The 57671-nt window shown below is 35.7% G+C and carries 46 protein-coding genes, 2 tRNA genes and 4 pseudogenes; 39 read left to right on the top strand and 13 right to left on the bottom strand.

The features are described from left to right. Positions 1 to 31 precede the first annotated feature (31 nt). The 8 genes and pseudogenes from JCM12304_RS07775 (at position 32) to JCM12304_RS07810 (ending at position 5562) form a co-directional block, all read left to right on the top strand. A tRNA-Met gene (locus JCM12304_RS07775) sits at positions 32 to 108 on the top strand. 131 nt (positions 109 to 239) lie between these two features. Beyond that, positions 240 to 316 (top strand) — tRNA-Asp (locus JCM12304_RS07780). 217 nt (positions 317 to 533) lie between these two features. Next, the gene (gene thiL / locus JCM12304_RS07785; RefSeq protein WP_019375560.1) at positions 534 to 1499 is read left to right on the top strand and encodes a thiamine-phosphate kinase; all 966 of its coding nucleotides are present in this window, start codon (positions 534 to 536) and stop codon (positions 1497 to 1499) included. Between the two features lie 9 nt (positions 1500 to 1508). Beyond that, positions 1509 to 1963 (top strand): annotated as a pseudogene (gene tsaE / locus JCM12304_RS07790) (tRNA (adenosine(37)-N6)-threonylcarbamoyltransferase complex ATPase subunit type 1 TsaE). Positions 1964 to 2018: 55 nt separating this feature from the next. After that, complete coding sequence (tsaB, locus tag JCM12304_RS07795; protein WP_060679578.1) at positions 2019 to 2726, top strand: tRNA (adenosine(37)-N6)-threonylcarbamoyltransferase complex dimerization subunit type 1 TsaB; 708 nt, start codon at positions 2019 to 2021, stop codon at positions 2724 to 2726. Continuing rightward, positions 2719 to 3168: a ribosomal protein S18-alanine N-acetyltransferase gene (gene rimI / locus JCM12304_RS07800; RefSeq protein WP_060679579.1), complete on the top strand. Its 450-nt coding sequence runs from the start codon at positions 2719 to 2721 to the stop codon at positions 3166 to 3168. The genes tsaB and rimI overlap by 8 nt, the downstream gene beginning before the upstream one ends. Next, on the top strand, positions 3165 to 4175 hold the full coding sequence (gene tsaD / locus JCM12304_RS07805; RefSeq protein ID WP_060679581.1) for a tRNA (adenosine(37)-N6)-threonylcarbamoyltransferase complex transferase subunit TsaD: 1011 nt from the start codon (positions 3165 to 3167) through the stop codon (positions 4173 to 4175). The genes rimI and tsaD overlap by 4 nt, the downstream gene beginning before the upstream one ends. Positions 4176 to 4362: 187 nt before the next feature. Then, on the top strand, positions 4363 to 5562 hold the full coding sequence (locus JCM12304_RS07810; RefSeq protein ID WP_223280658.1) for an FtsW/RodA/SpoVE family cell cycle protein: 1200 nt from the start codon (positions 4363 to 4365) through the stop codon (positions 5560 to 5562). Between the two features lie 463 nt (positions 5563 to 6025). Here the strand turns inward: JCM12304_RS07810 and JCM12304_RS07815 are convergent. Beyond that, positions 6026 to 7950, bottom strand: a pseudogene (locus JCM12304_RS07815) (ABC transporter ATP-binding protein). A 132-nt stretch (positions 7951 to 8082) separates the two neighbouring features. Here JCM12304_RS07815 and moaC point away from each other — a divergent pair. Next, entirely contained in the window at positions 8083 to 8592 is a 510-nt protein-coding gene (moaC, locus tag JCM12304_RS07820) for a cyclic pyranopterin monophosphate synthase MoaC (protein WP_019375568.1), read from the top strand. Further along, positions 8579 to 9226: a redox-sensing transcriptional repressor Rex gene (locus JCM12304_RS07825; RefSeq protein ID WP_060679584.1), complete on the top strand. Its 648-nt coding sequence runs from the start codon at positions 8579 to 8581 to the stop codon at positions 9224 to 9226. Before moaC ends, JCM12304_RS07825 begins: the two co-directional genes overlap by 14 nt. A gap of 43 nt (positions 9227 to 9269) precedes the next feature. On the opposite strand, the gene JCM12304_RS07830 is transcribed toward JCM12304_RS07825, so the two are convergent. Beyond that, positions 9270 to 9470 carry a YdiK family protein gene (locus tag JCM12304_RS07830; RefSeq protein ID WP_019375570.1) on the bottom strand — a complete coding sequence of 67 codons (201 nt, stop codon included), beginning with the start codon at positions 9468 to 9470 and terminating at the stop codon, positions 9270 to 9272. 4 nt (positions 9471 to 9474) lie between these two features. Beyond that, positions 9475 to 10179: a CPBP family intramembrane glutamic endopeptidase gene (locus JCM12304_RS07835; protein ID WP_060679589.1), complete on the bottom strand. Its 705-nt coding sequence runs from the start codon at positions 10177 to 10179 to the stop codon at positions 9475 to 9477. A 301-nt stretch (positions 10180 to 10480) separates the two neighbouring features. Between JCM12304_RS07835 and groES the strand changes: the two genes are divergently transcribed. Beyond that, entirely contained in the window at positions 10481 to 10765 is a 285-nt protein-coding gene (gene groES / locus JCM12304_RS07840) for a co-chaperone GroES (protein ID WP_060679591.1), read from the top strand. Between the two features lie 56 nt (positions 10766 to 10821). Next, positions 10822 to 12459: a chaperonin GroEL gene (gene groL / locus JCM12304_RS07845; protein ID WP_019375573.1), complete on the top strand. Its 1638-nt coding sequence runs from the start codon at positions 10822 to 10824 to the stop codon at positions 12457 to 12459. Between the two features lie 298 nt (positions 12460 to 12757). Here the strand turns inward: groL and JCM12304_RS07850 are convergent, their stop codons facing one another. From JCM12304_RS07850 to JCM12304_RS07860, 3 genes are all read right to left on the bottom strand, one after another. Then, complete coding sequence (locus JCM12304_RS07850) at positions 12758 to 12988, bottom strand: hypothetical protein (protein ID WP_060679593.1); 231 nt, start codon at positions 12986 to 12988, stop codon at positions 12758 to 12760. Positions 12989 to 13136: 148 nt separating this feature from the next. Next, positions 13137 to 14330 (bottom strand): site-specific integrase, encoded by a 1194-nt coding sequence (locus tag JCM12304_RS07855; RefSeq protein ID WP_060679595.1) that lies wholly within the window; start codon positions 14328 to 14330, stop codon positions 13137 to 13139. A gap of 23 nt (positions 14331 to 14353) precedes the next feature. Then, positions 14354 to 15196, bottom strand: coding sequence for a helix-turn-helix domain-containing protein (locus JCM12304_RS07860; protein WP_060679596.1), 843 nt, complete (start codon positions 15194 to 15196; stop codon positions 14354 to 14356). Between the two features lie 154 nt (positions 15197 to 15350). Here JCM12304_RS07860 and JCM12304_RS07865 point away from each other — a divergent pair, with 154 nt between their 5' ends. The 4 genes from JCM12304_RS07865 to mobQ all read left to right on the top strand — a co-directional run bounded on the left by JCM12304_RS07865 (position 15351) and on the right by mobQ (position 19497). Next, a complete protein-coding gene (locus JCM12304_RS07865; protein ID WP_218185777.1) occupies positions 15351 to 15563 on the top strand; it encodes a hypothetical protein in 213 nt (70 codons plus the stop codon). Next, entirely contained in the window at positions 15556 to 15873 is a 318-nt protein-coding gene (locus JCM12304_RS07870; RefSeq protein ID WP_060679600.1) for a helix-turn-helix domain-containing protein, read from the top strand. Before JCM12304_RS07865 ends, JCM12304_RS07870 begins: the two co-directional genes overlap by 8 nt. 85 nt (positions 15874 to 15958) lie before the next feature. After that, complete coding sequence (locus tag JCM12304_RS07875; protein WP_060679602.1) at positions 15959 to 16756, top strand: hypothetical protein; 798 nt, start codon at positions 15959 to 15961, stop codon at positions 16754 to 16756. A 692-nt stretch (positions 16757 to 17448) separates the two neighbouring features. Continuing rightward, complete coding sequence (gene mobQ, locus JCM12304_RS07880; protein ID WP_060679604.1) at positions 17449 to 19497, top strand: MobQ family relaxase; 2049 nt, start codon at positions 17449 to 17451, stop codon at positions 19495 to 19497. Positions 19498 to 19701: 204 nt separating this feature from the next. Here the strand turns inward: mobQ and JCM12304_RS07885 are convergent, their stop codons facing one another. Continuing rightward, complete coding sequence (locus tag JCM12304_RS07885; RefSeq protein ID WP_060679606.1) at positions 19702 to 20652, bottom strand: BsuBI/PstI family type II restriction endonuclease; 951 nt, start codon at positions 20650 to 20652, stop codon at positions 19702 to 19704. Beyond that, the gene (locus JCM12304_RS07890) at positions 20645 to 22141 is read right to left on the bottom strand and encodes an Eco57I restriction-modification methylase domain-containing protein (protein ID WP_060679608.1); all 1497 of its coding nucleotides are present in this window, start codon (positions 22139 to 22141) and stop codon (positions 20645 to 20647) included. Before JCM12304_RS07890 ends, JCM12304_RS07885 begins: the two co-directional genes overlap by 8 nt. Before the next feature lie 196 nt (positions 22142 to 22337). Here JCM12304_RS07890 and JCM12304_RS07895 point away from each other — a divergent pair, with 196 nt between their 5' ends. The 6 genes from JCM12304_RS07895 (at position 22338) to JCM12304_RS07915 (ending at position 31863) form a co-directional block, all read left to right on the top strand. Next, complete coding sequence (locus JCM12304_RS07895) at positions 22338 to 24407, top strand: AAA family ATPase (RefSeq protein WP_082388008.1); 2070 nt, start codon at positions 22338 to 22340, stop codon at positions 24405 to 24407. Positions 24408 to 25064: 657 nt separating this feature from the next. Further along, positions 25065 to 28709: an SIR2 family NAD-dependent protein deacylase gene (locus tag JCM12304_RS07900; protein WP_060679610.1), complete on the top strand. Its 3645-nt coding sequence runs from the start codon at positions 25065 to 25067 to the stop codon at positions 28707 to 28709. A gap of 477 nt (positions 28710 to 29186) precedes the next feature. Beyond that, positions 29187 to 29648 carry a hypothetical protein gene (locus JCM12304_RS07905; RefSeq protein ID WP_060679612.1) on the top strand — a complete coding sequence of 154 codons (462 nt, stop codon included), beginning with the start codon at positions 29187 to 29189 and terminating at the stop codon, positions 29646 to 29648. Between the two features lie 233 nt (positions 29649 to 29881). Further along, a complete protein-coding gene (locus JCM12304_RS19560; RefSeq protein WP_172675267.1) occupies positions 29882 to 30025 on the top strand; it encodes a hypothetical protein in 144 nt (47 codons plus the stop codon). A gap of 645 nt (positions 30026 to 30670) precedes the next feature. Further along, positions 30671 to 31285, top strand: coding sequence for a hypothetical protein (locus JCM12304_RS07910; protein WP_060679613.1), 615 nt, complete (start codon positions 30671 to 30673; stop codon positions 31283 to 31285). Between the two features lie 398 nt (positions 31286 to 31683). Next, on the top strand, positions 31684 to 31863 hold the full coding sequence (locus JCM12304_RS07915; protein ID WP_019375575.1) for a YkvS family protein: 180 nt from the start codon (positions 31684 to 31686) through the stop codon (positions 31861 to 31863). Positions 31864 to 31915: 52 nt separating this feature from the next. On the opposite strand, the gene JCM12304_RS07920 is transcribed toward JCM12304_RS07915, so the two are convergent. Further along, entirely contained in the window at positions 31916 to 32467 is a 552-nt protein-coding gene (locus JCM12304_RS07920) for an NADPH-dependent FMN reductase (protein ID WP_019375576.1), read from the bottom strand. Between the two features lie 370 nt (positions 32468 to 32837). On the opposite strand from JCM12304_RS07920, the pseudogene JCM12304_RS20325 reads away from it, so the two are divergent. Next, a pseudogene (locus JCM12304_RS20325) lies at positions 32838 to 34178 on the top strand (Mur ligase family protein); the annotation flags it as partial. 19 nt (positions 34179 to 34197) lie between these two features. Here JCM12304_RS20325 and JCM12304_RS07930 read toward each other — a convergent pair. After that, positions 34198 to 35025, bottom strand: a complete 828-nt coding sequence (locus JCM12304_RS07930; RefSeq protein WP_060679615.1) for a MerR family transcriptional regulator — start codon at positions 35023 to 35025, stop codon at positions 34198 to 34200. A 111-nt stretch (positions 35026 to 35136) separates the two neighbouring features. On the opposite strand from JCM12304_RS07930, the gene JCM12304_RS07935 reads away from it, so the two are divergent. The 3 genes from JCM12304_RS07935 (at position 35137) to JCM12304_RS07945 (ending at position 37919) form a co-directional block, all read left to right on the top strand. Next, a complete protein-coding gene (locus JCM12304_RS07935; RefSeq protein WP_060679617.1) occupies positions 35137 to 35586 on the top strand; it encodes a GNAT family N-acetyltransferase in 450 nt (149 codons plus the stop codon). Positions 35587 to 35822: 236 nt separating this feature from the next. Beyond that, positions 35823 to 36377, top strand: a complete 555-nt coding sequence (locus tag JCM12304_RS07940) for a TetR/AcrR family transcriptional regulator (protein ID WP_060679619.1) — start codon at positions 35823 to 35825, stop codon at positions 36375 to 36377. A gap of 18 nt (positions 36378 to 36395) precedes the next feature. Then, positions 36396 to 37919: a glycine betaine uptake BCCT transporter gene (locus JCM12304_RS07945; RefSeq protein WP_060679621.1), complete on the top strand. Its 1524-nt coding sequence runs from the start codon at positions 36396 to 36398 to the stop codon at positions 37917 to 37919. Between the two features lie 69 nt (positions 37920 to 37988). Here JCM12304_RS07945 and JCM12304_RS07950 read toward each other — a convergent pair whose 3' ends face one another. The 3 genes and pseudogenes from JCM12304_RS07950 to JCM12304_RS19360 form a co-directional block, all read right to left on the bottom strand. Further along, on the bottom strand, positions 37989 to 38753 hold the full coding sequence (locus tag JCM12304_RS07950) for an ABC transporter permease (protein ID WP_019375582.1): 765 nt from the start codon (positions 38751 to 38753) through the stop codon (positions 37989 to 37991). Continuing rightward, positions 38750 to 39471, bottom strand: a pseudogene (locus tag JCM12304_RS07955) (ABC transporter ATP-binding protein). Before JCM12304_RS07955 ends, JCM12304_RS07950 begins: the two are co-directional and overlap by 4 nt. Before the next feature lie 172 nt (positions 39472 to 39643). Next, positions 39644 to 39814 (bottom strand): hypothetical protein, encoded by a 171-nt coding sequence (locus JCM12304_RS19360; protein WP_157360447.1) that lies wholly within the window; start codon positions 39812 to 39814, stop codon positions 39644 to 39646. Positions 39815 to 40009: 195 nt separating this feature from the next. Between JCM12304_RS19360 and JCM12304_RS07960 the strand changes: the two genes are divergently transcribed. From JCM12304_RS07960 to JCM12304_RS08020, 13 genes are all read left to right on the top strand, one after another. Continuing rightward, on the top strand, positions 40010 to 40714 hold the full coding sequence (locus tag JCM12304_RS07960) for a response regulator transcription factor (RefSeq protein WP_060679623.1): 705 nt from the start codon (positions 40010 to 40012) through the stop codon (positions 40712 to 40714). Further along, on the top strand, positions 40711 to 41706 hold the full coding sequence (locus JCM12304_RS07965; RefSeq protein WP_060679625.1) for a sensor histidine kinase: 996 nt from the start codon (positions 40711 to 40713) through the stop codon (positions 41704 to 41706). Before JCM12304_RS07960 ends, JCM12304_RS07965 begins: the two co-directional genes overlap by 4 nt. Positions 41707 to 41872: 166 nt before the next feature. After that, positions 41873 to 42637 (top strand): ABC transporter ATP-binding protein, encoded by a 765-nt coding sequence (locus tag JCM12304_RS07970; protein WP_060679627.1) that lies wholly within the window; start codon positions 41873 to 41875, stop codon positions 42635 to 42637. Further along, complete coding sequence (locus tag JCM12304_RS07975; RefSeq protein ID WP_060679629.1) at positions 42612 to 44501, top strand: ABC transporter permease; 1890 nt, start codon at positions 42612 to 42614, stop codon at positions 44499 to 44501. The genes JCM12304_RS07970 and JCM12304_RS07975 overlap by 26 nt, the downstream gene beginning before the upstream one ends. Before the next feature lie 628 nt (positions 44502 to 45129). Beyond that, positions 45130 to 46659, top strand: a complete 1530-nt coding sequence (locus tag JCM12304_RS07980) for a BCCT family transporter (protein ID WP_060679690.1) — start codon at positions 45130 to 45132, stop codon at positions 46657 to 46659. 21 nt (positions 46660 to 46680) lie between these two features. Next, the gene (locus JCM12304_RS07985; RefSeq protein WP_033353410.1) at positions 46681 to 47373 is read left to right on the top strand and encodes a TetR/AcrR family transcriptional regulator; all 693 of its coding nucleotides are present in this window, start codon (positions 46681 to 46683) and stop codon (positions 47371 to 47373) included. A gap of 39 nt (positions 47374 to 47412) precedes the next feature. Then, positions 47413 to 49461: a CocE/NonD family hydrolase gene (locus tag JCM12304_RS07990; RefSeq protein ID WP_060679631.1), complete on the top strand. Its 2049-nt coding sequence runs from the start codon at positions 47413 to 47415 to the stop codon at positions 49459 to 49461. A 188-nt stretch (positions 49462 to 49649) separates the two neighbouring features. Continuing rightward, positions 49650 to 50471, top strand: a complete 822-nt coding sequence (locus JCM12304_RS07995; protein ID WP_060679633.1) for a mechanosensitive ion channel family protein — start codon at positions 49650 to 49652, stop codon at positions 50469 to 50471. Positions 50472 to 50660: 189 nt separating this feature from the next. Further along, positions 50661 to 51752 carry a nitric oxide synthase oxygenase gene (locus JCM12304_RS08000; RefSeq protein ID WP_060679635.1) on the top strand — a complete coding sequence of 364 codons (1092 nt, stop codon included), beginning with the start codon at positions 50661 to 50663 and terminating at the stop codon, positions 51750 to 51752. A gap of 311 nt (positions 51753 to 52063) precedes the next feature. Beyond that, entirely contained in the window at positions 52064 to 53599 is a 1536-nt protein-coding gene (locus JCM12304_RS08005; RefSeq protein ID WP_060679692.1) for a spore germination protein, read from the top strand. A 1-nt stretch (position 53600) separates the two neighbouring features. Continuing rightward, positions 53601 to 54713 carry a GerAB/ArcD/ProY family transporter gene (locus JCM12304_RS08010; RefSeq protein ID WP_060679636.1) on the top strand — a complete coding sequence of 371 codons (1113 nt, stop codon included), beginning with the start codon at positions 53601 to 53603 and terminating at the stop codon, positions 54711 to 54713. After that, positions 54700 to 55890, top strand: coding sequence for a Ger(x)C family spore germination protein (locus JCM12304_RS08015; protein WP_233880220.1), 1191 nt, complete (start codon positions 54700 to 54702; stop codon positions 55888 to 55890). Before JCM12304_RS08010 ends, JCM12304_RS08015 begins: the two co-directional genes overlap by 14 nt. 238 nt (positions 55891 to 56128) lie before the next feature. Next, positions 56129 to 57625 carry an amidase gene (locus tag JCM12304_RS08020; protein ID WP_060679640.1) on the top strand — a complete coding sequence of 499 codons (1497 nt, stop codon included), beginning with the start codon at positions 56129 to 56131 and terminating at the stop codon, positions 57623 to 57625. Positions 57626 to 57671: the final 46 nt, after the last annotated feature.

Here is a 57671-nt window from a genome sequence, read left to right on the forward strand (position 1 = left end):
CCGTAAGACAAATTTATTATATCCCTTACATCGCGGGGTGGAGCAGTTCGGTAGCTCGTTGGGCTCATAACCCAAAGGTCGCAGGTTCAAATCCTGCCCCCGCAACCAAATTAATTCAACTAACTACATTGATTTACATCTGTGCTAGTTGAATATCAGTAGTACTTTGGAGTGCAACCAAATTAATTCAACTAACTACGTTAACTGATTACTAGGCTAGTTGGTAAATTATTAATAATGGTCCGGTAGTTCAGTTGGTTAGAATGCCTGCCTGTCACGCAGGAGGTCGCGGGTTCGAGTCCCGTCCGGACCGCCACTTTTAAAAAAATACATAGAATATAACTAACCACACATGAATTCTTTTAAAGAATATCATGTGTTTTTTAATGTATAGGAATCCCTATCAAGTTATATCTTGTACATTTTAGGGTGTAAACTATCTACTTAGTTATAAAGAAATAATGATACCTTTTTCATTTTAGTGTTTTTTTTGCTATCATAAGTATAGTTACTGAGAAAATGGTGATAGTTATATGGATGAATTTGCGTTTATCGATTCAATTAAACAACGCTCTTATAAACAATCCTCTCTTTTGAAGGGGATTGGGGATGATGCTGCAGTGTTTCGTCAAACTTCTGAAGATATTGTCACTGCAGTGGATACATTTGTAGAAGGAGTCCACTTTTCCAGAGATACAATGCAACCATTTCACATTGGATATCGTGCGCTTGCTGCCAATATTAGTGATTTAGCAGCAATGGGTGCTACTCCAGCTTTCTTTTTAACATCTATCGTTAAACCGGAGAGTTGGCATGTACAAGAAGTGGAAGAGGTATTTATTGGTATGAAGGAGCTAGCGAATTCATACGGAATGGATTTAATAGGTGGTGACACCGTATCAGGTAAAGAATTGACTATATCTATTACTGTAATAGGATATGTACCAGGTGGAAGGGCTCGTTATCGTAGTGTTGCTCAAAAAGATGATATTGTTTTTGTAACTGGTACATTAGGCGATTCGCGTGCTGGTCTTCATCTGTTAACAGAAAATGATTTATATGAACATACTGAGTTTTTTATTCAGCGCCATCGCACTCCTACTCCAAGAGTAGAATTTGCTAAAAGCTTAATCAATATATCTCGCATCGCATTAAATGATATCAGCGACGGAATTGCTAATGAAGCAGCGGAAATTGCAGAAGCCTCTAATGTTGGAATGCTGCTGTATGATGAAAGTATTCCAACAAGCTCATTTTTCACCCAATTTTCTATGAAGCAACAACATGAGTGGAAGTACTTCGGTGGAGAAGATTTTGAATTAATGGGTACTGTATCGAGACAGGATTGGCCTTCTGTTAAGCTGGCTGCAGAAAAGACAAATACAAATTTATCTGAAATAGGAATTGTTACTGAAAAGAATAAAAATAGTAACGTCTTTATAATGAAAGATAATATAAAGCAGGGTTTAAATAAATGTGGATACACCCACTTTAGGTAGGTGAAGCTATTGAGTACACATATCATTAAGGCAAGTACAGAGGAAGAAACAAAGCATCTTGCTGAAAAGTTGGCAGTTTTACTTAAGCAGGAGACGTTATTACTTTGGAAGGTGATCTTGGTGCAGGGAAAACAACCTTTACGAAAGGGCTGGCTGAAGGTCTTGGAGTAAAAAGAAGTGTCAGCAGTCCTACTTTTACTATAATTAAAGAATATGAAGGAGAGCTTCCACTTTATCACATGGATGTCTACCGATTGGAGTATTCTGATGAAGATATAGGGTTTGATGAGTATTTTAATGGTAATGGTATTTCCGTTGTTGAATGGGCGACTTTTATTGAGGACTATCTTCCTGATGAACGTTTGAATATTAATATTTCTTATATTGACGAGCAAAGTAGAGAATTAAAATTCCAAGCAGTCGGTACGCATTTTGAATGGGTGTTGAATGAGTTAAAAAGGTAAAAAGAAATTGTTTGAAGTTAGAGGATGAACTGAACTTCAATGAGGAGTTACATGTATGAGTATATTGGCTATAGATACATCCAATCAAGCATTGGGTGTTGCTATTTTAAATGAAGAAAAAATTATAGGTGAGTTTACTACAAATATTGCTAAAAACCATTCATTAAGATTAATGCCAGCAATTGAACAGTTGATGAAAGAGGTTAATGTGGAGCCTCAGTCGTTGGAAAAGATAATTGTGGCTAAAGGGCCGGGTTCTTATACAGGTGTACGGATAGGTTTAGCTACTGCAAAAACAATGGCTTGGGCATTGGATATACCAGTTGTAGGGGTATCAAGTCTTAAAGTACTAGCCCATCAAGGACGCTTTTTTCAAGGGTATATTTGTCCTTTTTTCGATGCTCGACGTGGATTGGTCTATGCAGGATTATATCAATTGAAAAATGGCGAGATCCAACAAGTGTGGGATGAAGTAAATATACCTATAACTGATTTGTTATCTAAGCTTGCTGATGAGAATAAAGAAATTCTGTTTTTAAGTCCAGATATCGAAATCCATCGGGAAAATATTATTTCTTTAGTAGGAGGTCGTGCAGTTATCCCAGAGATGGCTTATCATATTTCACGTGCCTCCCACATAGCACTTGCAGGGTTAAATGAAACCCCGCAGTCTACACATGCTTTGACTCCAAATTATCTGCGTTTGGCAGAAGCGGAGGCAAAATGGTTAAATCAGCAGAAGGAAAAAGAAGAAAATGGCTGAAATCGTTATTCGTAAGATGCATATTATTGATGTAGATGCTGTTATGGAAGTAGAGAACGCCACCTTTTCCACTCCCTGGACCACAGACATATTTTATCAGGAGCTCGTCGATAATGATTATGCTCATTATTTTGTGATGGAAGCAGATAAGAAAATTATTGGTTATGTTGGTCTGTGGCTTGTGATAGATGATGCGCAAATTACAAATATCGCCATTATGCCAGGTTATCGTGGTAATAAACTTGGAAAGAAACTATTTGGGTTTACTATTCAACAGATACTCTTGCTCGGTGGGACACGTCTCTCCCTGGAAGTACGAAAATCAAATACAATAGCACAAAGGATGTATCGTAAATTTGGTCTTGTTCCTGGAGGCATTCGAAAAAATTATTATACAGATAACCAAGAAGATGCTATTGTCATGTGGGTGAATTTATTATGAAAAAAGATACGTTTATATTAGGTATTGAAACAAGCTGTGATGAAACTGCTGTAGCTATTGTCAAGAATGGAAAAGAGATTATTTCTAACGTAGTTGCTTCACAGATAGAGAGTCATAAGCGATTTGGGGGAGTTGTGCCTGAGATTGCTTCCCGGCATCATGTGGAGCAAATTACTGTCGTTCTGGAAGAAGCATTTACAGATGCTGAGCTAACTTGGGATTCCATTGACGCCATAGCGGTTACAGAAGGACCAGGACTTGTCGGAGCATTATTAGTTGGTGTTAATGCTGCAAAAGCCTTAGCCTTTGCAAAACAAAAACCACTTATTGGTGTCCATCATATTGCAGGACATATATACGCCAATCGACTTCAGAATGAATTTGAATTTCCTTTACTGGCTTTAATTGTTTCCGGTGGTCATACAGAACTTGTACTCATGAATGAACATGGGAAGTATGAGTTGTTAGGTGAGACAAGAGATGATGCTGCGGGAGAAGCGTATGATAAGGTTGCACGTATGTTAGAACTACCATATCCTGGTGGTCCGCAAATTGATCGTTTAGCCAAATCAGGCGAGGTGACTATTGACTTTCCACGAGCTTGGCTGGAGCAGGGAAGTTATGATTTCAGCTTCAGTGGTCTGAAATCATCTGTAATTAATACCATTCATAATGCCAAGCAACGAGGTGAGCTGCTCAGCAACGAGGATATTGCTGCAAGCTTTCAGGAGAGCGTTATTGATGTTTTAACAACGAAAACAGTAAATGCAGCCAAAGAATTTCAAGTAAAGCAGGTAATTGTAGCCGGAGGCGTTGCTGCAAATCAGGGTCTGCGCTCAGCTTTAGAAGAACAATTTAATCAGTTGAATATACCATTATTAATCCCTCCTCTCCACCTATGCACAGATAATGCTGCTATGATTGCCGCAGCAGGAACGATTGCTTATGAACAGGGTAGACGGTCAGGAATGGGTCTGAACGCAAATGCATCCCTGTTAATGAAATAAGAAAAGTTATGCACAGGTATGGGGATAATATTACTTATTAGTTATTAAATTAGGAAAAGAGTTGTGGACAATAAAAGTGGATAAGTATACAATTATCTGTGGATAGTGTGTATAACTTTGTTAACAACCTATCTTTGTTTATTTTGTAGCTCCTTTTATCTGTGGATAACTTGCATTAAACAATCGTTTGATTAAGCAAAAGAAATTTGGTGATTTGGTGTCAAAAAAACAATCTTATTATATACAGAACGACTTAATCTTTATCTTTTTCCTGTTTGTGTGCGTGAGCTTATTATCTATCTATAACGCGCAACAACTTGAACAATATGGTGGAGAGAACTTTGTATTAAAGCAAATTATCTGGTTTACAATCGGAGTATGCATCGTTGCTGCAATTCAATTTCTTGATTTAGACCAATTATACAAAGCTAGTATTTATATTTATGGGTTCGGTCTATTAATACTAGCTATTTTACTCGTAAGTCCGGAGAGTATTGCACGAGAAATAAATGGAGCTAAAAGCTGGTTTACATTTCCTGGCTTGTCACTACAGCCAGCTGAGTTTACAAAAATGGCTACTATTTTATTTCTAGCCGCTACGATTGATAAACATAAAACGAAGTATGGAATGCAATCTTTAAAAACTGACACGCTCCTATTAGTAAAACTTTTGATTATTATTGCCTTACCAGTACTGTTGATCATGGGGCAACCTGACTTTGGTACCGCAATGGTTTATCTATTTATTGCGGGGATGATTATTATTCTGTCAGGGATTGATTGGAAAATTATTATGACCTTGATTTTGGCAGGTGCTCTATTTGTTACCGCTGCTCTTGGATTTATAATTAAATTTCCGGATCTGGCCCAACAAATGGGTGTAGAAGCATACCAAATTGATCGAATTATGACATGGTTTGATCCATCTCAGCAATCCAGTGATGCGACTTTCCACTTCGATAGAGCATATATGGCTTTAGGTTCCGGTCAGTTATTTGGGAAGGGAATGGATAACCTGCAGGTTTCTTTTCCTGAAGCACACACTGATTTCATTTTTGCGGTTGTCGGAGAAAGCTTTGGTTTTATTGGCAGTGCACTGGTCATCTTTTTGTATTTTCTACTATTATACAAGCTGGTGACATTGGGATTAAGTGTTTATAAGCATAGCCCATTCGGTTCCTATTTATGTTTTGGATTTTTAAGCATTCTACTTATCCACATTTTTCAGAATATCGGTATGTCTTTGGGTATTATGCCGATTACAGGAATACCGCTCTTGTTGATAAGTTATGGAGGTAGTTCTGTCTTATCCACAATGATCGGTTTTGGGATTATATACAGGGTAGCAGTAGAGCACACCATTCATAATGATTATTTATTTAAATAAAAATGGCCCCGCCTTCTATAAAGGCAGGGGCCATTTTCTATTGACTTTAATAGGGATTATCCAAATGATTCACAAAATAGATATATTGCGAAGTAACTTGGTAGGGCTACAAACTCCCGTTTTAAAAAAATTCAATATAGCTAATTCCTAAAAACTTCTTTGCTCTCCAGCCAATAATTCATTCTGCGGCAGATTATCTTGCTCTGCAGCTGATTAATTCATTCTGCGGCAGATAATTTCGCTCTGCTGCCGATTAAATTGTTCTTCGGCTGATAATCTCGCTCTGCTGCCGATTAATTTGTTCTCCGGCCGATAGTTTAGCTCTGCTGCCGATTAAATTGCTTTCCGGCGGATACTCTCCGCTCTGCAGCTGATTGTCCCCACACTACTTCGGAGTTTCCTCCTACTATGAATATACGAGTTAACGTTTGCACCCCAACATTTGAAATAGAACCTTTGTTAATTAAATTTCCTCTTGTAATGCTGTCCATTCTTCCATCCAATTGTCTACTTGTTGTTTTAGTTCACTCGTTTGTTGTGTTAATTCAAGTGCTTTTTCGTGATCTTGGTATACTTCCGGTTGTGTCATTTTTTCTTCTAATTTCTCAATCTCAAGCTCCTGGTTTTCAATTAACTCTTCTAGTTCATTAATTCGCCGCTGCATCTTTCTTCTTTCGCTTTGCAGCTGCTTATCTTCTTTAAACGTTCTTTTTCTTTGATCGGTTGTGTTCACCGTTTCCTCTGTTTGCTGAAGCCTTTCCAATTCTGCTTGTTCTTCTTTTTTCTCAATATAATAGTCATAGTCGCCAAGATAAGTTGTAATTCCATCAGGATGCATTTCCGCAACTTGATCTGTAATTTTGTTTATAAAGTATCTATCATGGGATACAAAAATAATCGTACCAGGGAAGTCGTTTAACGCTGCTTCCAGTACCTCTTTACTATCAATGTCCAAATGGTTGGTAGGCTCATCAAAAATAAGAAGGTTTGCCTTTTGCATCATTAATTTGGCTAGAGCAAGTCTTGCTTTCTCACCACCACTTAATGAAGAGACCATCTTTAATACATCATCACCTGAGAAGAGGAAGTTACCAAGAACGGTACGAATGTCTTTCTCGTTTACAGTCGGATAGTCATCCCATAATTCCATGAGTACGGTTTTGGAAGAGGATAAGTTCGCTTGTTCCTGATCATAATAGCCAATCTGAACATTCGTCCCAAGCTGGATGGTGCCATTCTCTTGTTTATATTTTCCTAAAATAATTTTTAATAAAGTAGTCTTGCCTATCCCATTAGGACCAACCAATGCTACGCGTTCCCCACGGTTTACGTGGAGCTTTACATTGGTAAATAAATACTTTTCTTCTTCCGGATAACGAAAAGATAACCCATCTGCTTTTAACACATCATTCCCACTTCTTGTCGTAACCTGAAATGAAAAAGAAGCGGAAGCCTCATCACCAAGTGGTCTATCCATTTTTTCCATTTTCTCCAATTGTTTTCTTCTACTTTGTGCTCGTTTGGTTGTAGAAGCCCGTACAATGTTACGTTGGATAAAATCTTCCATCTTTTTAATTTCTGTTTGTTGCTTTTCAAACTCTTTAAGTTCCTTATCGTAATCGATTGCTTTTTGTTCGAGAAACTTGCTATATGAACCATGATATTTCTTAGTTTTATGGCGAGATATTTCATAAACAATCGATACGGTCTTATCTAAAAAGTACCTGTCATGGGAAACAATAACAATGGCTCCTGGATAACTAACTAGATAGCCTTCCAGCCAGCTGAGTGTATCAATATCCAAATGGTTGGTCGGTTCATCCAGAATTAGCAACTGTGGTTTTTTCAATAATAATTTACCTAATGCCAATCTTGTTTTCTGACCACCACTTAAGTCACTTATGGGTGTTTCATAATCTTTATCGTGAAAATGCAAGCCATTTAGAACAGCTTTAATGTCTGCTTCATATGTATAGCCGCCATCACGCTGAAATGCTTGCTGCAGCTCATCATACTGCTGTAGTACTCTTTCATATTCTCCATGCTTAACGTCGCAGCCTGTTCCATCTGTTGTTCCATCGAACGAATCTGCTTCTCAAGGCCGAGAAGGTGTTCAAATACATCAAGCATTTCAGCCCATATCGTTTTGCCAGATTCAAGTGTCATATGTTGAGATAGATATCCCATCGTTAGATCCTTTGGTTTTAAAAGCTCCCCACCATCATGAGAGAACTCTCCTGCCATAATTTTTAACAGGGTAGATTTGCCAGCCCCGTTTCTTCCAACAATAGCTATTCTATCATTATCTTTTACTTCCATTTTTATATTCGACAAAATCTCTTCTGCGCCAAATGACTTAGAGATCCCATTTAACTGCATTAATATCATTATTTTCACCTCATCCCTTTTAGTGTATCTCAAAATGAATTGGCGAGGCAATATTATTGTGAATTTAGTCACGACTTCCAGCCTTATTTCTGCTAGAATAGAGAAGAAGTTCAATGTATTGGAGATGAGCTTATGTCTGAATTCACGCATTTTAATGAACAAGGCAGAGCAAGAATGGTGGACATTAGTGAAAAGAAAGAGACAGAACGCACAGCTGTCGCAAGATCAAGTGTTCAAATGTCCGAAGAAGTTTATAAAAAAATTACTCAGAACGAGATAAAAAAAGGTGATGTACTAGCTGTGGCCCAGGTTGCCGGGATTATGGCAGCTAAGAAAACCTCAGATTGGATTCCAATGTGTCATCCATTACAGCTTAAAGGAGTGGATATTTCCTTTAATTGGCAGGTTGGCGAGAATTACTATGAGTTGCAGATTGAAGTGTTTGTTAAAACGAAAGGCAGCACTGGAGTAGAGATGGAGGCACTAACTGCAGCATCTGCCAGTGCACTTACCATATATGATATGTGTAAAGCCGTGGATAAAGGAATGATTATTGGCCAAACATATTTACTGGAGAAAAAGGGCGGTAAATCTGGTGATTATCGTTTGGATGAAAGAAGGAATAACAATGGATCAAAATAAAATACCTCAGGCAACAGCAAAGCGTTTACCATTATATTATCGTTTTTTAAATAACCTTAATCAACAAGGGAAGAAAAGAGTATCTTCCAAGGAATTAAGTGAAGCAGTTAAGGTGGATTCTGCGACGATCAGAAGGGATTTCTCTTATTTCGGAGCTCTAGGAAAAAAAGGATATGGGTACAATGTGGAATATTTACTTGGTTTTTTCAGGAAAACACTCGATCAGGATGAGACGACAGAAGTAGCATTGATTGGTGTAGGGAATTTGGGTACGGCATTTTTGCATTATAATTTTATGAAGAATAATAACATCCAAATTCAAATGGCCTTTGATGCAGACCCGGAAAAAGTAGGTACAGATATAGGTGATGTACCTATTTACCATATTGATGAGTTAGAGGAGAAGTTAAACGGAATCAAAGTGGCAATTTTGACCATTCCAGCACATGAAACGGATCAGGTTACCGACAGACTGGTGGAGCAAGGTATTGATGGAATATTGAATTTCACACCCGCACGTATTACCGTACCTAATCATATTCGGGTCCATCATATTGACCTGGCCGTAGAGCTACAGGCACTTGTTTACTTCTTAAAGCATTATCCCTTACAAGTCGACCAGGCGGATAAGTAGGTCCTAAGAAATAAAATAAAAAGAAGAAGTAGCGTGTGAGAAGCTACTTCTTCTTTTTATTTTTCATTCGATAATGCAATCTAATTAGTCGAATACCTACCCCAATTTCTAATGTCGCAAATAGAGCAAGCACCATTGTTGTAACATTCCATATCGTATCTCCCGCGCTGATAATGGCAATATAGGTGAAAAATATTCCCATAGCGAAGTAGATAATTGCCATTGTCCTTGGTGAAATTTTCATGAATTTAGCCTCCAAAAATAATTGCTTGCAATTGCTCCAATTGCTGCTCCAGTTCTTTTGGATCTATATTAAACTGGGCAAGCACTACTGTTGTATTCATCGCCATGTGAACAATAATCGGAACAATGATCCGCTTTGTTTTTACATATAGGAAAGCAAATACAAATCCCATGGAAGCATACACAAGAAGATGTTGTGGCTCTCCATGAATGATCCCGAATATAAGGGCTGAAAGTAATGCAGCAATAATAAAATTTGTCCTTAGATACAGCTGACCAAAAATGATCTTTCGGAAAATAATCTCTTCCAATATTGGTGCAATAAGTGCAGGGATGACCATAAATAAGGGAGTTGCCCTTGTTACATCCATGATTAACTTAGTGTTTTCAGAACTCTGCGTAATACCGAATACTTTCATTTCGATTGTTGCTGAAATACCCTGAGCCAAAAAGGCCATGATGAGACCGATAATGGACCATGCAACTATTTCTCCCCCAGTAGAAGCATCTCGCTGACTTCCTTTTTTCATTTCAGGCTTCATTAAAAATAAAACAACAACCAAGCCGAGGATAAAGCTTATGATCGACCAGTAAACAACAGCTTGATGTTCTGTTAGTGGTAATAAAATGTAAAGCAGTGGGGCAAATAAGAGCCCTGAAAACTGCATGATTATATAAGAAATAATTACCCACCAATATCTTTTCGTCAAATCGCAACGATCCCTTCATGTGTTGGAATGCCTTTTGTTGGTAAAAAAGGTTTTGTTTAGTGTATGTTAGAAAAACAAGTTGTAGAAATAAACAACCTGTATCTAAATATTTTAGCATAAAATAGATTTTGCTTATAATAGAATGGTTTCGGAGGAGAAAAGAGTAAAAAACTAAAAAATTAATATATCTCCTACTTGCATTTTGTTATGGAATTATTTATCATAATAATTGGGATTAGCACTCGGCATATTAGAGTGCTAACAAATCAAAAATGAGAATAGAATTAAGGAGGCTTTCCACATGATTAAACCACTAGGAGATCGTGTAGTAATTGAGCTTGTTGAGCAAGAAGAAAAAACTGCAAGCGGAATTGTACTTCCAGACTCTGCAAAGGAAAAACCACAAGAAGGTAAAGTAATTGCAGTAGGTTCAGGACGTGTTACTGAAAATGGTGAGAAAATTGCACTTGAAGTTTCAGAAGGTGACCGCATCATTTTCTCTAAATTTGCTGGCACAGAAGTTAAATACGAAGGCAATGAATACTTAATTCTTCGTGAAAATGATATCTTAGCAGTAGTTAGCTAAAAATCAATGAATAAAGAATAAATATACTTATCAAAGATTTCAAGGAGGGCATTTACATGGCTAAAGAAATTAAATTCAGTGAAGACGCTCGTCGCGCGATGCTACGTGGTGTAGATACATTAGCAAATGCAGTTAAAGTAACTTTAGGGCCAAAAGGTCGTAACGTTGTTTTAGATAAAAAATTTGGTTCCCCACTCATTACAAATGATGGTGTTACCATTGCAAAAGAAATTGAACTTGAAGATCATTTCGAGAACATGGGTGCACAGCTTGTATCTGAAGTTGCTTCCAAAACAAATGATGTAGCTGGTGACGGTACAACAACTGCAACTGTACTTGCACAAGCAATGATCCGTGAAGGTCTTAAAAACGTAGCATCAGGTGCAAACCCTGTTGGCGTACGTCGCGGAATTGAAAAAGCAGTTGAAGTAGCTGTTAACGAATTAAAATCAATTACAAACCCAATTGAAAGTAAAGAATCCATTGCACAGGTTGCAGCAATCTCTTCTGGTGATGAAGAAGTAGGTAACCTGATTGCTGAAGCTATGGAGCGCGTTGGTAATGACGGTGTTATTACAATTGAAGAATCTAAAGGCTTCAATACAGAGCTTGAAGTAGTTGAAGGTATGCAATTCGATCGTGGATATGCTTCTCCATACATGGTTACTGACCAGGATAAAATGGAAGCAGTTCTTGAAGATCCGTATATCCTAATCACAGATAAGAAAATTGGTAACATCCAAGAAGTATTACCAGTACTTGAGCAAGTAGTTCAACAAGGTAAACCACTTCTATTAATTGCAGAAGATGTAGAAGGTGAAGCACTAGCAACACTTGTTGTTAACAAGCTTCGCGGAACATTCAATGCTGTAGCTGTAAAAGCTCCAGGATTTGGTGACCGTCGTAAAGCAATGCTTGAAGATATCGCTACATTAACTGGTGCAGAAGTAATTACTGAAGATCTTGGTTTAGATCTGAAGAGCGCTACAATTGACCAATTAGGTCGCGCTTCTAAAGTAGTTGTTACAAAAGAAAACACAACAGTAGTAGAAGGTTCAGGTAACCCTGAAGCAATCTCTGCACGTGTAGCACAAATCCGCGCACAAGCAGAAGAAACTACTTCTGATTTTGATAAAGAAAAATTACAAGAGCGTCTTGCTAAATTAGCTGGCGGTGTAGCAGTAATTAAAGTTGGTGCTGCAACTGAAACAGAACTTAAAGAACGTAAACTACGTATTGAGGATGCATTAAACTCAACTCGTGCAGCAGTAGAAGAAGGTATTGTTGCTGGTGGTGGTACTGCATTTGTTAATATCTACAATAAAGTAAGCGAGCTAAACCTTGAAGGTGACGAAGGAACTGGAGCAAGTATTGTACGTCGTGCAATGGAAGAACCAGTTCGTCAAATCGCTCACAATGCTGGTCAAGAAGGATCTATCATTGTTGAACGTCTAAAAGGTGAAAAAGTAGGCGTTGGTTACAATGCAGCTACTGGCGAATGGGTAAACATGATTGAAGCAGGTATTGTTGACCCAACGAAAGTAACTCGTTCTGCATTACAAAACGCAGCATCTGTAGCAGCTATGTTCCTAACTACCGAAGCAGTAGTCGCTGACCTTCCAGAAGAAGATGGCGCAGCTGGCGGCGGAATGCCTGACATGGGCGGCATGGGTGGAATGGGCGGCATGATGTAATATAGGTTATAAAACCTTGTTATATCAGTGTCCATAACCGATATGTTTGAATTTAGTGTCCGAAAAAGTGACCGATATTAGTTTTTGAAATTATAGAGGGGTTTCCATTGGGTTAGATTCATTGGAAGCCTCTTTATTTTTAATCTGGGAATTAATAATAAAAATAAGGTACTTAATCTTTTTGTTATGGCTGCTATACTCCTAGACAGGGATATTCCATCATTAAAAATAATTATTCCTATTGTAATTAAAAGGGGCATCAAATTATATCACTTACTTATATTTGATACCCTGTCTATTATGGGATTGAAACAGCTAATGTTGCAACAAATAAAGATAAAAAGCTTAAAGAGTTATTCATTTCTTTTGTTTGACACGACAAAAATGTTTTTAGTTTCTCTAATTGCCCTATCGAAAACCCTTTAATTATTTCGTAGCAGATACTTTCATTTTTAGATGCCAATAACTCTTTTGAAGTATCTCTAATTATTTCTTCTGTTACAAATTTGTTTAAATTAAACTTATCCATAATTCTTTCCCACCTGAACGTGCACAATTGAATTTTTTGTCAATAATCGTGTTATTAGAATGATATAATAAAATCTGAAATTTTTTTAAAAGTTATATACATAAAATTCGCTTATATATTACGTATATAATACTTCGTTCGTATGTTATCAATTAATAAGTTTCTTAGAGGTGTTTTTCATTAAGTTACTAAACTTAGTAGAAGCCTCTTTTTTTATGTTTTTAGTCATGTGAGCGTATATATCCATAGTCGTTTGTATATCGGCATGACCGAGTCTTTCCTGAATCTCTTTAATGTGAACACCAGCTTCAATTAGTAATGATGTATGAGTGTGTCTAAAAGAATGTGGTGTAATAACTTTTTTAATAGTTGTCTTTTTTAATAATCGTTGTAGTCGAATGGATATAGCTTTTATTGTTTTGGGATATCCTTCGTTAGTAGCAAAGATAAAGTCATGATCATTATAGAAGGGATTGTTTACCCTTTTGATCAGATTCTGTTCTTCTTTATGCTGCTGTAACAAGGTTATTAATAATTCGTCTATGGTTATTATACGTCTTGATGTTTTTGTTTTTGGCGTTAGTAATTGATATTTTAATTTGTTGTTAGTTGGATTATAATACGTTCTTATAACACGTAACGTATGGTTGTCAAAATCAATATCAGACCATTTCAAGGCAACCAATTCACCTACACGTAAGCCTGTATAAGCTAACATTGCGAAAACGACTAAGTCGCTTTCTAAGCCTTCGTCCTTTGTGATGGTTAAAAAATCCTCTAGTTCTTCTATTTCAAGATATTTTTCAGTAATCGAATTATCTTTTTCAAGATCCTCAACTGTTTCTTTTTTCTTTGGTAATATTATCTCTTCTGACGGTGAGACTTTAATTAATTTATTTTGGAACGCATACTGGAAAACCATGCTTGCCGAAGTATGAATACTTGAGACATAATTAGTGCTAAAATTGTTGGCTAATTTGTCTATGGTGTCTTGATAGGCTTTTTTTGTTATCTTTTGTATCGGAGTATTGCCAAAATCATTAAGAATATGTTTCAAAGCAATTTTTCTTGCTCTTACACTGCTGTCTTTAGCACCTTGTGAATGGTAATGGTTTTTCCAGTCAGTATATAATTCACCAAAAGTAATGTTAGATGGTTGAATATACTCTCCGTTATGAAATTGCCTTTCAAACAGGGCTGCGGCAAGTTTCGCATCTTTTTGGGTTAAAAAGCCTTCTTTTGCCTTTCTTATATCCTTGCCTGTTATCGGGTCTGTCCCCATGTAGGCACGAAATCCCCATCTAGTACCTTTTTTAGTCTTTTTTTTGTATATGCGAGCCATGAGCAGTCACCTACTGTAAGATATTATTGATCACTTTCTTCTTGATCAAAGAGTATTTCTAGCATTTTTATCGCTTTCTTTTTTTTATTTTTGTTTAATAGTTCACCTTTAAAATAAACCTTATCTAAATTGCTTAATCTAAAGTGAATATCATCGGTTTTGAGGTTTACTTCATTTTTAGCATTTTGTTTAACGAAATTTTCAGTATAAATTTCTTCATATTCTCTTTTTAGGTTAATTTCCTTTTCGGAGAGTTCTTTTTTATTAAAAGGATCCCACATTATTTGAATCTTATATAAATCGGGAACATCATGTCCATTTAAAATAGCATCAAAAACATTTGTGTCAAAACCTGCTGCCTCAAACCTATTAGTTAAAAATTCGAAAATATCATCTTCTCCATAACTCTTACCTAGTTTAATTAGGTCATCTATATTAGATGGTCCGTATTCTTCTATTATCCGTATTTTTTGTTCTGTTAAGCCAGTTTCGGTTGATAACTCATCTAATGTTTTTAACGAAAGAAGCCTTCTAGTAAATAAATAATATTTACCAGGCTTATTATGAAGCATATCGACAAGTAAGTCAGAATAATCAATATTCATAAAATTTATAGATGAAATTTTTTCTTCTAACTTCTGAAAATCGCCTCTATCAAATTTCAACCTAATAATTGAATCAAGAACTGGAATATCTAATTTGACATTTATTCCTTCTATCAAATCTAAATTACCTTTCATTTTCCCATTTTCTACATTAGATATATAGCCGTGAGTTAATCCAATATTATCAGCCAATTCTGATAAAGTCATTTTCATTTCTTTTCTTCTCTTCTTTAAATACTTACCAAATAAGTTATTATTCATAATTTCACCTCCGAAATAGTTTTTTCTATTATGTTATGGGTATAACATAACACTAAAATTAAAAGTTGACAACAATAACAACATAATGCTATGTTATAAACGTAACATACATACAAACTATTAATTTTAAAAATATAACAATAGAGGAAGGGAATTGCAGATGAAAGCTGTGGAAGTTAAACAATTAATTAAATCATCCGGATTAAAGCAGTGGCATGTTGCAGAATTTTATGGGTTGAGTGAAGGTAATTTCTGTCGCTTATTGCGTAAAGATCCATCAAAGAAAATACTGTCTAAAATTATGGAAGCTATTGAAACAGCAAAAGAAGTTTACGGAGACAATCAAGGTGGTGAAATTAATGATTAATATTGAAGTTGATCAGAAAACTATTAACAGTATGCTTGAAAAAGCAATTGACGAGAAAGTCGATGAAATTGTTAAACAAAAATATTTTTTAACTTACAGTGAATTATCTAAGTACTTAAATATTAGTAAACCAGTTATTGAAGATCGCTTAATAAAAAATGGATTAAAATACTATCGAGTCGGAAGTAAGTATTTATTTAAACGTGATGAAGTAGATGAGTTTCTGGATGATATGACGGCAAATATGACAGCAACAAATAATGATCTTAAGTTTTATCGTAGATTGCAAGAAGGGGCTAAGAATATATAATCTTATGCAAGTGGAAATTCTATTATGGAAAATTGATTAATTTCTTGAAATAAGGCTTAATAAGGCAAGAAGGTGGGGTGAGTAGATGTCAAAAGGCTGGATAAAATTGTACCGAGATATCAAAGATCATTGGATCTATCAAGAATCTAGGAAGTTTTCGAAATATGAAGCATGGCTAGATATGTTGATGAGTGCAAATTATAAAGATAATAAGTTTGTTTTGGGAAATGAATTAATAGAAGTGAAAAGAGGTCAGTTTGTAACTTCTATTCGAAGATTATGTAACGAATGGGACTGGTCGAATACGAAAGTGGTACAGTTTTTAGAGCTGTTACAAAAAGACGGAATGATAGAAGTAACTAAAGACACAAAAAAGACGGTTATAACCATTATCAAATATGACATCTACCAAACCTCGAACGACACAGAAAAAACGGAAAACACTCATGAAGACGACACAGAACAGATACAAAAACATACAAATAAGAAAGTAAAGAATGAAAATAAAAAAGAAGAAGAAATAAATAATGAGCGTCCGAATAACATTGCATACGAAATATTACAAGACTATTTAATAGAAAGAGAAATTGATCAGCAAACAATCAATCAAACTATCAGAGAATTAATGAATCGTAATATAGATTTGTTCTTAATGGATAATGTTGAAAAACAATTTGAACATATGATGGAGAAGCTGAATTATGGAGAAGTGGACAATCATAATGGTTTTCCTGTGTACTTTGCCAATGGACTTCAAATGCGGTCTATTCAATCAAACGCTAGTAGAAATTATCAAAAAGAAAAATTAAGAGAATATGAGATTGCAATGCTAGAAAAACGAGAAAGAGATACAAGCTTTTATTACAATTGGCTTGATGCCTAATTATGGGTTTAAAGCCTCTCAGATGGTTATCAGTCGTTTTTTGAAGGATTGCTAGAGGAGGAAATGTAGAAAAGGTGAAAAACGTTTATATGGCTTCTAAAAACTGTTTAAAGGCATAAGTCGTCTTTGAAACTCTTCCGTCAACTTTACACCTGGGTGTTTTAACTGATGAACAGTCAATTCTCCTTTTTGCGACTTCAAATTCTTTTTTATTTTTTCGTTGTTTGGAAATTCTATTTCTAGATAAGTAAGGACGTGTTTTGCAACACAAATTGCCTGCTCATTTAACCAAGTCAATTTGAATAATTAGTTAGTATTTTTTTTATTTCATTTCATAAGTTCTTATTATTTACAATTCTTATTTCTGGTTGCTTGTCTTAAAAGAAGCCACCATTTTGCTTTTTATAATCTATCCACTTTAGTTTAATAGGAAATCTATTAAATGCTATCATATGGGAATTAAAAATACCTACTTGTTTTATAGAATTTAAGCTTATTTGTTGCTTTTTCAATGTCTCAAATTCGGTTTTCTCATGTGATTCACTAGGTCATGATATGACAGAGTGCCCATTTATGTACACCCCCGACCGAGGGTGTACCAATGGGTGAAAGATAGCGTGCCGCTATCTTTCTAAACGTTGGCTAAGCCAATAGCCTACGGAAGAAACGATTAGTTAAAGGAGCAGTAGATAATGAGTACTTACTATCTAAATGTAAATATGATTAGTAGAGGAAAAGGACAATCAGCAGTTGCAAGTGCTGCCTATCGAAGTGGTGAAAATTTGTATTCAAAATTGGATATGGAAACAAAGGATTATAAAACAAGAAGTGTTCAACCAGATACATTTATTGAGGCACCTAAACATGCACCAGAATGGGTGTATAATCGTGAGAAATTATGGAACGAAGTAGAGTGGCATGAAAATAAATCTAATAGTCAATTAGCAAGAGAAGTAAGAGTTGCTTTACCGATAGAATTAGATAATGATATACAAAAGAAATTACTATCAGAATACGTTCATGAAAACTATGTCAGTCGTGGTATGGTTGCAGATATTTCAATTCATCGAGATGTAGAACATAACCCTCATGCACATATCATGTTGACAGTCCGACCTTTTAACGATAATGGAGAGTGGGGAGCAAAACAGAAGCGAGAATATTTGAAGGATGAAAATGGTGACTTTATTATCAAAGCAAATGGAAAAAAGAAACATAAAAGAGTTGATCTAACTGACTGGGATAAGATAGCAACATTAGTAGAATGGAGAAAAAATTATGCTGAAAAGGTAAACCAATACTATAAAGACTTTGACGTAAATGAGAGAGTATCACATGAGAGTTATGAAAAACAGGGACTGGATAAAATACCAAAGCATAGATTAAATCGAACTGAATATGCTATTGAGAAAAAGGAAAAGGACAAGGCAGAAAAGGCAGGAATGCTTTATATTCCAAAAACACATTTTGCAAAGTTAAATCAAGAAATAGAAAGTAATAATTATGATATATATAGGCTTAATGAGAGTATTGCTTACCTAAATCACAATCATGAAACCATTAAGAATATAATGTATAAGGAATTAAATAACTTAAGAGCTAAACGCTCTTTATCTGACGAAGATTGGTTATCTCTTAGAGTAGTAACTAAAACTGTTAAAGAACATGTTGATATTAGTAATGCGAAAGACAACCTAAAACGTATGCATAATTGGAAACAAAAAATGCAAAGAGAAAGACAATCTATTATGTCATACGGTAAAACATTAGAGAAAGCAAAAATTGTTTATAAAGATAATCCGAAAGATGTAATGATGTATGGTTTTAGCGCGAGTAAATTTGAAGTAGACTATCAATCCAAACATAAAGAATATAAAGAGAAAGTTAAACAATACTCTACTAAGATTAATGCTTATCGAGAACTTATTAAACATTCAGAGAGAGCCTATGATATTCAGAAAAAGTTTACTAATGAAGAATTTGCTTTCCTGTATCCTGATTATGCTATTAAATTAGGGGATAACAATAAGGCAATGGAATTGAAGTACTCTTATGTAAAAAAGTTCGAAAATGAAGGTGTATTACAGCGTGAAATACTTGAGTTGGAATCAGGTATTGGCAAGTATGATGATAATTATGTTATTGCAGATGAACTATTAAAAGACTGGAAAGAAAACAAAAATAGTTTAGTTATTTTACAAAGAATGAAAGTTAAACATCAACGAGAATATAAAGCACAATATCATGGAGATTGGGATTCTGAAAGAGTATTTGATAAATCCGTTCACTATTCAAATACTAATGAACAAATTAAATCTAAGGAAAATCAAAAAGATATAATAGAAAATAGGATGAATGATCATCTAAAAATTTTGTATCCTGAAATGGATGATAGCATTTTAGAACAAACTCCTTTACGGTCAAAAGCTAGATTATTAGAGTTACATGTTAGTGAAGAAAATACAGGTCAATTGTCCAAAGATATACGTATTGTTGAAAAAGAAATTAGGTTCGATTTACAAAAGGATAATAAGCAAAAAGATAATGACAATTTAGAACAATACAACATTGTTTCATCATCATCATCATCAAGTGCCGGAGATCTATTCGATATGATAGTAAATAATGCACAACATAACGAAGGTATTAAAGATGGTTTGAAACTGAAAAGGCAAAGGGATAGGAAAAGTAATAATAAGGTTAGGAAACAACGTATGGACATTGGAGACAATGAATTATAAAAAGGAAAAAACAACTTTCCTGAAAAAAGTGTGTCAGTCAACAAAACTACGGAAGGTATGACTCTCACATAGTTTTGTTGACTTACGGGGATACAATGTATATTTTAATCTTTTTAAAGAATCAGTTCACATTACATTGTATTGGACTCTTGAATACACATAGGATTTATATAAGTAATATGAAATAACCAAATGTAATTGAACTTATTTATAAGGTCCTAAAAATCGAACACCGTTAAAGTGAATTAAATGAGTTGGGGCGTCCGCCACCCATACTTCTGTCTCCCATGAAATTTCGCCAACATATCTTGCCATTACCGAACGGTTAGGAAATGCAGTAACATAAACAATACCTACTATGGAATCTTTAAACAATCTTGATAATTCTTCATGTCTTTTTCCGTCGACTGGACCATGACTAGTTACAGATTCAACAAGTATAAGCCAATTTTTATCAGGGTAATACAATACTACGTCAGGCATCTTCCCGTGGGAATCTATTGTGATCCCTAGTTCCTTCAAAAGCTCTTTATCAAAATAACCCATCTTTTCTCCTGTATCACCTGCATATATTAATTTACTACCAGGTACATAACCAGGTGCAAATTCTTCAATTATCGCCTTAATTAATATGCTGTGTTCACCGGGGGTAATATATATTTCTTTTTCTTCTGCAATCTGAACTGGTACTTTGTTTTGTTCTCTCTCTTTAGCATATCTTTCAACCAAGGTCTGTCTATTAGAAAGATAATTTGTTAAAGCAGAATCCCATTGAGTAGTATCATATTTCTTGATTAAGCTTAAAGTTTCTGGTTCTATTTGATAGACGGCTTTAGGACTATTAACCGCCCTTGTGAGATCATCTGGATTGTATAAAGCTATTCCAGCAGAGACAAACTGGTGCATCGTAAATCGCCTAAATGTTTCACGGGAGTTAGGTGCGTATAATTTCCCATAACTTTCCTTTGCAAATTCCATCATGGGTGTAATACCTATTAAAGGACTGGTTGCATCAGACCAAGCTTTGTCCTTGGTGAGGTTTAAAAGAGCAAGCAGACACAACCCAGAACGCTCATTTTGCTGTGCTCTAGGTAATCCTAGACATTTGATAATGTGTATTGCTTGTTCGATGTTTGGATGTAGGCTTTCACTCAATTTTTAACAACTCCTCTAATTTGTCATCTATATCTTCTTGTTTTAGCTTATCAGTATTGAGTATTAACCATCGACCTAATTGTTCCAATTTATTAGTACTCGGGAATTTCATTGTTCTAAGATCTGTTGCATTTACTTGAGTATGTCCATTAAATATTCTAAAGTAATTATCTACTTGTGTTGTACTAAGATAAGCATATAATCCGTAAGCTATTTCAGTTGAAATTCCATGTTTTTTAAAGTGAAGTACATTTAGCCCGTTTTCAAATCCAACTACTGGATAATCTACGCTGTCCTGAGTTAATATGCCTGCAACTATCCTTCGTTTCTCTTCTTTTGAAGAAAACCTTTTTACTACTACATAGTTTCCAATTGGATATAACCACTTTTCTACCCTTTCATTCCTAACTATCGCATTAGGCTTTTTCATTTCCTTTGGATATTCTACTTTAGTGCTTATAAAATGATTCGGGTAGAACAGAGGGACTGTTCCTTCTTCTGGCATTTGCCTTAAGTTCTCTTTAACTCTAAAATCTACAACCGGCCCGGTCGATACCTCTATATTTAATTCTTGAAGTGAATAACATACAGAAGGGAATTTTTCTATAATAGTTTCTTCATTTGATGTGTTTATATGGATGAATTTTTCTATATCATTAGGTTGAACGATTTTTTCAAATGGATAAATATACTCAGTGTAATCAGAAAAAGTATCATCAGTAGAAATAGAAATAGTTACATCTTTTTGTTTACCATTACGCTCTAACATTAAAATTACATTTTCTTGTAGAACTTCGTCATCTCTAAATGCCTTGTTTCTCGATTCAAACAGATGCATATGCTTTATAGAGGTTTTTTCTAAAAGAAGTTCTCTGAAATTCCGGAAATACGGTCCGTTACAAAAACTCCTAGGAACGATTGCCACAATTTCACCACCATTATCTGTTAGCAAAATTGATAAAGCTAAAAATGCAGAATATAAGTTGCCTGTTTCAATTCCTACACTTCTTAGGATCCTACGATAACGAGAGTCACTTTTAAACTTTTTATATGGTGGATTCAAAATCACATGTGTATACCTATTCCTATGATGGTCAAAAAGTGAGTTTTCTTCGATTATATTAGCCACTGCCCATTCAATAAAATCATCAATGATGATTTTACTATCTAAATTAATTTTCTCTTCGAACAGTGACAAAGTATTGTATATTCTTGGCTCTAATAATTCATCTATTTCAAATAAATTAACAGTTGCTTTATTACTTAAATTCTCTTCAATCAACCTAACAAGAACAGCACTAGTTAATGAACCTATGCCTGCCCCTGGATCGAGGATTTTTGGACATTTCATCTTTTCCTTACTAAAAAGAGAAGCCATAAATTGTGAGATATTTGAGGATGTAAAAAACTGTCCTAACTCTGACTTACGTTTAAGAGATGCGTTAATCTCTAGTCTGGTTTTATCTATACTTTGGAGAATTTGAGTCATAATTACACTTCCTGACATATTAACATTTAACTTTATTCATTTTAACATTAAAAATTAATATAATCACACAAAACTCGTTGTTAGTAAACAAAGAGAGCTTAAAGAATAGAATGAGTATTTACTACTATTCTTATTTATACAAAAATAAGAATGTTATAATATACATATCTTTGTTCGAATAGGAGTGTAAAAAAATATGTATGTCTCCGATTTGTATATTAGTAACTTTAGAAGTATTAAAAACATCCATATCCCGTTGGGTAAAGGTAAAAATGTTATTGTTGGTAAAAATAACTCTGGCAAAACTAATATCATTAAAGCACTTAATTTAATACTGGGAGAAAAAACGCCAACTGCAAATAGTTTTGAAGAGAGGGATTTTCACGTTAGTAAGACAGAAAGTGAAAGTAATACTCGTGATTTGGAAGAGATATTTATAGCAGCAAAATTAGCAGGTAGTGATTTTAATCAAGATGAACTAAAAAAGGTGAAATATATACGTGAGCATATGTTTGGACAGGGTGATTGGTTAAAGATTAATGAAAATTATGAGTTTGAATTGAATGATTTCTTTAAAAAAGATATTGACCAATTTGAATCAAAAGAGTTCGATACATATAAAGAAAGCGATATTAAAAACTGGGGGAAAGAGATTAATGAGATAGTTCTGTATGTTTATGTTAAAAAGGATGATGCTAACATCGAAGTTATTAATGGATTAGCAGTAAACAAAAATAATTATGAAAAATATTTAAGGTGCTATCCAGTTACTAATAGTTTGAGAGATGCTTTAATTACAAGTGCAGTAGTTCCCGCATTTAGAGAGCCGGATAATGAATTAAAATTAAATAAATGGAATTGGTATGGAAAATTAATGAACAAAGTGTGGATGAACAAAAGTGAAGAGTCAAATTCTGAAATAGAAGATATGAATACAAGGTTATCCATTCTTAGTAATAGAGTTTTTCAAAATACAAGTAATGAGTTAGAGGATATATTACAAAGTTTGTTTAGCTTTGAGGAAGTCTCTTTTAGAATATTACCAAAGGATAGTAAAGAGTTATACAAGAATATTCAATTGTATATTAATGATGGAATAGAATCTCTTTTAAGTGATAAAGGTACCGGTATACAAAGTGTAACCGTAATAACCTTATTTAAATATTATTGTAAGCATTTCCACAATAATCACTCTTTATTGGCAATAGAAGAACCAGAACTATATTTACATCCTCATTCTAGAAGAATGTTGTCTAACGAATTAGATGAGTTCGTTACGAGTGGAAACAATCAAGTAGTCGTTACTTCTCACAGTCCGGACTTTTTAAGAAACACCGAAATTGAGAATATAATCGTGGTCAGAAAATCTCTACATAATAATTCTACCCAAGCTTTTAAACTTGATGATAATGAGGATAGAGTACAAGAGATACAGAAAATAAAGCAATTTTTATGGGGGAGAAATTCAGAGATATTTTTTGCTGAAAAGGTTATTTTAGTTGAAGGCGGAGAAGAATACATAATCCCTATAATTGCTGATACATTATATAACCAAAAAGGAATTTTAGATATTGAAAATATATCAGTTATAAACGTTGGAGGAAAAAGCCAATTTAAAAGTTATATTAAACTTTTTAATGATTTATCTATTGATTATAGAGTTATAGCTGATTTTGATTTTTTGGAAACAGGAATTGAACAATTAAGTGAGTTTTCTCCTCATTTTAATTCACACCAATTGAGTGATATTAGATCAATTATTAGTGATTATAGTGAAGGGTTTGAGAAAAATAAAAAAATAAGTAATAAATTATTAAACGCAAATCAACAAGATGCAAAAGCTTTATGCTATTTATTAGATGAAATGTGTGAAAAAGAAGAATTTCTTGAAGAGCTGAAGAGTCTGTGGAGTTATTTGCGACCAAAGGTAAGTAAGAAAATTAATTATCATGATTTAATGGACAATGATAAAGCAATAGAAATGGTAAAAGAATTCTTGTACAACCTCCGTAAAGATAATATTGTAATTTTAAAGGGAGGGGAACTAGAGGATTTTTACAGGGAACAAGCTTTTAAGATATTTGAAGAGTCAGCAGTAAGGGGAAAAGAATTAAGAGTATTAAAATTAGCAGAGTTAATCCGTGAAGGCAAATATGATTTATCTAACGTGATAGATATCACTGAATATGTAGAGGCAATTTATGATTTTACAGCAAGGTCTCCTAGTTGTAAGTTAATATCTTCATGTAAATTAACTTTTGAATAAACTAAAATATAATTTATTAAGTCTTATTATTAGAAAACTAATTAGTGAACAAGTATAAATGAACAAAACATAGATTGAAAATGCTGTGTTTTAGTTTGTTCAAGTTGAGTGTACCCTAATTCAACAGTTCATTCAAAGAGCTAATAACTCCATTGTTAGAGATTATATGAATTAAACGTTTTTAATGATTACAGCCATTGAAATGTACCACCTCTCACACTATATTTACCACTACATAAATTAACCATTGTATTACGTAGTAGGCTAAATACTGTGCAGAAAAGTATATCCAAATTATGGAAGAATAATTAACAAGTTAGTGAATTTTTCCTGCTACTTGTTTTAGTTTAGAGTTGTCGGTGTCTAATTTTTAGGATAATTCAATTTAAATTATGTTTGAAAATATAAAGAGAAAAAAACACTTTGAAATATAAAATCCACTAAAAATGTTATAGTTACTGTTTCTGCTAGTTTAGATACTGGACATTTAAAAATAGATTTCATATATAGGAATAAGCCCCTCTTGCGATTTAAAGCAGGAGGTAGTTTCGTACAAGAAATTATAACAACGTTAAGTGGTTCATGTATATTCCATATGATAAAATGTAGTCAAACTAGGTAGTGGAAGATATATATATTGGAATGGGGGGCGATAGTTTGAGCGGAACATTGATTTACTCATATATTGAAGATATCGCTAAAAGGCTTCATGATCCAGCATTGCATGGTGCTGCGTCAGTCATGGTAGGCGCAGGGTTTTCAAAGAATGCTGATGTAGTTGATGATGAAACATCTGCACCAAATTGGGAAGAACTTGCAGTATCAATGTTTGAAGTGTTATATAAGAAACCTAGAAATAAAGCAGATATTAAAAACTGGGAAATTCAAAAGATCAAGAAGACTTCAGGAAAAAATGTATTGAAACTGGCAGAAGAGTACAAATCTGTTTTTGGGAGAAATAAACTTAACAAATTCATTGAAGGCAACATCAATGACGATAAGTACATTCCGGGTGATCTGCACAAGAAGCTCCTTTCATTGAATTGGAGGGATGTATTCACCACCAATTACGATACTTTACTGGAAAGAACAATCGATAAAATTAACGTGAAATTCAACTACAAGATTCTAACAAATCAAAATGATCTGCCAGGAAGCACCCATCCAAGGATAATAAAACTTCACGGTAGTGTCGATAGTTCAAAAAACTACGTTATATGTGAAGAGGATTATCGTATCTATCCAGTTCAATATGCACCACTTGTAAATACAGTACAACAAGCCATGCTTGAAACACAATTATGTTTAATTGGATTCTCAGGAGATGACCCAAACTTTTTGAGTTGGCTTGGGTGGCTCAGAGACAATATGGGTGAAAACTGTCCTGCTATTTATTTAGTTGGCTTATTTCAAAACATGAGTTCTGCCGAGAAAATGACACTTGAGAACCAGAACATTACAATTATAGATATTGGGGATATTTTTGATGAAAAAGAGAATGTAGGGCATTATGAAGCTTTAGAAGCATTTTTAAATAAGTTGACTGAGTATGGGCAAGAAAAAGAAAAAATCTTTGAACCAGTTCCTTATAAGAACTTGCAGTTTAAACAAGATTTTCACAAATCTATTGATGATAAGTATTTTGAAATTATGGAAGAATTTTTATGTAGGATGAAGGATAAGACAAATGGGTACTTGGCTTTCCCAAATACCCAAGAAACAGAAAGTTTCATAGATTCGTTAAAAAAGCACTTCATTGAACTACTTAAATTAAAACCTAGCGCCCAGCAAGTTAATACATTATCAAAGATTGTGTATTTATTGAGACGAAGTTACTCAATTTTGGAGGATCCCGAAGCAAAAAAAGTGAAATCTTTAATAGACGCATTTAAAGAAGAGAAATTGAGAACTGAAAAATCTCTTCTTACATCATGGGTTGACGTAGCTCTCTATTTAATGGAAATGTACCGGATAGATGGAAGGGACCAAGATTATAATAACTTGTTATCAAAAATAGAGAAGGCAACATCGAATCTTGATGGCTATTCTAAAGAAGAACTGCTAATAGAGAAATGCAAGTTCCTTATTGCATCATTTGATTACACTCAAGCTGTTGAAGAAATAGAAAGAATTAATCATGGTGTCGCCTTGGATATACAGTTAAAAAAGGTTTTTTTATATAAGCAAATTGGTGAAGAAGAAAAGGGAAAAGATCTATTAAGAAAAGCTTCAGCGGCTCTGGCCCAAAAAAAGTATTCTGAGCATAAAACCGCTTCACTCAAAGGGTATCTAAACTTATGTGCGAGATCTTTGATGTCTGGAATGAGAGAGCCATTTGATGATAGTTTCTCGGATAAAGAGTATTATTCAAATGGCTATAACGTAAGAAATATATATAACCAAATAAAAAATGATGTCAGTAATTCGCTTTTGCTTGCTTACAATGAATCAAGGGGTGAAAAACCTGGTTTCAATCCAGGTACATACAAAATTAGTTTTGGGACAGCAACCAAAAAAGAACAGGATGCTGTATTTAAGCCTTTAAAATATGTAATGTTTCAGGATCTATTATGTTTACCGAATACTTTTAGTGATCATAAAGAAATCCTGGCATTAGCTTTAAAGGGGATAATTCCAACAAGTTCAATTCCAACTTGGAAATGGTCATCAATTATCCGTACCAATGATAAGAAGATTATAAATGCATTCTTCACAAGGCAATTGATAGTATCTTCGGATGTAGGATGGATTGAAACTATTTCTGATCAGCTATTTAAGCTCGTTGATAAATTTAATTCTGAAGATAGTTTTTATAGAAGGAACAGAATTATTAAGCAAGAAACTATCTATGATATTCTATCAAGGTTCTCCATCGTAATGGAGGATGATAAAGTAATCAACTTGAGCAAGAAAATAATAGAACAGGGAAAACTGATAGATGACATAGATGATATTGAATCAAGGAGACTTACAGAATTTTTTAGGAGAATTCGATTTTCAATGAGTTCAGATGTTCTCTCACATTATCTTCATGAATTATTGTCATCAGATAGTATTCCATTCCATTTTCTAATCGAGTTTTTAGATATTGATGAGTCCATTGACCATCATATTAAAATATCAGATGATGTCTTCAACAAAGTTGTTGTAGAAATTGAATCAAGTGATGAAGTAACTAGAGATAAAGGTATTACCAAAGTTATTTTAATAAATTCAGTTGCTGCCCTTGGTAAATTTAAAACTAAAATTGTCGAGACCCTTTGGGGACAAAGAAATGATATAGGATTTCCTAAAACTAGTAACTTCAATGTCTGGGTATGGAATAATTTACCCTATCCAGATAATGTTGATTTAGGGAACCTTTATATGAACTTTTTAAAAAATCCACGATTTATTCGATCTGTGAAAGAGGGAATAATTTCGGGGATAGCCACAATTGATATCCGAATAAATGAGTATATAGAATGCTTTAGAAGGGTATCTGATTTTAGCAAAAACGGAAAGCTCTCATATGAATTTTCATGGACAAGTGATTTTTTTATAAAAATAATTAACTACATTTATGAATATTTGGATAACGAAAAAAAATTACTAACATTTAAGTATGATTTATTCGGTACTGAACAAGAAGGCAGAAAAAGGTTTGTTAGATTAGGTGATTTTGTTGCAATGCTTGCAGCTCAAGCATATTTGTCTGAAGTATATACTGAAGATGTAGTTGTTGAAGTAAAGAATGTTAAGAACCTCTTACAGGACAATAATGTTACATCTCTCTCTTTAGATATTATAGAAAAAGTAACTAAAGATGAAAGCATTGAAGCGGATATTGATAACCTTATGAACCGAGCAATAATCGGTGAGAGGGATGAGTTAGGTCAGGCAATGAATGTAATTAATCTCTTATTGGTGTTTGAGGAAAAATATGTAAAAGGGGTAAAAATCTCAAATCACCTTACTGAATTTATCAATTCATTGAAGTACTTTGATTTATCTAGAAGTAGTATGGTTATATCCAATTTGATATTTGTAATTGATCATCAAATTCTTATCCAAGAGCACTATAGAAGTGGAATCATTAAAGCTTTTAGGCAAAGTATAGATAAATTGGACTTGTCATTTAATGAATCCAACAGAGAGCTAATTGATACTATTTACAGTTTATCAATTTTAATAAGAAAATATTATGATAAGCTAATTCAAAATGGGATTAGTATTTCAAGTGATTTAGGCTCAATAATTGATGAGTTAAGATATTCTAAATTAAAAGAAGTTAGGTATATGTGGGAAGGTATTCAAGTATAAAACTCTTAGGGTTTTATAGGGGCTATATCGTGATGGAAAGTTAGATAGTTTAGATTATAGTATTGGAAAATTTTTAAAAATTTGGGTGTGAAAATGACTATTGCCTTGGGAATGTGGTTGCTTTGATAGGTGTTATCGCTTATCAATTCAGTGAAGGCAAGCTGAAAAAAGGTAAATATAAATTGTTGGGAATTGCTCTTATGTAATCAATATCACCAGTTTTGGATTTGTCGATAAGAATATCTTATGCAGCGATTGTTGAAAGTGGTTGGTCAGCATTGATTGTTTGGTATATCTCTCCAGTAATTTTTTGTAATAAAACTTATTATGTTATTGATTGGAATCTTTAGTAAAGAAGAATCAAATGACTTTATTGAATAATACAATTGGAAACTTTCACGGAACAAGAAATGTGCCTACTATTGCTATCTAGGACAAAATAAGGAGATAATTGAATTATATATAGGAGGAAAGCAAATGAAAGATGAATTAGTAAGCTATAGGGTAGGTGGATGGTGCTATTATGGTATTAACACTGCACAAAATCCTGCATTTAAGGAAACGGACAATGTAGGTAAATTTATGACATTTGGAAAAGGTGATATTTCAAATGAAATGCAAAGAATAATACTCAAGGGAATTAAACAAGGAGTCACTCCATTAATTAAACACCCTGATCCTGCTATGCAAGATTTTAATCCATATTCAAAAGATGACTGGGTAATTATTTGGTACTCCACTGATGAAGAGTTATCTTTAAAGAGTTTAGCAAAATTTCTAATTAATAATGAGTTGGTGAGAAAAACTAAAACTGGTAAATACTATAATGTTCCATTTAAATATGACGAACAAACCCGAAAAGGCGAGTACGGAAAGCAATTTAAGCCGTCCATTACCCTAAAGGATTTAATGGATTTGAATACCGGAGAATTCTATTAAAATATATAAAGAAAATGAAAAACCATTGATTTAAAATGATGTTTCATGTGAATAATATTATTTTTGAAAGGGGCTTGATTCCTTAAAGATCAGCCTCATCTTATTTTACATAAGGGCTATCCAGTTGAATAAGTACGTCATCATAAAACAATTTTATAAAATTGGGTGTAAGTGGAGGAAATGGCATTATAAAAAGGGAGTTTAAAAATAGAGCTTTTTTTAAAAATTGTTCGATGATCTTAAATAACCCAGTAATGAATAGAATAACACCAGAAAAACTGAGGAATTGTCGAGAGATGGAAGATGAAATTTTGAGTGAACTTATTGTGGGAACATTAAATGTAAACCAGCTAGGTGTTCAAATGGGGGAACTGTAAATAATCCTAATCAAGTAATTAATAGCATGTTGAGCAAGCTGGCTTATTAACTATATTAAAATTTTCTTTTCGACCAATCCGAACCAAAAAATTTTGCTTTTAAATGAGATGAAATATGAAAGAAACAGTAATCATGTTATTACTAAGGTTATAGAGATTTTGAAAGCATAATGAATAAAGTATGATACAGAATTATTTTAAAAGTAGAACTTTAAATTGATGATGTTTCTAGACATTAACTCAGAAAGGAGTTTGAAAATGGATGCTACTATTGCAACAATTTGCGGACTTTCTGTAGGACTTAATATAATCACGCTTACTCTTTTATATCAGACAAGGAAAATGCTAAAAGAAGAACAAGATAAATAAGAAGTGATATTGACTGGTAAAAGGTGAATCGATAACTGATCCTGAGAGATTGGACAATATTTTTTGAACAAGCCAAATCAAATGCCGAAATTGTGTTGTTTTTACAAATAAGATTAACAAATCATCAATGGAGAAAGATTCTAAAGACTAAATAGGAATGTAAGCGGGTTGACATTTTACATCACCAATATTCCAAATGTAGCATAATTAGCTTTTGATTTTAAATTTGTAATTGTATAATTATTAAAATTTTATTATGGGTAAGGTGGTGGAAAAATGTTTAAACGAATGAATGATATTCATAATGATTGCCTAAGACAAAACAAATTAGTATTAGACAAAGAATATAGATATGATTTTATTAATATTGAAACTACAGGTGTAATGATGTTGGATTCAATTGCTATAGCCCCGTATTTTTTTGTGTTTACAACCAAATTAAACTCTCCCTTCACTGTTTATATAAATATAATGCCAAACGACTGTATAGACCCACTTCAAATCACTAAACACCAAAATTGCTATTTTAAATACATAAATTTAAGAGATTTAAAAAACGAAAATTTGAAAATACATGATAATCTAATGATTAAAAAGAAAAGTAATGAAGTATTCGTATCAATTTTTGATCAAATCTATTATCATTTGAGGGATGATGAGGAAGTTAAAGTGGAAAAAGTTAATTATTTACTATTTGCCATAGCTCGCTATTTTAACAGTGAAATATTATTACCGCCTAACTTCTCTTTACAATTAAATATCATAGAAAAGCTATTCTATTATTATGAGATTGAAGATTTAGATGAACACGAAAAAACCTATGATGAGATAGTAAAATTAAACAAGGAATTAGAACATATAACTACTCAAAAAAGACTAGTACCAAACTAGATCTTATTATTAAAACAATTTAATTGAAGGTTTAAAGAGCAATGTTATTATGACTTTTAGTGTCCGAAAAGTGACCGATAAGTATTCAAATTACTCTTTTTTATGTTTTAGAAAACAACAGAATTGTTGAAATAGAAAGGTTTGTAGTCTTTATTCAATAGTATTTTAATGGTTAATATATGGGCGGCATGATGTAAGCCCCCTTTTTAACCCATTGATATAACGAGGTCTACCTAAGGGTAGGTCTCGTTTTTTATGTGGAGACAACAAAACACCCTCACTGTAATACTCTGTAATAAAAATTTCATAAAATAACCATTTTAATTTTACTGTTAAACGGGTATTACATATAATAGAAAGAAATAATAGTTAACAATAAACGATGGGGTGGAGAATATATGAGTTCAAATAAGAATGTAGAAGTAGGCGACAAAATATCCTTTATGTCTGGTATACAAGGAATTGTTGAGAAAATTAACGATAATTCTGTAATAGTGCAAGTTACCAAAAATAATACAGAACATGATTTTGAAGGAAATAAAACGGTTGTGGCTCATAAAAATTATGAAATTATTTAAAGTTGTAATAAAAAAATCACCTGCGTTCGTTTGTGAACGCAGGTGATTCATTCTATTGCTTTACACTCATTTTTTCTATCCAGTGAACAAAGTTATCCATCACAGAATCAATAAACTGTGCTGTTTGCTCATCGGTTAGATTGCCGTTTTCATCTATTTTCTCATGGACGGCACCTACATAAACTTCATTTCCGGGTAGTGTAATAGTTCCAACTCCAGGTGCATTTAAAATTTGGCGAAGATGCATTTGCGCTTTTACTGTTCCTAAGCGTCCCATTGATGCGCCAACGATCATTGCGGGTTTGTTTACCATTACTTTATCTACACGAGAAAACCAGTCAATAGCATTTTTTAATACACCTGAGATGGACGCATTATATTCAGGTGTCGCAAATAGGATGCCATCACTGTTTCTGATTTTTTCTCTAATATCCTCTACGATATCAGATGGATCTAGTTCATCATCCTGGTTATAAAATGGAAGCTGCCCAATTGGTAAGATCTCAATGTCCAGCTTATCCTTATATCTTTCCTGCATAAAAGATGTGAGTTTCATGTTATATGAATCTTTACGGTTACTTCCTACCATTGCTACTATTTTCACGTTGATTCCTCCGATTTTGTTCTGGTTGATTGTTGAGTGATCAGTATATTTTTATCAAATCTACGTTGTCAGTGCAAGTAATCTGTTTAGGTTCCTCATGCAATTTAAGCATTCAATTCAGTATATCCTCATGTCTAAGTATTGAATCATATGTTTCATCACATATTAAATAAATGTTATGATGATTTCACTTAAAATTTCAACAACACATAAGAACCTGCTAAGTGAGAGGAGAAAAGAATGGATTTCAACACCATCGTTAAAGAACTTGCAACAGAAATGAAAACATTCACAGAAATAAAAAATAGAAATATACAAATTAACGGGATTGCCTATGACTCACGGAAAGTAAGAGAAGGCTATCTGTTTATTGCGATTAAAGGTGTTCAAGCTGATGGACATCGTTTTATAGATGAAGCAATTAGACAGGGAGCTACAGTGATTATTGGAGAAAATGACATCTCCCTTGCGGATATTCCATATATAAAAGTAGAAAATACAAGAAGAGCTCTTGCTATTTTAAGTGACCGTTTTTATCATTCCCCATCAATGAATAAATTTATCATAGGGATTACGGGGACAAATGGTAAAACAACGACAAGCTATTTATTAAAACATGTGCTCGAGCAGGCAGATGTCTCTTGTACAATGATTGGTTCCATTCAAAACAGTGTAAATGGAAAAATCTATCCTTCAATGAATACTACCCCCGGCCCTTTGGAACTGAATCAGCTACTGTACGAAAGCAGGGATGAAGTAGTAATTATGGAGGTCAGTTCTCACGCATTAAAGCAATGTAGTAGATGGTATCCTTTTTGATGTCGCCTTATTCACTAATTTAAGTCATGATCATTTGGATTATCATGCTTCCATGGAAGAATATTTTAATGTGAAGAAGCTCTTATTTGATAAGCTAAAAAAAGAAGGAAAAGCTGTTGTGAATAGCGATGATAGCTATGGAGAACAGTTACTGGAGATCCTGGTTGAAAAAGGAGTGGCTTCTTTTACTGTTGGGAGAACCAAGCGTAGTGATATTAGATTTACGTCCCTGAATGAGTCGCAACAAAGGATGAAGCTACATGATGGAGAGAATTCCTTTGAGGTAGATACAAAATTGCCGGGGATGCACAACTTTTATAATATGGCGATGGCGTATATTACAGCAAGACTAGTGGGAGTTGCTCCGGAGACAATTGCTGCAGCACTAGCTAGTTTTACTGGTCTTCCAGGTCGTTTTCAGCAGGTGAAAAGCGGGGGCGTAACATGTGTTATTGATTATGCACATACGCCAGATGCTGTCTTTCATTGTTTGCAAGCAGTGAGACAAGCAGGTGCTGGGCGGCTTAATCATATCTTTGGCTGGCGCGGAGGCCGGGATGAGACAAAACGGAGCGAAATGCTCTCCATTTCTGCAGAGATTTCTGACAGCTATACGTTAACCTTGGATGATTTGAATGGGGTTGCCCAAGAGAAAATGATCTCTGATTTAAAGAAATTACAGAGTGAATATGGCATGAGTAATGGAACTATTATCCCGGATCGAACTATAGCGATAATGAAGGCGATAGAACATGCTGCCCCGGGTGACTGGATTGTTATTACAGGAAAAGGGAATGAGGAATACCAGCAAAATTTCTATCTTGATAGCAAGTCAGATGAAGAAACAGTCACATATTGTTTTAACAATTTAGTGATAGAAGGAGAAGAGGAATAAGCTTTGCTATATAATGCTATTTCTCTCTCACTTCTATCATAATTTTTGTTACGTAATGGTCTATCCCGTTAACAGATATTTCATCTAATATATATTCTTCATATGTCCAATTTCCCAATTTCAGATCTTCTTTTTGGATATAGTTAAGAAGCTTGGCATAGGTTTGATCAATAGTAGTTTCTCTTCCGATGTGATACCCAATAACATATAGGCCTGCTGCCTTTACATAGGTAATTGTCTGAGTCGGAATCGTTTCTAATCGATTATACAAATAATAATAATTATCAAAATCGCCCTCTAGCACTTCTTTTCTTCTAATCATTCCACCAATAGGGTGACCGCTATCTACTTTCATTTCTTTCAAACAAGACTGGAATTCTGAAATAGCTTCTAAGAATGCAGGATCTGTGCAATGGAAAATTTTTTTACTTATTAGTAAGCGCTCTTGCTGCATATACTCGATAGTAATTTGCGAATAATCTGTTTGGAGCGCATCTCTCGTTTGTTTATGCTTTGTTTGTATCATCGTTTGGAGGCGTTGCAATTCTTCAATTTGTTGATTAATTTCCAGGGATTTAACCGTTAATAGCTCCATTAACTGCTGTGGCGATTTAGTTTGCAAATAATCTTTAATTTCCTGTAAAGGCATTTTTAGCTGCTTTAACATCTCAATTACTGAAAATAAGCCATACTGGTAGTAAGAATAATATCTGTAGCCATTCTCCTTCTTTACTTCTGGGCTAAGAAGACCAATCTCATCATAATGAAATAAAGTTTGCTTCTTTACATTACATAATGCAGCGAATTCTCCTGAAGTAAATAATTTTTTTGAAGATGTGCTCATAATGAATTTCTCTCCTTGACTATATGGTAACCGGATACCTTAGTATTTAGCTATAACTATAGCATAAGTAATTATCTTAAGGCATGGAATTAGAGAGAGGAAGGATTAGTCGTGGAAATAGAAATTCATGACGTGAGTAAGAACAATTTACAGGAAATACTTCAACTTCATGTTGCTACTTCTCAGGAAAATTTTGTTGAATCAACAAGACAGTGCTTGAAGGAAGCAAGAGAATGCACACAGTACAAACCAGTAGGGCTTTATGCAGATGGAGAGCCTGTTGGATTTAGTATGTATGGATATTTTCCGAGAGAGCAGCGGCTTTGGCTGGATCGGTTCTTAATAGATGAACACTTTCAAGGAAAGGGAATGGGAACCATTTTCCTTCAAGCAATGCTGGATACCTTGAAAAAAGAATATCCAGCCCAAGCCATTTATTTGAGTGTATATGAAAATAATCTGCCAGCCATTTATTTGTACGAAAAATTTGGTTTCAAATTTATTGATGAAAGAGATATAAACGGAGAAAAAATAATGAAGCTAGAGACTGCGATGAGATAATCGCAGTCTTTTTATATGATTTGAAATAAGCATATAAAAAGATCCTCTTGATAAAATTTTAATAAGTGGGTTGACGTGGAAACGCATCCACTGATACTATGGCCAAGGTAGAAAGAGCGTTCTATCTATTTTACTTAGGAAAACAGTCCAAGAGGACACAAAAACTCTAATCGCTGAAAAAATGTACAACCAGGCTGCATCTTCCCCTGGTTTAATTTGATGAAGGAGGTAAAGCAGTGGGGAGATCAATGAAAAAAGAAAAAATACTTGAAGTAGCTGAACGTCTATTTTATGAGCACGGTTTTCGCGGAGTAGGTTTAAAACAGATTATTCGTGAAGCTGATGTAGCTACAATGACGCTTTATAACCACTTTTCCTCAAAAGAAAGCCTTGTGCAAGAGGTTCTTAAACAAAGAGAGCAGCGATATTGGAGTTACTTAGATTCACACATTGAGAAGAATTCAGATTTGCCAATTCTACTTGCATTGGAAGCACATGGAGAGTGGTTGAAGCATCAATCCTACAAAGGGGATATGTTTCTTCGTGCTATGGTTGATTATGCGGGCTTTAACAGCGAAATTGTAACTATTGTAAGAACACATAAAGAAAGGTTATTACAATACTTTCAAGAATTGGCAAGACAGAGCGTGGATGGAGATGCGGATGAAATGGCATACCAGTTCACTCTTTTGATAGAGGGAGCGACGTCATTGACTGCTGTAGTGGGTGCAGCTAAAGCAACAGAACATTCTTTAGCTATCGCCCGCAAATTAACGAGCAATATTAACTAATTAAGGAGTAGAGTTTATATGAAGCAAGTTACAAGTGTATTTTGGGTATCTATTGTTATTTGTATAGCCTTTGTTTTATGGGGTTCCCTGGCTCCTGACAATTTAGGCACTGTAACAGGAGATATACAAGGATTTCTAACTAAGAACTTTGGATGGTTTTATTTATTATCTGTTACTATATTTCTTTTATTTTCTATCTATTTAATTTTCAGTCCTTATGGAAAAATTCGTCTTGGTAAGCAAAGTGACCGACCAGAGTATAGCAAAATTACATGGTTTGCTATGTTATTTAGTGCTGGTATGGGAATTGGGTTAATTTTCTGGGGCTCAGCTGAACCACTTGCCCATTTTGCGGCTCCACCAAACGCAGAACCTGAAACAATTGAGGCAGCCAGAAATTCTTTGCGCTATACATTCTTTCATTGGGGTTTCCATACATGGGCGATTTACACGGTTATTGGATTGGCCATTGCCTACTTTAAATTCCGTAGAGAAGCACCTGGTTTGATCAGTGCAACCTTCGAGCCGATTCTAGGAAACAGAGTGAATGGGCTAATTGGTAAGACAATTGATGTTATTGCCGTATTTGCAACCATATTTGGTGTGGCTACATCTCTTGGCTTAGGCGCTTCCCAGATTGGTGGAGGCCTCGCTTTCCTAACCGATATAGATAATGATTTCTTAACGCAATTTATTATTATTCTAATTGTTACCGTACTATTTATGTTCTCTGCATGGACAGGCATTAGTAAAGGGATTAAATATCTAAGTAATACAAACATCGTTCTCGCCGTTATATTAATTTTGCTAACTATTATTATCGGACCTGGTGTCTATATTATGAATTTATTCTCTTCTACTTTAGGTGAATATTTACAAAATATCCCTTCTCAAAGCTTTGAGATGGCTCCTTTTGATGCTAAGCATAATGAGTGGATCGAAGGATGGACAGTCTTTTATTGGGCATGGTTCATTGCATGGTCTCCATTTGTAGGGACCTTTATCGCTCGTGTTTCGAAAGGAAGAACAGTAAGAGAGTTTGTTCTTGGTGTTCTAGTTATTCCTAGTTTATTTAGTATGTTCTGGTTTGCTGTATTTGGAGGAACAAGCTTAAAGCAGGAGCTTGATGGAGTAAATACAGGTCTAACTGATCTAGCAACAGAGCAAGCATTGTTTGGAATGTTTGAATCGATGCCATTTGGTGTTATTTTAACAGTAGTGGCTGTTGTTCTGATAAGTACATTCTTCATAACCTCAGCTGACTCCGCAACATTCGTACTTGGTATGCAGACAACAAATGGAAGCTTAAACCCACCTAACACTGTAAAACTTAGCTGGGGAATTATTCAGGCGGCAACTGCTTCCGTTTTACTTGCTTCAGGTGGACTAGAAGCTTTGCAAACAGCATCTATCTTATCAGCATTTCCGTTTGCGATTATTTTGCTGGTCATGATTTATTCCTTACTGAAAGCATTAAAAGAAGACGCCAGACGTACATTCCAAAAACCAGATGAAAAGACAAATAAGAATAATGTAAAATAAACAAAGGCAGAAAGGAGTCATTCCTTTCTGCTTTGTTGTGTACTGAAGATAATATATGAGTTAGGAAGCTTACTCTCTTATTAGGCTTTCCCTTAAAAACTGCATTCGTTGGTTAAACAATGTCGGATAAGAAAGATAACCGAGCATGATACTTGTAGTCACTGCAGTAGTCAGCAACAAGAATAGAATGAGCAATTGAAATAATACTGCTTGTACTGGATCAGCCCCTGCAATGATTTGCCCACTCATCATTCCTGGTAATTGTACCAATCCGATTGTTTTCTGACTCTCAATAGTTGGAATGGTACTTGCTTTAATCGAGGTAATTAACTGTGTATGGACGGCTTGCTTGGGTGTACCACCAAGTGATAAAATTAGCTCCGTTTGATTTTGTCTCGTTTCCATTTCCGCGGTAAATCGGTTAAGGAAAAGAATTCCTAGTACCATCGAATTTCCGATAACCATCCCGCTAATTGGTATGACGTATTGGGCGGTAGGTGGAGTTATATCCAGACCTAATAATATACTTTGGGTTAAAATTTCGATAAACAAAAAGGTTACGATCAGCTTCCAAGTAATCCCTTTAATGGAAGCTCCCTTTTTCCTGGCATTTTGTGTAGCTGCCCCAATCATTAATAACAGCATCAGAACTATATATACAGCGTTTTCCGCATTAAAAACGAATTGAAGAACATAACCTACAGCAAGTAATTGAATAATGGAACGAACAGCTGCAATAATAGTATCTCTTTCCAAGCCGAGCTTAAACGTTTTCGATAAGATAAGAGGGATGATAACAAATATGAGGGTGATGCTTAAGGTTAAATAACTCATTCCATTCCACCCTTTATAAATTGTTTTACTCTTTCATTTTTTGGATTAGTTAGTAGATCGCTTTCGCCTGTTTCCACTACTTCCCCATCTATCATGACCCAGGTATAATCGCCAAGGGATAAGGCTTGCTGGAGGTTATGAGTAATCCAAATGATGGTCGTATTGTATTTTTTGTTAATTCTTAGGATTAGTTTTTCGATGTCCTGCTGGGATACACGGTCAAGTAAGATGTGATTTCATCAAGCAGTAGTACTTGGGGTTTATTCACGAGTGTTCTCGCAATGGATAATTTTTGACGCTGTCCTCCAGATAGCTCTTGTGTATTTCTACTCATGTAGCTCTCCTTCAAGCCCACCACTTTTAGTAATTCGATTGCCAATTCTTTATGTAACTTTTCACCTTTCAGGGTAAGGGGGAGCGCTAAGTTTTTTTCAACACTTCCATTAATCATGGTCGCCTCTTGCAGGGCAATTCCTACCGTTCTTCGTAATACAGTAGGTGCATACTGCTCAATTAATTTATTGTTAATATATATTTGCCCGGAATTTGCCGTTTGCAAGCCATTGCATAATTTGAACAATGATGATTTCCCTGCTCCTGAGGGTCCAACTAATGTCGTGATTTTCCCCTTTGGAAAAAAGCCGGTAATTCGTTTTAAAATATGTATTCCATTTGCTGTATAATCTACATCTTTGAATTCTATAGCTGCTTTGGTCATCTGATCACTTCCTTACATGTCTTCAGGATTTTTACTGTCATTGTATCATGCTTCTGCCTGTTCAACTTAAAATTCAGACTGTGAATAAGGGAGGATGGGCTAATTTTAAGCAAAAAAACTTTCTGTGATTCATACACGAAACACAGAAAGTTTAAATAGAGAAAAGGGATAATCAGGGAGAACTCTTATCGTCATCTTTTCGCCTAGCCAGCTTCTCCGCCTCATTATAATCAGCGCTCATATTGAATCTAGCAAAATCTTCATCATCTGCGGTACCATACATACCCATACCACCGAATTCGATATTGATGTTTTTTGGCTTAAGCCTATATTTATCTTTCACGCTCAACACCTCCATAACTTATTGTAACCAGCAGAGTCATAGATTATTCGATTGTGAACTGTAACTGCTGAAGTAACGGCAGTGGGTGCTGCGATTAGTCGCAGGAAAGAATAAGCAGTAAGGAGAGAATATCTTACCAAAACGCTTGCGTGTTATAATGAGGTCATAAAAATAGAGTTAAAGGAGCGGAAATGAATGGAAAAAATCTTGATTATCGAGGATGATCCTAAAATTGCTTCCTATTTGGAATCTTACATAAATAAATATGGTTTTATCGTAAAATCCGTCGTTAACTTTGAAAATATTATGCAATCCTTTTACGAATTTCAACCACAGCTCGTTCTTTTAGATATTAACCTGCCATATTTCGATGGTTATTATTGGTGCAGACAAATAAGAAAGGAATCCATTTGCCCAGTTATATTTATCTCAGCACGAACAGGAGAAATGGATCAGGTAATGGCCTTGGAGAATGGGGGAGATGATTACATTACCAAGCCTTTTCATCCAGATATCGTAATGGCGAAAATTCGTAGCCAGCTGCGCAGGGCGTACGGTGAATATGCAGGCAGTCAAAAAGAGAGGATATTGGAAATAGAAAATCTGAAACTCTATCCAGAGCGTTTTGAACTCCATTTTGGGAACAAGACAGTTCTTTTGACGAAAAATGAGAGTGATATTGTTGCAACATTAATGGATCGTTATCCTCGGGTTGCCGGCAGAGAGGATTTATTGGAGAAGCTTTGGGATGATCAGACATATGTGGATGAAAACACACTAAATGTTAACATTGCAAGAGTAAGGAAAAAATTTCAGGAATTAGATTTGCAAGGGGTTGTAGAAACAGTAAGAGGTGCTGGTTATCGACTGCTAATTACTTGGAGGGACGAAGCGGAATGAAGCTTTTTATAAAAGAACATATTCTGTTAATCATTCTCCAATGTATGCAGTTTTCCTTTTTATTTTTACTTCTGTATTTAAGTGATTTTCGTAATTATTTACTCCTTCTTTACGGGCTCCTTGTAAATATAGTGTTATTAGCTGCCTATCTGGTATTTCAGTATTATACACGCAGGCATGTTTATAAAAGACTATCCAGTAAAGCAACCAATCTTAAGGAGTTATTGGAAACGACAGACCAAGCTCCAATAGGTGTTGCATTAGATCAGCTTACAAGAACCCAATATCAATTATTTATGGAACAGCTAAAGCAAGCAGAAGACGCACAAAAGCAACATCTTACGTTTATGGACCGGTGGGTGCATCAGATGAAGACACCTTTATCTGTTATCGAGCTAACTGCCCAAAATCTTGATGAGCCTGAATCATCCAGTATTCGCGAAGAAACAGAAAGAATGAAAAATGGATTGCACACCGTGTTAAATATGGCAAGATTACGTACTATACAGGAGGACTTTCACATAAAGCCCGTGGTACTAGCAGATCTCTTACATGAGGTCAATCATGAGAATAAGCGCTTCTATATACGTAATCAGGTTTATCCACATCTGCATATAGATACACCCAAACTTACCGTAGAAACAGATGAAAAATGGCTTTTCTTTATAGTTAATCAAATTATACAAAATGCGGTTAAATATTCAGCGAAGAAAAGTAATCGTATCGATATTTCTCTGAAGAAGCTAGGAAAGCGAGCCGTGATGGAAATTACTGATTATGGTGTCGGTATCCCGAGTCAGGATAAGAAGCGAGTTTTTCAAGCGTTTTTTACTGGTGATAACGGACGAACATTTCGGGAATCTACGGGGATGGGACTTTACTTAACAAAAGAGGTTGCAGATTATTTGGAACATCAAATTGAAATGGAATCTACGGAAGGTTCTGGGACTACTTTTCGCATTCTTTTCACCCCTACACAAACGATAACTTAGCATTTATTCCTTACAAGAATGTAAGCTAAATGAAAGAGTGTTCGATCGTTACGGGAGGGGAAATTCCTTACAATGTAAGTAGATAAGGTTGTTTAAACAATCTACATTTCTAATAAAAAGGAAGAAGGAGCTGTATTCTTCCTTTAATCAAAGGAGAATGAATTGAATGCTTGAAGTAAAACAAGTGAGCAAGATCTATGAAGGAAAAGTCGCCTATCGTGCTTTACGAGATATTAATCTTGAGATAGATACAGGGGAATTTGTTGGTATTATGGGACCATCAGGAAGTGGGAAAACGACCCTTCTAAATTTGATTGCTACTATTGATGAACCGACAACAGGTAATATATTAATCGAAGGAAATAATCCTCTTAAACTCAATCGAAACCAATTAGCACAATTTCGCAGAAGAGAGCTTGGTTTTGTATTTCAGGATTTTAATTTGCTGCAGACTCTTACCATTAAAGAAAATATAGTGCTTCCTCTTACCCTTGATGGGAAACGTGTCAAAGAAATGGAAGAAAAAGCAGAAGTAATTGCGGAAAAGCTTGGCATCCAATCTATTATGAATAAACGGACATATGAAATCTCAGGAGGTCAGGCTCAGCGGGCAGCCATTGCCAGGGCGATGATCCATACACCAAAACTACTGTTGGCGGATGAACCAACTGGGAACCTTGATTCAAAGTCTTCGAAGGATGTAATGGAAATGCTTGTATCATTAAATGAGCAGGAAAAGACCACCATGATGCTGGTAACACATGATCCACAGGCTGCCAGTTATTGTGACCGTGTGGTGTTTATACGTGATGGGCAATTTTATTCGGAGATTCATCAGGGAGATAGCAGGCAGACTTTCTTCCAAAAAATTATTGACACGCTTTCCTTGTTAGGAGGGAATGACAATGACTTTTCGTCAATTCGTGGTTAATAATGTCCTCCGGAATAAACGATTGTATGCCGCTTATTTTCTTAGCAGTATGTTTACTGTATTGATCTTTTTCACCTTTGCTGTGTTTGCTTTCCATCCAGCACTGAATGGAGATGGGATCAACCCAAAAGCTATTTATGGTATGGGCGTGGCAGGTGGTATTATCTATCTGTTTTCTCTATTTTTTGTACTCTATTCCATGAGTTCCTTTCTCCAATCAAGGAAGAAGGAATTTGGACTTCTTATGCTGCAAGGGATGTCGATGCGGCAAATTCGAATGATGGTATTTTTGGAAAATATGCTGATAGGAGTTCTCGCAACAGTTGTCGGAATACTTTTAGGGCTGTTATTTGCCAAAGCTATCCTGTTAATTGCTGAGAATATATTGATTATAGAGCAAGCCTTACATTTTTATTTTCCACTATTGGCTATTTTAATTACATTCGTCTCCTTTTTACTATTGTTCTTGTTTATATCCTTTTTTGTAACCTTTTTCCTCCGTTCCAAGAAATTAACGGAGCTTATTAAAGGAAGCACAAAGCCTAAGACAGAGCCAAAAGCGTCTTTGTTACTTACTGTCATTGCAGGATTATTATTGCTCGTTGGCTATGTAACTGCCTTATATGTAAAAGGAGTATTTGTCGTTTATGCTATGTTACCGGTAATTGTGGTAGTAACGATAGGTACGTATTTGCTCTTTACCCAATTAAGTGTATTTATCATTGGCCGGTTAAAAAAGCGGAAGCAAATTTTTTGGAGTAAAACAAATATGCTGTTACTTTCAGATCTGTCGTTTCGTATGAAGGATAATGCTCGTACTTTTTTTATGGTGGCAATTATATCGACCGTCGCTTTTAGTGCTATTGGTACATTATTTGGTTTTCAAACGTATTTAACAGGCGGCGTGAAGGAAGCTAATCCTTATACTTTTTCTTATACGCCAAACGATGATGATGGGAAGAGTAAGAAGCCTGAAGATGTTGAGGCAATCGAGCGTGTTTTAGAGGAGAACAAGATTGATGCGAGTCGAGCAACTGCTCACCTGAAATACTATGATATAGGGAGAGATAGAGAGGTTCTAATCGCAAGTGAGTCCATGTATAATACGTTTGCTGATCTTCTGGACAAAAAGCAAGTGCAAATAGAAGAAGGAAAAGCCATGGTAGTTAAAGAAAACTTTGCTATGATATCTGATCCTTCCATGCAAGTGGACCTAATAGATAAGCCACTTAAGTTAAAGAATGGAGAAGAAGTACAGCCAACAAGAGAGATGAATTCTATTGTATTACCGGAAATGCAGGCATATTATGTTGTCTCTAATGAGGATTATAAGCAGTTGCCAAAGCCTCTCTATGAAACAGAACAAATTTTTTGGAAGGCTGCTCCTGGCCAGGAAGATGCTGTAATTCAGGCTGGTTTGACGCTAAGTGAGCAGATTCCTCCGTATAAGTTTCAGGCAATCGATGCAAGTATTTACACTATTAATAAAAGCTATGGACCGATATTATTTATTGGATTATTTATTGGAATTGTCTTCTTCGTGTCAGCAGGAAGCTTCCTGTACTTCCGCTTATACTCTGATCTTGATGAAGATAAGGTCAAATTTAAATCCATTGCAAAGCTTGGTCTGACAGAAAAGGAGCTTGGGAAAGTTATCAATAGACAGACAGGTTTGCTTTTCTTTGCACCGATCATTGTTGCCTTGCTTCACGGAGCTGTAGCACTTACTGCACTTTCCCATCTCTTTGACTACAATTTGGTGAAAGAATCCAGCATGGTATTGGGCGGTTTTCTGCTCATCCAAATAGTGTATTTTATCCTTGTACGCTTTCTTTATATAAAGCAAATTAAATCTGCGCTTTAAATAGTAAGACATACATGAAAAAAGGTTGGCAAAAAGAAATTTTATACATTGAAAATCCGAACCGATTCGTATTACTAGTGAATTCGTGGTTCGGATTTTTTTGCAACAAGTTAGCGGAGGAAAAACGCGCAGACTCCTGTGGGAGAAAAGCCTAGGTAAGACTCCGGAGTGCGTAGCACGAGGAGGCTTAGCAGCGCCCACGGAAAGCGAAGCGTTTTTCCGGAGCGGGAGATCGCATACTTTTAAAACGCTCAAAAGGGTTATTTAGTTATGCCTCAGCCTCTTTTTTTGCTTTAAACAAATATACCTAAATAAATCAATTATAGAATGTAAAGTAGCAGTTATTAAGGCTTTTATTACTTAGATTCTTTTTTGACAAGAGAGATTTTTATGTTAATATGAACATGTTCATTAAAATAACAAGTTCATTTAAAAGGGGGATAGTTAAATTAACAACGAGAAATATTTCAAGAGTAAATAAAGTGGTTATATTAAATATAAACGAAGATTAATGTGCTATAAGAATGAGCATGTTCTATTAAATGGATAGTTAAAAAGATTTACTTCAATGATTTCAAAAAAATTTCAGAATAAAATTTAATGTTAGAGATGGGGTATGCAATCAGATATGAAGAATGCAAAAATAGAAAAATCAATTTTTTGGCCATCATTAATTTTAGTTGTGGCAGCTACCGTATTATTAGTTGTTTTCCGTGAATCAGTGGGGCCAGTAGTAGAATCTTGGATGACCGCAATCACCTTTCGTCTTGACTGGGCGTTTGAGTTTTTGACGATTGGATTGTTTATCATCCTCATATGGTTAATGTTCGGTCGCTATGGAAGAGTTAAATTAGGAGGGGCTGACGATAAGCCGGAATTCTCCCGTTTTAGTTGGGGAGGTATGCTTTTCTGTGCCAGCATGGGGACAAGTATTATGTTTTGGTCCATTGTAGAGCCACTATATTACTATACTGGTCCGCCTTTTGGAATCGATGGGAAAACAACAGAAGCAGCAGAATTCGCTGTTAGTTATGGGCTATTCCATTGGGGGATTTCAGCCTGGGCGTTATATGCATTGCCTGCTGTAGTGATGGCTTATAGTTTTTTCGTCAGACGTGATCACTCTCTTAAAATAAGTGCAGCATGTAGAGGTGTCCTTGGTAAGCATGCGGACGGTTTCTTAGGGAAAGCAATTGATATCCTGGTAATCTGGAGTATGATAGGAGGGCTTGGAACCTCTTTAGGTCTTGGCGTACCGATGGTTGCGGCCGTGTTAGGCAATCTATTTGGTATTCAACCTTCGTTATGGTTGAACATTGTCATCATCATAATTTGGACCTTTATTTTTAGCTCCAGTGCTTATTTGGGTTTATATAAGGGAATTCGTAAGCTAAGTGACTGGAATGTGTATATGGCTTTGGGACTTGCATTGTTCGTAATCATTGTTGGTCCAACGTTATTTATTCTTTCGTATTTTACCAACAGCTTGGGACTCATGTTGGATAACTTTATGAAGATGAGTCTTTATACTGACCCGATTACTAAAGGTGGCTTTCCACAGGCATGGACAGTGTTTTACTGGGCATGGTTCGCTGCAACTGCACCTTTTATCGGAATTTTTGTAGCGCGAATTTCGAAAGGTAGAAGTATCCGCGAAATGGTTTCTAATATTTTGCTATGGGGATCATTGGGAAGCTGGATTTATTTCGGCGTTTTTGGCGGCTATGGAATGAATTTAGAATTAACCGGGGAAGTTCCGTTGACGGAAATATTATCCGAACAAGGAGGACCGGCGGTTATTGTTGCAGTACTTAATTCATTACCGCTTCCAGTTATCGTATCTGCTTTTTTTGTTATTCTTGGATTTATCTTTCTTGCAACTTCGTTAGACTCAGCAAGTTATGTTATTGCAAGTGTTGCGACGAAAGAACTGGGAGTTAATTCTGAGCCAGCTCGTTGGCACCGCCTCATGTGGGGGATTCTATTATCTGCGTTGGCAATCAGCTTAACAATTGCTGGAGGGTTAAACGTAGTACAGACTTCTTCTGTGCTAGTAGCTGTACCAGTATTGCTTATGTATATCTTAATGGCCATGTCATTGATAAAATGGTTACATCACAATGAACACTTACATGTATATGTGAAGAAAAAGAAATAGTGGAGGAATAAAGTGGTGGATATGAATCGGAAAGAAATTCAAAAAGCGCGTATGTGGCAATACTTTTTAGATGCAGCAACGGAAGTAATTAAAGAAGAAGGTATTGAGAAAGTTACTATACGAAAGATAGCAGCTCGTGCAGGTTATACAAGCTCTACAGCTTATAATTATTTTACGGATCTTTCCCATTTGAAATTCTTTGCAGCAATGCGTTTTACAACAGATTATATTGAGGAACTTCCAGCTTATTTGGAAAAAGGCGAGAATAGAATCGAAAAATGGCTTTATTCATGGGAATGTTTTTGTAAACACACATTTAATCAACCGGAAATATATGCGGTTATTTTCATGGAAAACCTTGGGTCTGTGCCAGAGGAATTTCTTTCCGGTTATTACCAAATCTATCGCCATGAATTAATCGGTTTATCTGATGAGATAAAATCCATCATTATGGAGCACGACTTTGCCAAACGAAGCGCACTGTATATTAAAAGTGCTGTTGAGGAGCAACTTATTAAGGAAGAAGATATTGATTTAATTGCAGATACGACTTTAATGATATGGAAAGGCATGATGAACACGTTCCTCAATCGGCGCAGAAATTATACGAAGGAAGAAGCAGCCAGAATAACGCTTCATTTTGTTTACGAAAGTGCTTTGAAAATGATCCCAATAGATAAAAGAGAAAAAATTACGTTTCATCCAGAACTGTAAATAGAAAAATATTATCATCTCAAAGAAAGGTTGAATGAATTGGTTTTTAATATTAAAGACTCAAGTAACAGAACAGTTAAAACGGATTACCCTAAGGAAATAAAAAAAATGGAACATGTCTGGATACCAATGTCTGATGGCGCAAAACTCGCCGCAACAATTTGGTTACCAAAGGATGCTGAAGAAAATCCTGTGCCAGCTATTTTAGAGTATTTGCCGTATCGGAAGGATGATTTCACTTCCATTCGTGACTCGGTGCGTCACCCGTATTTTGCAGGTCATGGATATGCAAGTATTCGAATAGATATTCGTGGTACTGGTAATTCCGATGGGATCCTGCTTGATGAATACTTAAAGCAGGAACAAGATGATGCTTTAGAAGTGTTTGACTGGATTGCCGAGCAGCCATGGGCGACTGGGTCTGTCGGTATGATAGGTAAATCATGGGGCGGCTTCAATGGTTTACAAATAGCAGCAAGGAAGCACCCAGCGTTAAAAACAATTATTACATTATGTTCAACCGATGATCGTTATGCAGATGATGTGCATTATCGAGGCGGTAATCTTCTGGCTTCGGACATGCTTTGGTGGGCATCTACCATGTTTGCATATAGTGCACGACCACAGGATCCAGAAGTTGTTGGTGCAAGCTGGAAGGAAAATTGGCTGGATCGCTTGGAAAATACACCTCCTTATGTACAGGAGTGGGTACGTCATCAGGTAAGGGATGATTATTGGAAACATGGGTCTATTTGCGAGGATTACTCTGATATCCAGATTCCTGTATTTACCGTAAGTGGCTGGCAAGATGGTTATACAGATGCCGTGTTCCGTATGGTAGAGAATTTACCACATTCCAAAGGCTTGATCGGACCATGGGCGCATGAGTTTCCAGAGGTTGCTACTCCTGACCCGGCAATCGGTTTTTTACAGGAATGTCTAAGATGGTGGGATCAGTGGTTGAAAGGCATTGATACTGGTGTGAAAGATGATCCAAAACTAGTATCATGGATTCAGAATAGCGAATTACCAGAAGTAAATTATGATGTCCGGCCTGGTAAATGGGTAGCAGATAACTCATGGCCATCGGAGAATATTAATGAAAAACATTTTTGGCTTAGTGAAGGAAAGCTTGAGGAGCAAGTTACATCCGGAAAGGAATTTACTATCCCAAGCGTACAGGAGCATGGATATTATGCGGGAGTATTTTGCCCGTTTGGCCAGCCAGGTGATTTGCCTTCTGATCAACGATTGGAAAACGGCAAGGCAGTTGTCTTTACTTCAGATCCATTGACAGACTCAGTGGACTTGTTAGGTCATCCAGTATTTCATATGGAATTTTCTTCTGACCAAAAAGATGCATTGGTAGCTGTCAGACTCTGTGACAAAGCACCAAGTGGGGAATCTACGTTAATCAGCTGGGGTATGTTGAATTTGAACCATCTACATTCACATGAACATCCAGAGGCGCTGATACCAGGGAAAGTCTACCATGCTTCCATTAAATTGGATGTATTGGGACAGCAAATTCCAGAAGGTCATCGTTTGGAAGTCGCTATTGCTCCAACGTATTGGCCGCAAGCATGGCCTTCCCCAAAACCGGTTACATTGAAAATTTTATCTAGGGAAAACACTAAAATGACTCTACCAGTGCGGACGCCACAGCCAGAAATAGATAATAGCATTCATTTTGAAAATCCCGAAACCGCACAGGTTATTGACAAAGAAATTCTTCGAGAAGAAAATCGTACCAGAACAGTATCACATGATACGATTCAAAATGTGTGGAAGCTGGAAGATTTTTCGGATGAAGGTGAGAGATTACTTCTCCACAATGATATTAGGCATGGAAGTATTAACAGAAACACCTTTACAATTAAATCTAATGATCCGCTTTCTGCAAGTGTGGAATGTGAATGGGAACTTACTGTGGGACGAGAGGAGTGGCAAACCAAGTTACTTACTCATAGCAAAATGACTAGTGATGAAACAACCTTTTATTTAACAAATACAATGACCGCATTGGAAAATGAAGAAGAAATTTTTCAGAAGACATGGAAAGAGGAAATACCTAGAAACTTTACTTGATTAGTATGTAGTAGCCATCTTTGATGTTAAAACAGTTAATATCCTGAATGCGTTTTACGCGGGATATTGACTGTTTTTCTATAAGTCAGCCCATTCCAGCACCTTACCCCAATTTATATTTGTTTTATTTGTATGCAGGTAGGGGATACGATACTATATAAAAATAAGCACAAGGAGGGAGTACAAACATGGAAATTTTAGGGATGGAAATAGATGTAGCAAAAATAGTAGGCATACTTATACAAATTGGGATACTGATCATTGCATTTTTAATTGTAGTACCAATCGGCAAGAAAATTATCGAAAAAACATTACAAAGAGCGGCCCAAAGCAGAAAGGCTTCGCCTGGCCGAATGAAAACACTGGAAAAATTACTAGCTAATGTGTTTTCCTATATAATGATTTTTATCTTTATAGTTATGTTCTTTGCCACCTTAGGTGTGGAGATTGGTCCACTAATTGCCGGAGCTGGAGTAATTGGACTGGCAGTGGCTTTTGGTGCACAAGGGCTTGTTAGTGATATCGTGACAGGATTTTTCATTCTATTAGAACAACAGCTTGAAATTGATGATTATGTAACAACTGCAGGCTATGATGGAATTGTAGAAGAGATTGGATTGCGTACAACAAAGATTCGTAGCTTTGATGGAACCTTAAATTACGTACCAAACCGTTATATAGAAGGTGTAGCAAATCATTCGAGGGGAAATATGCGTGCCTTGGTTGATATTGGAATAAGCTATGATGATAATATTGATGGGGCAATTACAGTATTAGAAAAGGTCTGTGCTGAATTCCAGCTGGATGAACGTTTTAAGGATGGTCCAAACGCAATAGGTGTGCAGAGTATAGGTTCTTCTGATATTGTCCTTCGAGTTGTTGGGCAGACAGAAAATGGTTTACAGTGGGCATGTGAAAGAGATATGCGTAAACGAATCAAAGAAGCATTTGATGAAGCGAATATTGATATTCCATTTCCACATCATGTTCTTATACAAAAAGATAAATAAACGGAAAGTAGCTGATTATCCCTTAACAGGGGCAATCAGCTCTTTTTATGTTGTATGGAGTAGGTGAAGGAGTTAAATATGAGGTTTTATAAAAAATAGATGTCAGTATTTTGTTGAAAAGAATCAAATACGCCTTCGTTGTATCTGTTAAACTGGATTAATATAATATGCAAAGTTAGGAGCAACAGGATGAACAACCAAACGCTTATTCAAGAAGCTGAATTGTTTATACAACAAGCCTATACAGAACTTGGTAAATCTACGGAAGAGATCGAAAGTCGTTTGAAGTCGGTCCGCCATTCTATTGAATTAAATAATTTTTATGAGCATACATTGGAAGAATTATCTTATGGTGCGAAAGTAGCTTGGAGAAATTCTAATCGCTGCATCGGGCGGTTTTTTTGGGAAAATCTGAAATTAGTGGATGCAAGAGGAATGCATACAAGTAAGGAAGTCTTTGGGTGTCTCCTTAATCATATTGATAAAGCAACCAACGAAGGAAAAATCCAGCCATTGATTACTATTTTTCAACCTCAAAAAAATGGACATTCTCCTATAAAAATATGGAACCATCAATTATTGCGTTATGCAGGATATAAAACAGAAGATGGAATCATTGGTGATCCAGACTCCCTTCAGTTTACCGAGAAGTGCATGGAGATTGGATGGCAGGGAGAAGGAACGATGTTTGATGTTCTTCCCCTTGTTATTCAAATAGATAACGGTAAACCTGAATATATGGAAATACCTAAAGAGCTTATTATGGAGGTTCCTATTCAGCATGCGGAGTATGACTTATTTGGCGGGGAGGAGATAAAATGGTATGCGGTACCTATCATCTCCGATATGCGATTAGAGATAGGAGGCGTTCATTACACAGCGGCTCCTTTTAACGGATGGTATATGGGAACGGAGATTGGAGCGAGAAATCTGGCGGACACCGAACGATACAATCTATTACCAACCATTGCAAAGCAAATGGAATTAGATATGAAGCGGCTAGGCACGTTATGGAAGGATCGTGCCTTAGTTGAGCTTAATTCAGCCGTTCTGGACTCGTTTAAAAAACGTGGTGTCACGATTGTGGATCATCATACTGCCGCAAATCAATTTCGTTTATTTGAACAGAAGGAAGAAAAATGTCAACGACAGGTAACCGGGAAGTGGTCCTGGTTAATTCCTCCAATATCACCTGCGACTACACATGTATTTCATCGTCCGTTTAATAACACAGTAAAGAAACCAAATTATTTTTATCAAGATAAATATTATACTGATTGAATGGGAATAGAGGTTGACCCAGAAAACAAAATCCGAACTGATTCAAGGTAATAATGAATCATAGTTCGGATTTGTTTTTTTGTGGAAAATTAATTAAAACTTTTTTAGATCGGGGCACCAATACTTTAGCATGGTCTTCTTTAAAATTTAATTATCTCATTACTCTTCATTAAAGACGAAAGAATTATGAGATAAAGCTTTTTATCCTATTACTTTTATATTTGGCATACTCTGCAGCATGCAACGTATAAAATACCTTCATTATGGAAAAGAAAGGAAGAAGGGAATTAATGAAGGAACGAGGAGATAAAATGGTACGCCGTTCTTTTTTTAGAAGAAATAAAAAAAATCCTTCTTCAAATCAAAAGGAAAATTTTACTATTAAATTAGGAAATGATTTGGAAAAGAATCTTTCAAATGTAAAAAATATGCTGGATGATGCAGAGGATCTCATCATTCGGCATTTCACTAGTGGCTCGCACAAACTTGCTATTGTGTGCTTAGAAGGCTTGGTTGATAAAGAGTTCGTCCAAACGCACGTTATTCGAAACTTACAGGAAACGAATGATGATTTATCTGATCCTGCACAAACCTTGGATGTTTTTTTTCAGAAAATGATCTCCCTAACTTCTATTAAGTATGCCCAGAGCCTTGATGATATTTCTTATGGGCTACTATCAGGGAACACTGTTCTTTATTTAAATGGCATAGATCAAGTTTTAATTTTGGGCACGAGTGGCGGTAAAACCCGAGAAATTCAGGAGCCCGTCTCAGAATCGTTAATTCGTGGGCCTCGAGATGGTTTTGTGGAAGATATTCAAACGAATATTTCCTTGCTGCGAAGGTACATTCGTGATCCGAACCTTCGATTTAAATCACATGAAATAGGAAGAAGATCGAAGCAAAAGCTTGTTGTTGCGTTTATGGATGGTATTACGGATCAAGACCTTGTGAAGGAAGTTAATCGTAGGTTGGAGACCATCGATATTGATTTTGCGCCTGAAAGTGGTTTTGTGGAACAGTGGATTGAAGATAGTTTTTTATCCCCATTTCCTCAATTTATGAATACGGAAAGACCTGACAAAGTATCCGCAGCACTTATGCAGGGAAAAATAGCTATTTTATTAAATGGAACTCCCTTTGTGTTGACTGCACCTACTACTTTAGGAGATACGTTGCAATCGCCAGAGGATTATTATGAACGTTGGTCAGTTAGTTCATTAATTCGTATTCTCCGATATTTAGGTGTTTTTATTTCTATGTTTCTACCAGCTTTCTATATTGCCTTGGTCTCCTATCACCAAGGAATGATTCCAACTAAGCTAGCATTTTCTATTGCAGCTACGAGAGAAGGGGTTCCATTTCCCTCTTTCGTAGAAGCTGTATTAATGGGAATTACTATGGAATTATTAAGAGAGGCGGGGGCCAGGCTTCCGCAGTCAATCGGTCAAACAATTGGTATTGTAGGAGGCTTGGTAATTGGAGATGCTGCTGTTAGGGCAGGAATTGTAAGTCCTATTATGGTAATTGTGGTGGCCTTAACGGCTATTTCTTCTTTCACATACCCGGCTTATAGTGTAGCAATCGCCTTCCGCATGCTTCGTTTTGCTTTTATGATTGCTGCAGCGCTATTAGGACTGTACGGGATTATTCTCTTGTATATAGCAATTATGATTCATATTGCCAATTTAAAGAGTATTGGGGTCCCATATTCTGCTCCATTCTCTCCAACATTTATTGATGACTGGAAGGATCTAGTGATAAGAGCCCCTATTACCTTATTAAAAAACAGACCAGTAACAACACAAACAAGAGATAAAGTTAGGATTAAAAAGGAGAACAGCTGAAATGGAGAATTTTAAATATGCCGATGAACAAATAAGTCCATTTGAAATTCTAATTGCTGTCCCTTCTATAGTAATTGCGGTTGGTATCTTGATCTTACCTCGAAGCTTGGCTAGTGTAACAGTTTCCTCTGATGGGTGGGTCGCATTACTTATAGGAGGGATATTGGCAATATTGATTACTTGGGCTACAGCAAAAGTCGCGGCCGCATTTCCCTCACAGCACTTCATAACATATGCAACTACCTTATTAAAAAGGCCACTAGCCGTTGTTTTTACACTTCTATTTGCGGTTCAAGGAATTATCTTAACAGCTTATGAAATAAAACAGGTTTCTTATACATCACAGCAGTATCTCTTTGACCGAACCCCAATGGAAATTATTAGTTTAACGTTTCTCTTGCTCGTTGTATATGCCGTTGCTGGAACAAGAGCTGGAGTATTTCGCCTGAATGTTATGTTTTTACCTATCATTATATTCGTTACGATTATTTTAATATTATTTTCGCTTGTTTTCATACGTTCTGAGAATATTTTACCTGTGTTTCAAACTGATCTTAAAGGTTATTTTTGGGGGTTAAGAGAGAGTACGATGGCATATACAGGATATGGCATATTATTTTTTTATATAGCCTTTGTGAGGAATTCTAAGCAGGCACCTAAAATGGCTGCTGCTGGAATGGCCATAGCTGTCGTATTATATATTCTTATCTTTCTAACGTGTATCGCTGTGTTTGGTAATGTGACTACTGCCAATTTAATGAGCCCTACGGTTGAACTTGCCAAGACCATTGAAATACCTGGAGGGATTTTGGAAAGGTTTGAATCTATCTTTTTTATGATTTGGATTATGGCCATATTTAATACGGCTGTTATCGCTCTGGATATATCAGTACTTGCAATTACTTCTGTCTTTCCATCTATAAATAAATTTAAATTACTATTATTTCTGTGCCCGGTAACTTATTTTATCAGTGAGCTGCCTAATAATATTACCGAGCTGGAGGTAATGGGAGAAATAATGGGTACCTATAGTGTTGCGCTCTCATTAAGTGTGCTGATGTTGCTTCTAATCATGATGAAAGTGAGAGGTGTGAAAAATAGTGGTTCACAGTAATTACGTTTACACACGAATAATAGTACTTTTTATACTTATTTTTTTGTCAGGTTGCTGGGACAGAGTCGAAATAGAGGAGCGAGGTTTTGTGGTTGGATCAGGAATTGATTTGGCAGAAGAACAGGAAGGGGACCATACGAAGATAACGTTAACGAACCAATTTGTAATTCCTGCTGGACTAGGTACCCCTTCGGAAGGTGGAGGAGCAGATCAAAAAACATTTACGAATTTATCTGCAAGTGGAAATAGTGTTTTTGATATTAATCGTAAAATGGCAAAACTCACCAACAGAACGCCATTCTATCAACACTTAAAAATGATTGTTTTAGCAGAGGAAATGGTGAAGAAACCATACTTACTTGAGGATGTAATGGATCTATTTATTCGGGATCAGGAAATGCGCCGCGGTGTTCATGTTGTTATTGCAGAAGGTGAGGCGAGAAAGATACTGGATATAGAGCCAAAGCTAGAAAAACTTCCGATGTTGTATATTGAATCCATGCTAAAAAATAGTTATAAAAATGCTGAAATAATAGAAGAGATACATGTTGATGATATACACCTATATTTATTAGACAAAAAAAGCTATATTATTCCTCTTATAACGATGGAAGGGAATAAAATTGCTTACAAGGGAGTTGCTGTATTTCAAGGGGAAGAGGATAGAATGGTTGGAAGTTTAGTAGGAGATGAACTCGTAGGCTTAAATCTTGTAACGGGTAAAGTTAAAGAAGGAAGTATTGAAGCAGAGGTAGAAGGTAAGTTAATGACATTAGAAATATTGGATGCATCCCGAAAAATTAAAGTGAAAAGTAAGAGTAAAGAAAAGGTGGTATTTTCAGTTGATATAAAAATAGCTGCCTCCATAGCAGAAACGTTTGGCTCAGAGGACTTTACTAAAGATCGAACACTAAAAATCATAGAGAAAGCTTTAAAAGAAAAAATCCACAAAATTGTAAATCAAGCTATAGTTAAAGTTAAGGACGATTTAAAAGTTGATGCATTCCGACTTTCCAGTGAGCTTTATCAGAAGCATTACCCATTTTGGGAGGAAATAGAAGAGGATTGGGATAGAGGAGAGAATATTTTTTCGAAAAGTGAGATTGAAGTTAAGGTACAAACGGAAATTAAAAATGCAGGAGTTACAAACAGAACAGAAAAGGAGGGGGGAAAATAGCTCATGCTGGATATCTTATTGAATAGACTTCCACCCCCAATTGTATGGTTTTGTACGGTAATGGCTTTCATTGTTCCATATCTTATTCAAAAAGTGAATCTTCGTCTACATAAGTACGGAGACCCCCCATGGAAGAAAAAAAGGCCTTAGTTGTAGTTAACTTACCCTGTCTTTTTTTTGGCTTGGTACGTGTGCCATGATACTATATGGATAAAGTACAAGCCAAAGGAGTGCAGAAATGAAGGTTGAGACATATAAGCAGTTAGATGCAACAGATTTAGCTGAATTAATACAAAGCAAAGAAATAAAACCAGCAGAAATAGTGAATGCAAGCTTTCAACAGCTAGAAAAAGTAAATCCTGTCTTGAATGCCGTTGTACATGAGCGAAAAGCGAAGGCACTGAAAGAGGCAGAGAAAATTCAATTGAATCAGGGGCCGTTCGCCGGTGTTCCGTTATTGTTAAAAAACATTTCCCAGCACGTAAAGGGTGAACCATTAACTTCGGGGTCAAAATTATTGCGACAGTCCATTTCCAAGCATGATTCCAATTTAGTTGGAAAAATGAGAGAAGCCGGATTTCTATTTATCGGTCACACCAATACACCAGAGTTTGGTTTGAAGAATATTTCAGAACCGGAACTTTATGGACCAAGTAAAAACCCGTGGAATACAGAACATTCTCCAGGCGGTTCCAGTGGCGGTTCAGCAGCTGCTATCGCTGCAGGAGTTGTCCCATTAGCAGGTGCTAGTGATGGCGGTGGGTCCATCCGCATTCCAGCCTCTTTTACTGGTTTGTTTGGTTTAAAGCCAACTCGTGGTCGCACTCCAGTTGGACCAGGAACTGGCAGACAGTGGCAAGGGGCTTCCATTGATTTTGTTTTAAGTAAAACAGTTAGAGACAGTGCAGCTATGCTTGATTTGCTTCAGATCGTTCAGCCAGAGGCAGCCTTCCATACACCACTTTTTGAAGGAAGATATCAGCAAGCGATCACAGAGTCGTTTTCTTCTCCATTGCGTATTGCATTTACTACAGAATCACCTGTAGGTACGCCTGTATCTGACGAGGCTAAAGAAGCGGTTAGGAAGACGGTGAAATGGTTGGAGGAGCAAGGGCATTTTGTAGAAGAAAAAGCCAATGATGTAGATGGAATTGAATTAATGAGAAACTATTATTTAATGAATAGCGGAGAAATTGCTTCTCTTGCCACTCAGCTTGAGAAGGCCACAGGCAGAACGTTGAAGCCAGAAGATGTAGAAATTGAAACATGGTTATTAAATGAAGCGGGGAAATCAGTTACTGCAGCAGAATACGCTGCAAGTCTGGCAGCCTGGGATGAAGCTGCTGCTCTGATGGCAGATTTCCATCTCACGTATGATTTTTATATTACTCCTGCAACAGCCTTTGCAGCTCCAAAGGTTGGAGAGTTAACTCATACACAAGAAAGCCAGGCACAATTAAGAGAAGATATCCAACGGAGGGATAAAAATGGGCAGCAGGAGCTGATTTATGACATGTTCCTCCCAAGTCTTACCTACACACCATTTACACAATTAGCTAATTTGACCGGGCAGCCGGCTATGTCGGTTCCATTACATCAAACCCTTGATGGACTTCCTATAGGGGTTCAAGTAATGGCTTCAAAAGGAAAAGAAGACATGCTCTTAAAGTTGGCATACATGCTGGAACAGGATAAATTATGGAAAGGAATGAAGGGGAACCCTTATTTTGTATAAAAGATATTAAACTATTAGACTATTAACTATTTTTCCTATGAGCAAT

The sequence above is a fragment of the Virgibacillus halodenitrificans JCM 12304 genome (assembly GCF_001310895.1).
Lineage (GTDB): Bacteria > Bacillota > Bacilli > Bacillales > Amphibacillaceae > Virgibacillus_Q > Virgibacillus_Q halodenitrificans.

Excerpts from the sequence above, each read along its gene's own strand:
- JCM12304_RS07975 (WP_060679629.1), top strand. The coding sequence starts at position 42,612 with ATGACTTTTCGTCAATTCGTGGTTAATAATGTCCTCCGGAATAAACGA.
- thiL (WP_019375560.1), top strand. The coding sequence starts at position 534 with ATGGATGAATTTGCGTTTATCGATTCAATTAAACAACGCTCTTATAAA.
- JCM12304_RS07875 (WP_060679602.1), top strand. The coding sequence starts at position 15,959 with ATGTCAAAAGGCTGGATAAAATTGTACCGAGATATCAAAGATCATTGG.
- JCM12304_RS07850 (WP_060679593.1), bottom strand. The coding sequence starts at position 12,988 with ATGGATAAGTTTAATTTAAACAAATTTGTAACAGAAGAAATAATTAGA.
- JCM12304_RS07870 (WP_060679600.1), top strand. The coding sequence starts at position 15,556 with ATGATTAATATTGAAGTTGATCAGAAAACTATTAACAGTATGCTTGAA.
- groES (WP_060679591.1), top strand. The coding sequence starts at position 10,481 with ATGATTAAACCACTAGGAGATCGTGTAGTAATTGAGCTTGTTGAGCAA.
- moaC (WP_019375568.1), top strand. The coding sequence starts at position 8,083 with ATGTCTGAATTCACGCATTTTAATGAACAAGGCAGAGCAAGAATGGTG.
- JCM12304_RS07830 (WP_019375570.1), bottom strand. The coding sequence starts at position 9,470 with ATGAAAATTTCACCAAGGACAATGGCAATTATCTACTTCGCTATGGGA.
- JCM12304_RS07980 (WP_060679690.1), top strand. The coding sequence starts at position 45,130 with ATGAAGAATGCAAAAATAGAAAAATCAATTTTTTGGCCATCATTAATT.
- JCM12304_RS08010 (WP_060679636.1), top strand. The coding sequence starts at position 53,601 with ATGGAGAATTTTAAATATGCCGATGAACAAATAAGTCCATTTGAAATT.
- JCM12304_RS19560 (WP_172675267.1), top strand. The coding sequence starts at position 29,882 with ATGATCTTAAATAACCCAGTAATGAATAGAATAACACCAGAAAAACTG.
- JCM12304_RS08005 (WP_060679692.1), top strand. The coding sequence starts at position 52,064 with ATGGTACGCCGTTCTTTTTTTAGAAGAAATAAAAAAAATCCTTCTTCA.
- JCM12304_RS07890 (WP_060679608.1), bottom strand. The coding sequence starts at position 22,141 with ATGACTCAAATTCTCCAAAGTATAGATAAAACCAGACTAGAGATTAAC.
- JCM12304_RS07895 (WP_082388008.1), top strand. The coding sequence starts at position 22,338 with ATGTATGTCTCCGATTTGTATATTAGTAACTTTAGAAGTATTAAAAAC.
- JCM12304_RS07960 (WP_060679623.1), top strand. The coding sequence starts at position 40,010 with ATGGAAAAAATCTTGATTATCGAGGATGATCCTAAAATTGCTTCCTAT.
- JCM12304_RS08000 (WP_060679635.1), top strand. The coding sequence starts at position 50,661 with ATGAACAACCAAACGCTTATTCAAGAAGCTGAATTGTTTATACAACAA.
- tsaB (WP_060679578.1), top strand. The coding sequence starts at position 2,019 with ATGAGTATATTGGCTATAGATACATCCAATCAAGCATTGGGTGTTGCT.
- JCM12304_RS08020 (WP_060679640.1), top strand. The coding sequence starts at position 56,129 with ATGAAGGTTGAGACATATAAGCAGTTAGATGCAACAGATTTAGCTGAA.
- tsaD (WP_060679581.1), top strand. The coding sequence starts at position 3,165 with ATGAAAAAAGATACGTTTATATTAGGTATTGAAACAAGCTGTGATGAA.
- JCM12304_RS07905 (WP_060679612.1), top strand. The coding sequence starts at position 29,187 with ATGAAAGATGAATTAGTAAGCTATAGGGTAGGTGGATGGTGCTATTAT.
- JCM12304_RS07970 (WP_060679627.1), top strand. The coding sequence starts at position 41,873 with ATGCTTGAAGTAAAACAAGTGAGCAAGATCTATGAAGGAAAAGTCGCC.
- JCM12304_RS07950 (WP_019375582.1), bottom strand. The coding sequence starts at position 38,753 with ATGAGTTATTTAACCTTAAGCATCACCCTCATATTTGTTATCATCCCT.
- groL (WP_019375573.1), top strand. The coding sequence starts at position 10,822 with ATGGCTAAAGAAATTAAATTCAGTGAAGACGCTCGTCGCGCGATGCTA.
- mobQ (WP_060679604.1), top strand. The coding sequence starts at position 17,449 with ATGAGTACTTACTATCTAAATGTAAATATGATTAGTAGAGGAAAAGGA.
- JCM12304_RS07825 (WP_060679584.1), top strand. The coding sequence starts at position 8,579 with ATGGATCAAAATAAAATACCTCAGGCAACAGCAAAGCGTTTACCATTA.
- JCM12304_RS07930 (WP_060679615.1), bottom strand. The coding sequence starts at position 35,025 with ATGAGCACATCTTCAAAAAAATTATTTACTTCAGGAGAATTCGCTGCA.
- JCM12304_RS07915 (WP_019375575.1), top strand. The coding sequence starts at position 31,684 with ATGAGTTCAAATAAGAATGTAGAAGTAGGCGACAAAATATCCTTTATG.
- rimI (WP_060679579.1), top strand. The coding sequence starts at position 2,719 with ATGGCTGAAATCGTTATTCGTAAGATGCATATTATTGATGTAGATGCT.
- JCM12304_RS07855 (WP_060679595.1), bottom strand. The coding sequence starts at position 14,330 with ATGGCTCGCATATACAAAAAAAAGACTAAAAAAGGTACTAGATGGGGA.
- JCM12304_RS07860 (WP_060679596.1), bottom strand. The coding sequence starts at position 15,196 with ATGAATAATAACTTATTTGGTAAGTATTTAAAGAAGAGAAGAAAAGAA.
- JCM12304_RS07945 (WP_060679621.1), top strand. The coding sequence starts at position 36,396 with ATGAAGCAAGTTACAAGTGTATTTTGGGTATCTATTGTTATTTGTATA.
- JCM12304_RS07995 (WP_060679633.1), top strand. The coding sequence starts at position 49,650 with ATGGAAATTTTAGGGATGGAAATAGATGTAGCAAAAATAGTAGGCATA.
- JCM12304_RS07965 (WP_060679625.1), top strand. The coding sequence starts at position 40,711 with ATGAAGCTTTTTATAAAAGAACATATTCTGTTAATCATTCTCCAATGT.
- JCM12304_RS07910 (WP_060679613.1), top strand. The coding sequence starts at position 30,671 with ATGTTTAAACGAATGAATGATATTCATAATGATTGCCTAAGACAAAAC.
- JCM12304_RS07985 (WP_033353410.1), top strand. The coding sequence starts at position 46,681 with ATGAATCGGAAAGAAATTCAAAAAGCGCGTATGTGGCAATACTTTTTA.